This window comes from Lysinibacillus sphaericus, assembly GCF_015844675.1.
Lineage (GTDB): Bacteria > Bacillota > Bacilli > Bacillales_A > Planococcaceae > Lysinibacillus > Lysinibacillus sphaericus_E.
This window is the reverse complement of record NZ_LDGC01000051.1, coordinates 1-57,671: the sequence shown is the minus strand read 5'-3', so window position 1 is coordinate 57,671 and position 57,671 is coordinate 1. Positions and strand designations below refer to the sequence as shown.

The 57,671-nt window shown below is 35.7% G+C and carries 61 protein-coding genes, 2 pseudogenes and 1 other annotated feature (1 of these 64 running past the window's edge); of the genes and pseudogenes, 16 read left to right on the top strand and 47 right to left on the bottom strand.

Annotated features, from left to right (window positions below; translation table 11 throughout):
* The 4 genes from ABE34_RS13235 to ABE34_RS13220 all read right to left on the bottom strand — a co-directional run.
* On the bottom strand, nt 1-762 hold the 5' portion of the coding sequence (locus tag ABE34_RS13235; protein WP_197143025.1) for a GNAT family N-acetyltransferase. Its footprint begins 462 nt before the window's first position; 762 of the gene's 1,224 nt are visible here — the first part of the coding sequence; it begins with the start codon at nt 760-762; its stop codon lies off the left edge, out of view.
* The gene (locus tag ABE34_RS13230) at nt 759-1,487 is read right to left on the bottom strand and encodes an AAA family ATPase (RefSeq protein WP_197143024.1); all 729 of its coding nucleotides are present in this window, start codon (nt 1,485-1,487) and stop codon (nt 759-761) included. The genes ABE34_RS13235 and ABE34_RS13230 overlap by 4 nt, the downstream gene beginning before the upstream one ends.
* A 545-nt stretch (nt 1,488-2,032) precedes the next feature.
* Complete coding sequence (locus tag ABE34_RS13225) at nt 2,033-2,260, bottom strand: hypothetical protein (RefSeq protein WP_197143023.1); 228 nt, start codon at nt 2,258-2,260, stop codon at nt 2,033-2,035.
* Nucleotides 2,261-2,552: 292 nt separating this feature from the next.
* On the bottom strand, nt 2,553-2,699 hold the full coding sequence (locus tag ABE34_RS13220) for a hypothetical protein (protein ID WP_197143022.1): 147 nt from the start codon (nt 2,697-2,699) through the stop codon (nt 2,553-2,555).
* A gap of 124 nt (nt 2,700-2,823) precedes the next feature.
* Nucleotides 2,824-3,021: a binding site (T-box leader), on the bottom strand.
* Nucleotides 3,022-3,234: 213 nt separating this feature from the next.
* On the opposite strand from ABE34_RS13220, the gene ABE34_RS13215 reads away from it, so the two are divergent.
* Nucleotides 3,235-3,450: a hypothetical protein gene (locus tag ABE34_RS13215; RefSeq protein WP_197143021.1), complete on the top strand. Its 216-nt coding sequence runs from the start codon at nt 3,235-3,237 to the stop codon at nt 3,448-3,450.
* A 379-nt stretch (nt 3,451-3,829) separates the two neighbouring features.
* Nucleotides 3,830-5,221 (top strand): class II fumarate hydratase, encoded by a 1,392-nt coding sequence (fumC, locus tag ABE34_RS13210; RefSeq protein ID WP_197143020.1) that lies wholly within the window; start codon nt 3,830-3,832, stop codon nt 5,219-5,221.
* 415 nt (nt 5,222-5,636) lie between these two features.
* Here the strand turns inward: fumC and ABE34_RS25120 are convergent, their stop codons facing one another.
* A complete protein-coding gene (locus ABE34_RS25120) occupies nt 5,637-7,097 on the bottom strand; it encodes an S-layer homology domain-containing protein (RefSeq protein WP_241747103.1) in 1,461 nt (486 codons plus the stop codon).
* Nucleotides 7,098-7,686: 589 nt separating this feature from the next.
* Between ABE34_RS25120 and ABE34_RS13200 the strand changes: the two genes are divergently transcribed.
* Complete coding sequence (locus ABE34_RS13200) at nt 7,687-8,280, top strand: YdeI/OmpD-associated family protein (RefSeq protein WP_197143019.1); 594 nt, start codon at nt 7,687-7,689, stop codon at nt 8,278-8,280.
* A 127-nt stretch (nt 8,281-8,407) separates the two neighbouring features.
* Here the strand turns inward: ABE34_RS13200 and ABE34_RS13195 are convergent, their stop codons facing one another.
* The 4 genes from ABE34_RS13195 to lepB form a co-directional block, all read right to left on the bottom strand.
* Entirely contained in the window at nt 8,408-9,025 is a 618-nt protein-coding gene (locus ABE34_RS13195) for an NUDIX hydrolase (RefSeq protein ID WP_197143018.1), read from the bottom strand.
* A 67-nt stretch (nt 9,026-9,092) separates the two neighbouring features.
* Nucleotides 9,093-9,749, bottom strand: coding sequence for a GAP family protein (locus ABE34_RS13190; RefSeq protein ID WP_197143017.1), 657 nt, complete (start codon nt 9,747-9,749; stop codon nt 9,093-9,095).
* Between the two features lie 23 nt (nt 9,750-9,772).
* Nucleotides 9,773-10,513 carry a MerR family transcriptional regulator gene (locus ABE34_RS13185; RefSeq protein ID WP_197143016.1) on the bottom strand — a complete coding sequence of 247 codons (741 nt, stop codon included), beginning with the start codon at nt 10,511-10,513 and terminating at the stop codon, nt 9,773-9,775.
* 441 nt (nt 10,514-10,954) lie between these two features.
* A complete protein-coding gene (gene lepB / locus ABE34_RS13180; protein ID WP_197143015.1) occupies nt 10,955-11,548 on the bottom strand; it encodes a signal peptidase I in 594 nt (197 codons plus the stop codon).
* A 112-nt stretch (nt 11,549-11,660) separates the two neighbouring features.
* On the opposite strand from lepB, the pseudogene ABE34_RS25115 reads away from it, so the two are divergent.
* Nucleotides 11,661-11,753, top strand: a pseudogene (locus ABE34_RS25115) (IS3 family transposase); the annotation flags it as partial.
* A gap of 45 nt (nt 11,754-11,798) precedes the next feature.
* Here the strand turns inward: ABE34_RS25115 and ABE34_RS13175 are convergent.
* Nucleotides 11,799-12,032 (bottom strand): hypothetical protein, encoded by a 234-nt coding sequence (locus tag ABE34_RS13175; protein WP_197143014.1) that lies wholly within the window; start codon nt 12,030-12,032, stop codon nt 11,799-11,801.
* A 215-nt stretch (nt 12,033-12,247) separates the two neighbouring features.
* Nucleotides 12,248-12,904 (bottom strand): TetR/AcrR family transcriptional regulator, encoded by a 657-nt coding sequence (locus ABE34_RS13170; protein ID WP_197143013.1) that lies wholly within the window; start codon nt 12,902-12,904, stop codon nt 12,248-12,250.
* A gap of 109 nt (nt 12,905-13,013) precedes the next feature.
* On the opposite strand from ABE34_RS13170, the gene ABE34_RS13165 reads away from it, so the two are divergent.
* The gene (locus ABE34_RS13165) at nt 13,014-13,163 is read left to right on the top strand and encodes a hypothetical protein (RefSeq protein WP_197143012.1); all 150 of its coding nucleotides are present in this window, start codon (nt 13,014-13,016) and stop codon (nt 13,161-13,163) included.
* 642 nt (nt 13,164-13,805) lie between these two features.
* Here ABE34_RS13165 and ABE34_RS13160 read toward each other — a convergent pair.
* From ABE34_RS13160 to ABE34_RS13125, 8 genes are all read right to left on the bottom strand, one after another.
* Nucleotides 13,806-14,618: a helix-turn-helix domain-containing protein gene (locus ABE34_RS13160; protein ID WP_197143011.1), complete on the bottom strand. Its 813-nt coding sequence runs from the start codon at nt 14,616-14,618 to the stop codon at nt 13,806-13,808.
* Between the two features lie 33 nt (nt 14,619-14,651).
* Nucleotides 14,652-16,172 carry an aldehyde dehydrogenase family protein gene (locus ABE34_RS13155; protein WP_197143010.1) on the bottom strand — a complete coding sequence of 507 codons (1,521 nt, stop codon included), beginning with the start codon at nt 16,170-16,172 and terminating at the stop codon, nt 14,652-14,654.
* A 14-nt stretch (nt 16,173-16,186) separates the two neighbouring features.
* Entirely contained in the window at nt 16,187-16,732 is a 546-nt protein-coding gene (locus ABE34_RS13150; protein ID WP_197143009.1) for a hypothetical protein, read from the bottom strand.
* Between the two features lie 21 nt (nt 16,733-16,753).
* Nucleotides 16,754-18,700 carry a primary-amine oxidase gene (locus ABE34_RS13145; protein WP_197143008.1) on the bottom strand — a complete coding sequence of 649 codons (1,947 nt, stop codon included), beginning with the start codon at nt 18,698-18,700 and terminating at the stop codon, nt 16,754-16,756.
* 278 nt (nt 18,701-18,978) lie between these two features.
* Nucleotides 18,979-19,524, bottom strand: coding sequence for a GNAT family N-acetyltransferase (locus ABE34_RS13140; RefSeq protein ID WP_197143007.1), 546 nt, complete (start codon nt 19,522-19,524; stop codon nt 18,979-18,981).
* The gene (locus tag ABE34_RS13135; protein ID WP_197143006.1) at nt 19,524-20,069 is read right to left on the bottom strand and encodes a cysteine hydrolase family protein; all 546 of its coding nucleotides are present in this window, start codon (nt 20,067-20,069) and stop codon (nt 19,524-19,526) included. The genes ABE34_RS13140 and ABE34_RS13135 overlap by 1 nt, the downstream gene beginning before the upstream one ends.
* A gap of 234 nt (nt 20,070-20,303) precedes the next feature.
* Nucleotides 20,304-21,236 (bottom strand): stalk domain-containing protein, encoded by a 933-nt coding sequence (locus ABE34_RS13130; protein ID WP_197143005.1) that lies wholly within the window; start codon nt 21,234-21,236, stop codon nt 20,304-20,306.
* A gap of 348 nt (nt 21,237-21,584) precedes the next feature.
* The gene (locus tag ABE34_RS13125; protein ID WP_197143004.1) at nt 21,585-23,357 is read right to left on the bottom strand and encodes a glycerophosphoryl diester phosphodiesterase membrane domain-containing protein; all 1,773 of its coding nucleotides are present in this window, start codon (nt 23,355-23,357) and stop codon (nt 21,585-21,587) included.
* Between the two features lie 257 nt (nt 23,358-23,614).
* Here ABE34_RS13125 and ABE34_RS13120 point away from each other — a divergent pair, with 257 nt between their 5' ends.
* Nucleotides 23,615-23,833, top strand: coding sequence for a hypothetical protein (locus ABE34_RS13120; RefSeq protein WP_197143003.1), 219 nt, complete (start codon nt 23,615-23,617; stop codon nt 23,831-23,833).
* Nucleotides 23,834-23,874: 41 nt separating this feature from the next.
* On the opposite strand, the gene ABE34_RS13115 is transcribed toward ABE34_RS13120, so the two are convergent.
* Together ABE34_RS13115 and ABE34_RS13110 are read right to left on the bottom strand one after the other, a co-directional pair.
* On the bottom strand, nt 23,875-25,449 hold the full coding sequence (locus tag ABE34_RS13115) for an amidohydrolase (RefSeq protein ID WP_197143002.1): 1,575 nt from the start codon (nt 25,447-25,449) through the stop codon (nt 23,875-23,877).
* Nucleotides 25,450-25,656: 207 nt separating this feature from the next.
* A complete protein-coding gene (locus ABE34_RS13110; protein ID WP_197143001.1) occupies nt 25,657-26,241 on the bottom strand; it encodes a biotin transporter BioY in 585 nt (194 codons plus the stop codon).
* Between the two features lie 515 nt (nt 26,242-26,756).
* On the opposite strand from ABE34_RS13110, the gene ABE34_RS13105 reads away from it, so the two are divergent.
* Entirely contained in the window at nt 26,757-26,966 is a 210-nt protein-coding gene (locus ABE34_RS13105; RefSeq protein WP_079560252.1) for a hypothetical protein, read from the top strand.
* Between the two features lie 30 nt (nt 26,967-26,996).
* Nucleotides 26,997-27,956: a DUF2167 domain-containing protein gene (locus ABE34_RS13100; RefSeq protein WP_197143000.1), complete on the top strand. Its 960-nt coding sequence runs from the start codon at nt 26,997-26,999 to the stop codon at nt 27,954-27,956.
* 226 nt (nt 27,957-28,182) lie between these two features.
* Here the strand turns inward: ABE34_RS13100 and ABE34_RS13095 are convergent, their stop codons facing one another.
* From ABE34_RS13095 to ABE34_RS13065, 7 genes are all read right to left on the bottom strand, one after another.
* Complete coding sequence (locus ABE34_RS13095; protein ID WP_197142999.1) at nt 28,183-28,845, bottom strand: TIGR04104 family putative zinc finger protein; 663 nt, start codon at nt 28,843-28,845, stop codon at nt 28,183-28,185.
* Nucleotides 28,832-29,347: a sigma-70 family RNA polymerase sigma factor gene (locus ABE34_RS13090; protein ID WP_079560250.1), complete on the bottom strand. Its 516-nt coding sequence runs from the start codon at nt 29,345-29,347 to the stop codon at nt 28,832-28,834. Before ABE34_RS13090 ends, ABE34_RS13095 begins: the two co-directional genes overlap by 14 nt.
* Nucleotides 29,348-29,536: 189 nt before the next feature.
* Nucleotides 29,537-30,985, bottom strand: coding sequence for a tetratricopeptide repeat-containing diguanylate cyclase (locus ABE34_RS13085; protein WP_197143111.1), 1,449 nt, complete (start codon nt 30,983-30,985; stop codon nt 29,537-29,539).
* 516 nt (nt 30,986-31,501) lie between these two features.
* Nucleotides 31,502-31,885 carry a hypothetical protein gene (locus ABE34_RS13080; RefSeq protein WP_197142998.1) on the bottom strand — a complete coding sequence of 128 codons (384 nt, stop codon included), beginning with the start codon at nt 31,883-31,885 and terminating at the stop codon, nt 31,502-31,504.
* 174 nt (nt 31,886-32,059) lie between these two features.
* Nucleotides 32,060-32,464 carry a hypothetical protein gene (locus ABE34_RS13075; RefSeq protein WP_197142997.1) on the bottom strand — a complete coding sequence of 135 codons (405 nt, stop codon included), beginning with the start codon at nt 32,462-32,464 and terminating at the stop codon, nt 32,060-32,062.
* Complete coding sequence (locus tag ABE34_RS13070) at nt 32,464-32,697, bottom strand: hypothetical protein (RefSeq protein WP_197142996.1); 234 nt, start codon at nt 32,695-32,697, stop codon at nt 32,464-32,466. The genes ABE34_RS13075 and ABE34_RS13070 overlap by 1 nt, the downstream gene beginning before the upstream one ends.
* Nucleotides 32,698-32,797: 100 nt before the next feature.
* Nucleotides 32,798-33,196 (bottom strand): sigma-70 family RNA polymerase sigma factor, encoded by a 399-nt coding sequence (locus ABE34_RS13065; RefSeq protein ID WP_346655561.1) that lies wholly within the window; start codon nt 33,194-33,196, stop codon nt 32,798-32,800.
* A 134-nt stretch (nt 33,197-33,330) separates the two neighbouring features.
* On the opposite strand from ABE34_RS13065, the gene ABE34_RS13060 reads away from it, so the two are divergent.
* The 3 genes from ABE34_RS13060 to ABE34_RS25845 all read left to right on the top strand — a co-directional run bounded on the left by ABE34_RS13060 (nt 33,331) and on the right by ABE34_RS25845 (nt 34,489).
* Entirely contained in the window at nt 33,331-33,771 is a 441-nt protein-coding gene (locus ABE34_RS13060; protein WP_197142995.1) for a MerR family transcriptional regulator, read from the top strand.
* The gene (locus tag ABE34_RS13055) at nt 33,758-34,111 is read left to right on the top strand and encodes a DUF4260 domain-containing protein (RefSeq protein ID WP_197142994.1); all 354 of its coding nucleotides are present in this window, start codon (nt 33,758-33,760) and stop codon (nt 34,109-34,111) included. Before ABE34_RS13060 ends, ABE34_RS13055 begins: the two co-directional genes overlap by 14 nt.
* A gap of 72 nt (nt 34,112-34,183) precedes the next feature.
* Entirely contained in the window at nt 34,184-34,489 is a 306-nt protein-coding gene (locus ABE34_RS25845) for a YrdB family protein (RefSeq protein WP_197237932.1), read from the top strand.
* A 174-nt stretch (nt 34,490-34,663) separates the two neighbouring features.
* On the opposite strand, the gene ABE34_RS13045 is transcribed toward ABE34_RS25845, so the two are convergent.
* From ABE34_RS13045 to ABE34_RS13015, 7 genes are all read right to left on the bottom strand, one after another.
* Nucleotides 34,664-35,611: an MBL fold metallo-hydrolase gene (locus tag ABE34_RS13045; RefSeq protein ID WP_197142992.1), complete on the bottom strand. Its 948-nt coding sequence runs from the start codon at nt 35,609-35,611 to the stop codon at nt 34,664-34,666.
* A 104-nt stretch (nt 35,612-35,715) separates the two neighbouring features.
* Nucleotides 35,716-35,937 carry a hypothetical protein gene (locus ABE34_RS13040; protein WP_197142991.1) on the bottom strand — a complete coding sequence of 74 codons (222 nt, stop codon included), beginning with the start codon at nt 35,935-35,937 and terminating at the stop codon, nt 35,716-35,718.
* Nucleotides 35,938-35,947: 10 nt separating this feature from the next.
* Complete coding sequence (locus ABE34_RS13035; RefSeq protein ID WP_197142990.1) at nt 35,948-37,015, bottom strand: LolA family protein; 1,068 nt, start codon at nt 37,013-37,015, stop codon at nt 35,948-35,950.
* 2 nt (nt 37,016-37,017) lie between these two features.
* Nucleotides 37,018-38,463 carry an ATP-binding protein gene (locus ABE34_RS13030; protein WP_197142989.1) on the bottom strand — a complete coding sequence of 482 codons (1,446 nt, stop codon included), beginning with the start codon at nt 38,461-38,463 and terminating at the stop codon, nt 37,018-37,020.
* Nucleotides 38,460-39,158 (bottom strand): response regulator transcription factor, encoded by a 699-nt coding sequence (locus tag ABE34_RS13025; RefSeq protein ID WP_197142988.1) that lies wholly within the window; start codon nt 39,156-39,158, stop codon nt 38,460-38,462. The genes ABE34_RS13030 and ABE34_RS13025 overlap by 4 nt, the downstream gene beginning before the upstream one ends.
* Before the next feature lie 429 nt (nt 39,159-39,587).
* On the bottom strand, nt 39,588-40,604 hold the full coding sequence (locus ABE34_RS13020) for an inorganic phosphate transporter (protein ID WP_197142987.1): 1,017 nt from the start codon (nt 40,602-40,604) through the stop codon (nt 39,588-39,590).
* A gap of 15 nt (nt 40,605-40,619) precedes the next feature.
* Nucleotides 40,620-41,240, bottom strand: coding sequence for a DUF47 domain-containing protein (locus tag ABE34_RS13015; RefSeq protein ID WP_079560238.1), 621 nt, complete (start codon nt 41,238-41,240; stop codon nt 40,620-40,622).
* A gap of 411 nt (nt 41,241-41,651) precedes the next feature.
* On the opposite strand from ABE34_RS13015, the gene ABE34_RS13010 reads away from it, so the two are divergent.
* The 3 genes from ABE34_RS13010 to ABE34_RS13000 all read left to right on the top strand — a co-directional run bounded on the left by ABE34_RS13010 (nt 41,652) and on the right by ABE34_RS13000 (nt 45,096).
* Nucleotides 41,652-42,419 carry a sulfite exporter TauE/SafE family protein gene (locus tag ABE34_RS13010; RefSeq protein WP_197142986.1) on the top strand — a complete coding sequence of 256 codons (768 nt, stop codon included), beginning with the start codon at nt 41,652-41,654 and terminating at the stop codon, nt 42,417-42,419.
* A gap of 117 nt (nt 42,420-42,536) precedes the next feature.
* Nucleotides 42,537-43,919 carry a Na+/H+ antiporter NhaC gene (nhaC, locus tag ABE34_RS13005; RefSeq protein WP_197142985.1) on the top strand — a complete coding sequence of 461 codons (1,383 nt, stop codon included), beginning with the start codon at nt 42,537-42,539 and terminating at the stop codon, nt 43,917-43,919.
* Nucleotides 43,920-44,280: 361 nt separating this feature from the next.
* Nucleotides 44,281-45,096, top strand: a complete 816-nt coding sequence (locus ABE34_RS13000) for a stalk domain-containing protein (protein WP_197142984.1) — start codon at nt 44,281-44,283, stop codon at nt 45,094-45,096.
* A gap of 522 nt (nt 45,097-45,618) precedes the next feature.
* Here ABE34_RS13000 and ABE34_RS12995 read toward each other — a convergent pair.
* The 3 genes and pseudogenes from ABE34_RS12995 to ABE34_RS25110 form a co-directional block, all read right to left on the bottom strand.
* On the bottom strand, nt 45,619-46,440 hold the full coding sequence (locus tag ABE34_RS12995; RefSeq protein ID WP_430982166.1) for an LCP family protein: 822 nt from the start codon (nt 46,438-46,440) through the stop codon (nt 45,619-45,621).
* A gap of 141 nt (nt 46,441-46,581) precedes the next feature.
* On the bottom strand, nt 46,582-47,226 hold the full coding sequence (locus ABE34_RS12990) for a helix-turn-helix domain-containing protein (protein WP_197142982.1): 645 nt from the start codon (nt 47,224-47,226) through the stop codon (nt 46,582-46,584).
* Between the two features lie 174 nt (nt 47,227-47,400).
* Nucleotides 47,401-47,574: pseudogene (locus ABE34_RS25110) on the bottom strand (sporulation membrane protein YtaF); the annotation flags it as partial.
* Nucleotides 47,575-47,861: 287 nt separating this feature from the next.
* Here ABE34_RS25110 and ABE34_RS12985 point away from each other — a divergent pair.
* Nucleotides 47,862-49,319, top strand: coding sequence for a copper amine oxidase N-terminal domain-containing protein (locus tag ABE34_RS12985; RefSeq protein WP_197142981.1), 1,458 nt, complete (start codon nt 47,862-47,864; stop codon nt 49,317-49,319).
* 520 nt (nt 49,320-49,839) lie between these two features.
* Here the strand turns inward: ABE34_RS12985 and ABE34_RS12980 are convergent.
* The 3 genes from ABE34_RS12980 to ABE34_RS12970 form a co-directional block, all read right to left on the bottom strand.
* The gene (locus tag ABE34_RS12980) at nt 49,840-50,181 is read right to left on the bottom strand and encodes a nitrite reductase (RefSeq protein ID WP_197142980.1); all 342 of its coding nucleotides are present in this window, start codon (nt 50,179-50,181) and stop codon (nt 49,840-49,842) included.
* A 158-nt stretch (nt 50,182-50,339) separates the two neighbouring features.
* The gene (locus ABE34_RS12975; protein ID WP_197142979.1) at nt 50,340-51,905 is read right to left on the bottom strand and encodes a leucine-rich repeat domain-containing protein; all 1,566 of its coding nucleotides are present in this window, start codon (nt 51,903-51,905) and stop codon (nt 50,340-50,342) included.
* Nucleotides 51,906-52,283: 378 nt separating this feature from the next.
* Nucleotides 52,284-53,234 carry a sensor domain-containing diguanylate cyclase gene (locus ABE34_RS12970; RefSeq protein ID WP_197142978.1) on the bottom strand — a complete coding sequence of 317 codons (951 nt, stop codon included), beginning with the start codon at nt 53,232-53,234 and terminating at the stop codon, nt 52,284-52,286.
* Nucleotides 53,235-53,595: 361 nt separating this feature from the next.
* Here ABE34_RS12970 and ABE34_RS12965 point away from each other — a divergent pair, with 361 nt between their 5' ends.
* Nucleotides 53,596-54,354 carry a class I SAM-dependent methyltransferase gene (locus tag ABE34_RS12965; RefSeq protein WP_197142977.1) on the top strand — a complete coding sequence of 253 codons (759 nt, stop codon included), beginning with the start codon at nt 53,596-53,598 and terminating at the stop codon, nt 54,352-54,354.
* Nucleotides 54,355-54,427: 73 nt separating this feature from the next.
* On the opposite strand, the gene ABE34_RS12960 is transcribed toward ABE34_RS12965, so the two are convergent.
* The 6 genes from ABE34_RS12960 to ABE34_RS12935 form a co-directional block, all read right to left on the bottom strand.
* On the bottom strand, nt 54,428-54,841 hold the full coding sequence (locus ABE34_RS12960) for a GNAT family N-acetyltransferase (protein WP_197143110.1): 414 nt from the start codon (nt 54,839-54,841) through the stop codon (nt 54,428-54,430).
* 136 nt (nt 54,842-54,977) lie between these two features.
* Entirely contained in the window at nt 54,978-55,583 is a 606-nt protein-coding gene (locus ABE34_RS12955) for a zf-HC2 domain-containing protein (protein ID WP_197142976.1), read from the bottom strand.
* Nucleotides 55,573-56,088 carry a sigma-70 family RNA polymerase sigma factor gene (locus tag ABE34_RS12950; RefSeq protein ID WP_197142975.1) on the bottom strand — a complete coding sequence of 172 codons (516 nt, stop codon included), beginning with the start codon at nt 56,086-56,088 and terminating at the stop codon, nt 55,573-55,575. Before ABE34_RS12950 ends, ABE34_RS12955 begins: the two co-directional genes overlap by 11 nt.
* A 165-nt stretch (nt 56,089-56,253) precedes the next feature.
* Entirely contained in the window at nt 56,254-56,577 is a 324-nt protein-coding gene (locus ABE34_RS12945) for a YnfA family protein (protein ID WP_197143109.1), read from the bottom strand.
* A gap of 199 nt (nt 56,578-56,776) precedes the next feature.
* On the bottom strand, nt 56,777-57,364 hold the full coding sequence (locus ABE34_RS12940; RefSeq protein ID WP_346655560.1) for a sulfite exporter TauE/SafE family protein: 588 nt from the start codon (nt 57,362-57,364) through the stop codon (nt 56,777-56,779).
* Between the two features lie 135 nt (nt 57,365-57,499).
* Nucleotides 57,500-57,671 (bottom strand): zinc ribbon domain-containing protein (locus tag ABE34_RS12935; protein ID WP_197142974.1); only part of this gene is annotated, 172 nt, incomplete at its 5' end.

The following is a 57,671-nucleotide window of genomic DNA, read 5'->3' as shown; positions in this document are numbered from 1 at the left end:
CCATAAGCCTTTACGCGCCTCTTCCTGTAAATAGACAATCTCATCGATGTAGTAATTTTCCTCCATAATACGGTAAAACATATAACCTTGTGGCAGATCACCCTCATCATAATATACGGCTGCCTGGAGGTTCACATCACTATCAATAAATTTTTCTTCCCAGAAGTCTTCTTGAAACTTTTCATTCCAAGCAATGCTATTACGTACCATGACACCGTGTGTCTTCTTGGCATAACGTGCATAAATGTTCACAACATCTTCATGCTTCGGATCGACACGGCGAATTTTACCGTTTAAGCCTTTATGGTGAGGAAGCTGCGTATCCTTAATCTGAAATTCCACAATATCACTCATAATTTCCCAGCCCTTTTTCCGGTAATACGGGATCGAATATGGAAATAAATAGGATATACTTTGTCCTTCATTGCGCATCCGCTCCAGGCTCTCAATAATAAGGCTCTCCATCAAACCATGCCCAGAATATTCCGGGTACGTTCCGACCGCAGTAATGCCGCCCATTTCATAGATCCTACCATGAACATTTACCTCGAAAGGTAAGCTCAAAATTTGAGATACAAGATGCGAACCATCGAACCAACCAATGGCATGCCCCTCATTAAATTGCTTACTTTTGGCATTTACAAAGCGACGATCCTTATGAATGGACATGGACATTTGAAAAACATAATTAAGCAAATCGATTGACTGTCCCATTTCATCTAATCGAATTTCTCGCATGACTAAGCCTTTACGTTGATTCATGATTCTCTCTCCTCATCAAATAACTCTGAAAAAATGGATTCCGGTGCATTTAAAAAGCGCTTCGTGATAATGTAATGAATGGTATCCTCATAGCGAATACACTCAATGTCCCCATTATCAAAACTATAGATTGTCGCATTTGGATAGCCAAGCAAAATAGGTGAATGAGTGGCGATAATAAATTGGGCCTCATGCTCCAAATCCTTCATAATTTTAAGGAGACTAAGCTGCCTAGTCGGTGACAATGCCGCTTCAGGCTCATCCAATAAATAAATAGCTTTCCCCTTAAAGCGATGCATAAATAGCGATAAAAAAGACTCACCATGTGATTGATGATGTAAAGACTTACCACCAAAAGCGGTATATTTCCTTGGATCTTCTAACAAATCAATATGACTTGCAAATTGATAAAATGTTTCCGATCGTAGGAAAAAACCATTCGTCACTTTCGGCATCCATGACAAACGGATATATTCCCCTAGTGAAGACTCCGCCTTATGTACTTCATATAAATTTTGACGACCACCACCCGCTGTATTAAAATCACAGCGATCCGCAATTGCCTCCAGCAGTGTTGATTTCCCAGAACCATTTTCCCCAACAAAGAAGGTCACATTCGTAGGAAACTCTAGCTCTTGTAAATCCTGCAAACTTGGTATATTAAAGGGATACTGGTCTTTATCTTTAATATCACCCTGTAAAACCTTACATGATTTTAAATACATTATGTTTCCTCCCTTACTACTATTATACCGCGCTTATCCTACTCTGAAACCGCCCTTTTCTCTATATACAAGCTACACACCCCTAAAATCAATTTCGCCTTGGCGTAATTGCGTCCGGAGGCTTTATCTTCATCCAGTATGAGTTGAGATACATATTGAAAAGGAACCACATCGGCATTCATCTGATCACCTTCAGAGGTGAGTGACTCCTACTGAATGAAGATAAACAAAAGGCTTATTCTTATAAGGGAAACGGGCGAACACTTTAGCCTTGCATCAAACAGCTGAAAGAAAAATGTGAATATCGGAACAAAGCATAAACTCATCATTACGATCAATGCCGAACAATACTGAATACCTATCTGTAAAAAATACATTGGAAGCATGACACCTACTGCTATTACTGCAATTATCCATGAAATATTTCCCGAGAAATATTCAAAAAATATGTCGAAAGTCGCGAAAAAAGATAATAAAATTATGCCATAATAACGATTAGCTAAAATCATTGAAGTCGTCCAACTAGCCTCACTTAATCTCTTCGATTACATCCTACATAGGACAGCTCCAACCCCACAGCCAACACTTGCAATTAATGCTAAAATCACTGGCCATGTTATGTTCATTTGAACAGCTGATTTTCCACTAACAACTGCTACTATTAATATAATACAAGCGATCAATGTCCCAGTGGAAATTACCCATTGCGCTTTCGGAATTGATTCCTTAGCGAAAACGGCTAATACTAAGACAAAAAGTGGCCCAATACCCATCTCGAGTGCACTTTCAATCGCTGACTCTACATATTATCAATTATGCCTCGGCATAATTGCGTCCGGAATCGGCTTTGTGCTTGCACAAAGAACTCCTTTCCGAATCTGTGACATCCGCCGGAGGCTTTCCTTCTTTCAGCGGGTAAACAACCGCTGAAAGAAGGAAAAGCAAAAATAAAACCCTATAAAGGCTAATACGAATGCGATATTCAACTTCACTACATTATTTATATTTCCCTTCCACCGATTAGCTTGTTTCTGTTTCGGGCAAAGAAAGAGAAATAAATAGCTGTCATGAAAAAACTAATACCAGAAATAAAAATGTCGGTAATTCCTGCACCTGCTTCGCATAGAAAACCTGACTCATCGATGTTAGAAGCGCTGAAAAAACAAGTGCCATTAACCCCACTGTCGTTGCTTGTTTTTTTGTTATTCCCATCCCAATGTCCCCCTTTTTTCGACACTCATCTTTATGTTTTAATGTTTTGTCGATGTAGTTGGGCTTTCAAAAAGCCAATTTTACCGAAGCATTTCCCAAAAGAAAAAACCTCGTCTCAAAAAAACATAGAGACGAAGTTATCCGCGGTAGCATTCTGATTAGCTAAAAAGCTCACTTTACTATAACGGTAGCAGCCGTTTATGCTTACTTCCTTCAGCATAAAAACTCCTGGATGAGTTCATAAATGGTTTGCGATGATTTCCACCAGCCATCATCTCTCTAACAAACTACACCCATTACTACTTCCAATCATTGTTAATTTATTTTCGATACATAATCATCGATTTTCATATTATCATCAAGCGCTAAAATGCTTCCAAAATAGGCTCCGCCACCGTATAACAAATGTTCTAGATGATCGGTTCTTTTCATACATTGAGTAAAACCTTCCCCTTTACAATAACGAACAGTACTGGAAGGTAAGAAACTAAGCTTTTTTCTAGGTTTAATAAAAAAAGTTATAAGGAGAAAAAATATGTTTGCAACTCATTTTTATGAAAACAAAACGTCCGTTTTAAGTCAACTTCTCGTAAATTTACCTACTGTCGAAGAGAATATAAAAATTAAAGGACGAAAAGCAAAAATTGTTCAGATTACTCAAATAGACGACCACAACTATCATGTAAGTATCATTTTTGAAAAAGTAGCTAAAAAACAACCATTAAAAGAAATTGGGAAGAAAAAGAGATAGCTCTTCCCTTTATTGTGCTGACGCTATCGTTTCATGGTAGCGTTTTAACTTTTTAAAAGCAGGAATCGAACTCTACAAAACTTCCATTGCAAATTGTTCTCAATGAGTATAATTATTTCAAAACTAACTATTTGACTTTTTAATTGATAACGATTATCATTATCGGTAGATTATTTCTTTTCTCCGACATGCTTAATTCAGAATCCCCCCTATTTTTTTGAAATAAGCATGTATCAAACGGATATTCTTACATCAGACTAAGAATATCCGTTTTTTAACTCTTTTGTGCAAGCACAAAGCCGAATCGGAAACAATTATGCCAATGCATAATTAATGATTATTAATGGATAGATTTACATAAATAAAGGAGTTGTTTTACATGGATTATCGTATTGAAAAAGACACTATGGGTGAAATTAAAGTACCTGCAGATAAAATTTGGGGTGCTCAAACGCAGCGCAGTAAAGAAAATTTCCAAATCGGTACAGAAAAAATGCCAATTGAGTTAGTTCAAGCAATGGCCATTTTAAAGAAAAGTGCTGCGATCGCCAATAATAAACTAGGTAAACTTTCAGATATTAAAGCAAATGCGATTGTGCAAGCAGCTGATGAAATTTTAAATGGTCAATGGGACGATCAATTCCCTCTTGTAGTTTGGCAGACTGGTAGTGGTACTCAGTCCAATATGAACGTCAACGAAGTAATTGCGCACCGAGCAAACCAAATTTTACAAAATGCTGGTGAAGCTGATCGTATTCATCCTAATGATGATGTCAACAAATCTCAAAGCTCAAACGATACTTTCCCAACAGCTTTGCATATTGCAGCAGTGCTAAAGGTAGAAGATTATTTACTACCTCGTCTACGTTTACTAAAAGCAACACTGGATGACAAAGCAGAGAAATTCAAAGACATTATTAAAATTGGTCGTACTCATTTACAAGACGCAACACCGCTTACTTTAGGTCAAGAAATTAGTGGCTGGGCAGCAATGCTTGCTAAATCTGAGCATATGATCATCCAAAATATTGAATATATGAAGGAACTAGCGATTGGTGGAACAGCAGTTGGTACTGGTATTAACGCACATCCTGAATTTGGTGAGCGTGTAGCAGCGGAAATTAGTGATATTACTGACAAACATTTTACTTCAGCCGCAAACAAATTCCATGCACTAACAAGTCATGATGAAGCCGTTGTCGCACATGGCGCATTAAAGGCTCTTGCAGCTGACTTGATGAAAATTGCCAATGATGTTCGCTGGTTAGCAAGTGGTCCACGTTCAGGTATCGGTGAAATAACGATTCCAGAAAACGAGCCGGGCTCTTCCATTATGCCTGGTAAAGTAAACCCAACACAAAGTGAAGCGATGACGATGGTTGTTACACAAGTCGTTGGCAATGATGCAACAATTGCTTTTGCCGCTTCCCAAGGTAATTTCGAGCTGAATGTCTTCAAGCCAGTAATTATTTATAACTTCTTACAATCGACTCGCCTACTAGCAGACACAATGAAATCATTTAATGATCATTGCGCTGTTGGAATTGAGCCAAATAAAGAAGTCCTTGACCATAACTTACAAAACTCATTAATGCTGGTAACTGCCTTAAACCCTTATATCGGCTATGAAAATGCGGCTAAAATCGCGAAGAAAGCTCATAAAGAAGGCACAACATTAAAAGAAGCAGCAATTGCATCAGGGTTACTAACGGACGAACAGTTCGATGAATATGTGGACCCTGCAACAATGATTTATCCGAATGTAAAGTGACGGTTATGCAAGTTAATCACATAGCACCTTCAAAACATTGATATATCAACGTTTTTAGATAATACGTTCCATTATGTACTTAGCCGATTGTTGTATAGGGCTTTGTGGGGATAATTAATAAAGCTTTAGTAATCATGTAGGAATGTGTAAGTAGGATTGGGAATAATACCCCAGTCCTTTTTATTTTGCCTACCCCCAAAAAACATTTTCGGCGGTCTCTTTGGTAAATCCAAATTTGCACTCATAAAATTGATATGGAAATCCCTATCAGTAATTGTTTATCTCGAGTTGAGGCAAAGGGTCAATTCACCCTTTTGTTCAAATTTGAGGTCTTTTATCCCCTACAAACACTTTTTTCGCATAAGAAAAAACACTTTCGGCTGATCGAGCAGCTGAAAGTGTTTGAATTTACTTATTATTTTAAAATTTCATAAGAGTATCGACTACCATCATCAGTCGTTCCTGTTATTTTATCGTAAAATGATGATGGATCATCAATTCGTTGACTTCCAGCAATTTGTACAGCCCAATAGCGGACAGTCTTCCCTTTTGTGAAGAAATCGTTTGTTATTTTTTTGAATACGCCCTTTTCCACTTCCCTGTAGTACGATTCATATTTCGTTGGAGGTGTCATGATACCAAATTGTTCCGCTTTTACTAAATTAACAATTTGATCCCCCACTTGCCCTCTAATTGAACCGTTCACCATACTTTGTAAAGTTGTATTTTGACTTGGTGTTGTTGTGTATTCGTAATATATATGATATAAATTTCTATTTAATATTTCACCATCTAAGTTCGGTTTTGGATTCGTATAAAAAAACATATCCTTGTATATACCTTTTGCTTGCGAACCTCTTGTGTCCACGAAAATGGCACGTTCTATCGTGTTAATAGCACGTTTGTTACCTAAAGTATACGGTTTCCCTAACACATCCTCGAAACCACCTACTGCTTCTCCCGCAACAGGCAGCTTATATGCCTCTCCAAAGACGGATTTAACATATTCTTCTAATCTCATATTTTTTTCTTTTGCAGCTTTTTCCGTAAAGCTGTACCAAAAACTATTATCGTCATTAAATCGCGCTTTTTCATAATTTGTGAGTGTTAAAATATTTGTTCCTGTATTTGCAACCTCACGAAGTTCCTGTAACCCTATGAAATCAGATGGCGCCTTCTTCATTGCCTCCATAAAGCGGATAAGGATTGTTGCCACCTCGGCACGAGTTGTATTGCCATTTGGTTTAAACGTGAAGTCCTCATAACCTGAAAGTAATCCAGTACCTAGTGCTACCCCGATATAAGGTAAATCTTTTTTGTTTACCCCACCCTTATAAAATTCAGGAATCGGAATTAAAGTAAGAGTTGAATTCGCCATTTCTTCAATTGCTTTGTCATAATCAGCGTTCTCATGTGCTAAACAGTTCGCAAGCCAACGAGACATTTCGCCACGCGTCATTGGTTTGTTTGGCTCAAATTTGTTGTTAGCGAAATCCTCAACTTTCATAAACCCTAATGCTAATCCCTCTTGGATCGCATCATTAGCCCAATGTGTACCTGGAACATCATTAAAACTTGCAGTTGTTCGCTCACTGCTGTCAAACACTCTTGATAAAAACGTAGCAAACTCTGCACGTGTTACTTGTGCTGACGGTTTGTATGTACCATCTTCATATCCTGTTACTAGCCCTTTTTCAGCGACCTGTTTAATGGACTCATAAGCCCAATGTGATTTAGTTACATCTTTAAATGTAGTTTTTATTACTGGTGCAGCTTGTACATTTTCAGTAGCTACAGGAATAACCACTGCAGCCGCCATAACGCTTGTAGCTAGCGCTTTAACCATTAAATTATTGTTAGATTTCTTATGTAACATTTCATACCTCTCCTTATATACAAAAATATATGTATACACCAAATTTACCATATTAAAAATTATTATAGAATACATTCTAACTAAAATATAATATTATAAACACTTCTATTTACTTATTTATTTATTGATTGCAGAAGGCTATCTCTATCTTCTTTCCAGCTATAGAAAGGTATAAAGTGCTCACCATGCGCTTACAGATGATGATTAAGGGGGCGCCCTACAGCTTTACTATATGCCCCTACCAATACAGTTCTCTAACAATTCATCTCCTTTTTGAATAAAATTCCGATTACTAGTGACTATACTTTAAAGTGTTTGTCACTTGATGAAAGAAAAATAAAATACATAATCCATTTCTTTATTTACAAATGCATAAGAAAAAGCCACGCTCATATTGACCGTGACCATTTAGTCAATTTTCAATTATAATGTAGTTCATCATTGTTTAAAATACTTTAATCTGTTATTTAGGCTTTATTTAATCTTCTCGATAGTAGCTCCCTATTTTTAGCTAGACATGACACTAAATATTGTTTTATGATAAATCGATTAAAACAATTAATTACTAATAGTTGAGGGGTGTTCCTTAATGACAAATGACAAAATGAATCCGAAGGTTGATGAATTTTTAAATAAAGCTAAAAAGTGGCAGGAAGAATATTCGGTGTTGAGAAATATCGTTCTTGACTGTGAGCTGACCGAAGAATTTAAATGGATGCATCCTTGTTACACGCTTGAGAACAAAAATGTCGTATTAATCCATGGATTTAAAGATTATTGTGCGCTTCTGTTTCATAAAGGTGCCTTGTTAAAGGATTCCCATGGGATTTTAATTCAACAAACGGAAAATGTACAGGCCGCACGCCAAATTCGTTTCACTAGCGCTCAAGAAATAGTTGGAATGGAAACCATCATAAAAGATTATATTCATCAAGCGATTGAAGTTGAAAAAGCAGGTTTAGAAGTGCCGATGAAAGAGCATCAGGAATACATCATCCCCGAAGAACTTGACAATAAATTTAATGAATTACCTGCCTTGAAAAAGGCTTTTGAAGGATTAACGCCCGGCCGACAAAGAGCATATATTTTACATTTTTCTCAGCCTAAACAATCCAAAACTAGAGTATCAAGAATTGAAAAATACACACAGCACATTCTTGAAGGTAAAGGGTTAAATGATTAAATTTTTATAAACTTAAAAGTCCAATTTCTTATACATTATCATTAAGAAATTGGACTTTTAACATTATATAGAAAGATTGCCGATTGTTTATCATGGTAAATTCAACGCTTCCATTAACTTATCACTATTAATCAAACAGTGTATCTTTAGAAGGGTCCCTTAAAAATTCAAAAAGCATTTTAATTTGTGTATCTGTATTTCTCCCTAAAGAAAGCTTCGGTAAACGATCTTCATGATAAAATTTTACTCCTTTTGTTTCCAAACCATTTCTTGCTTGCCCGCCAGTAATCTCACATTGAACAAATAATTTATAATAATGATAGGCTTGAGGTGGATGCGGGTGCTTATTCATATCCAATAAAGCAAGCAGTTTCGTAGGAACTACATCGTAACCCGCTTCTTCTTTAATTTCTTTGACAATGTTTTCGCTAGGCGACAAACCTATATCACAGAAACCACCTGGCAAAGACCATTTATCATCAATTTTTTCTCTGACCATTAGTATTTTATTGTTCTGAAAAACTACACCTCGAACATCTATTTTTGGTGTTTGATAACCCGTTTCATTCGTAAATAAATCCTTAATTTTTTTCATTTCTATCCCGGTGTATTCTCTCATAATCTCGGCACTTAAATTTCTTAATTGTTCATAACGTTCAATATCGTAAACATCTTTTGAAAAAGTTAATCCTACTTGGGAAATTGATTGGATCTTCTTTGCCCATTCTAACCATTTATGGCTCATGACGAAAACCTCCATACCATTATAAGTACAACAAAGTGATGAACGGTGTTAGAACCCGTTTCATTCATTATAGATAATCTATAGTGTAAAATATTAATATTACCCCAACTATACACATCATCCAGGATAAAGCAGAACTTGAACCACTAGATATTTTATTTCGAAGATTTACTAAGGTTGGATTTATCCACTTTCCAAACAATTTATATCCTAAAAATAGTAGCAGAGCTGGTAGAACCATTATAATATTGTATGCTGCTAGTATTGGAAGCCACTGATAAAAACGCATATCCGTTGTCGTTAATAAGCCAATAGCAGCAAAATACGGTAAAGCCATTCCCGCCTCAATGATAAAAGTCGTAATACCAATAATAATAATGGAGAATATACTTTGTGTTTTAGGCTTTGGAATATTACTTTTTTTATTAGCAGGGATAAAAAAGCTAGCAGTAAATAATACAACCCCTACTATAAAGATGAACCAGCTAATTAGTTTATTTTGAAAAATGTTAGAAAATGCTTCTATAATAAAATTTAAGCCTAACATCATGATGATACCTAATGAAAAATAGAGTAGCCCAACTGTAAAAAGATATGCTAATAATCTTGATGTTAAATTTCTATTGTCTGTTAAAACGAGAAATAAAGTAACACCAATAATAGTAGGGCTTAATGTATCTAAAAGAGCTAAACCACCCAAATAAATTAATATATCCGTTCCCATCTTTCCCCTCCACATTTCAAAAGCTATGATTTATGTCCGAGATAATGTATATAAGCCTTTTCCATAAAGTTAAGGACTTCCTGATCCATCGGGTATAAATTATATTTTTCGGATTCCACAGGTGACATTCTAATGTCCCAAAGCTTATCTAAAAAAGCATCTTCGTCATTAAAGTCTTCATCTTTTTTTACATCCATTCTCTTAATAATATTTTGTATTCGTGTATTACTATAACCAAGGTGCATATGTTTTTTTAATTGCCCTACTAAAGCAATCCACTCTAAAGAATCTGGATCGCTACTACCCATTTTCGGAATTTTTTCTAGCGCTTCCGTATTTTTAAAATTTAATGTATCACGGTTATTTTTTAATACTTCTTTAGAATTCTGATTATTATATAAATCCATAATTTTTTTAATCCTAAATTCTTCCCCATCGATCGCTATACCGTTTATTAGTTCCCTTAAACTAATTTCTATCTTTGAAAGACGGTCCTGTTCACTAATAACATAAGATAGCTGTTTCATTAGACTATTCGACCAATCCCATTCTTCGGACTCTAACATCAGTTTGATCTCACTTAATTGAAATCCTATTGTTTTTAAGAATTGTATTTGCTGAAGTTTCTTTAACTCAGTGTATGAGTATAATCGATGACCTCCTTCAGTTTTTGATACAGGTTTCAGAAGTCCAATTTTGTCATAATATCTAAAGGTTCTAACAGATACACCACTCAGTTTTTTAAATTCGTTAATATGAAACAAGTTAATACCCCTACTTTCTTATTCATTTGTATGATTAAAAAACATGGTTTTTAATACGTAACCAATTCCTAAGCCAATTAATACCCCCGGAAAAGCATTATCAATTAATAAACCGACTCCTGCTCCAATAATAACGCAAGCATAAATAATAATATCTTCTTTCTACATAACAGGATTCTCCTTTTAAGTTAGTTTAAAGTAAAAGCTCTACTAAAAGTATAAAAGATAACGCAAGGTCACTTTCAAGTAATTTAAACATCCTGTTGGATAAAATTTGAAACTGACCTTACGTCATTTAATATAAACTAGGTTAATTATATTATTCATCACTAAAATGATTCCCTTTTGATTGTCTGTTTTCCACTGTTGTTGATTGAACAAATGGCAACAAAAAAACCACTCATTGTGGAGTGGTCATGTTTATTATAAGCTTTCGAAACATCAGTTAAAATTTAAGTCAATATGCTTGATCGGCCAACAGATGATACTTGTTGTACCCATTATTTTTTCTTTAGGGATGAAACCTACCTCAGGACTTCTACTATCAATACTTATACGACGATTATCACCTAATACAAAATAATGTCCTTCTGGCACCGTAGTTTCACCTAAGAGTTGGTCTAGCGTAAAATCATAAGTAAGTGATCCAGTATCTTTTAATTCCTTCTTGAATTGGTCTAAATAAGGTTCACTGAACTTCTCTCCGTTTATGTATAATTGATCATCTTTATACTCGATTTTATCTCCTGGTAGACCAATGATACGTTTAATAATATTTTCTTCTTTATTTTTGTTAAGAAGAACATTTTCAACAACAACAATGTCAAATCGATCAATCGACTTAAATTTCGGACCGATTCTGTTAACAATAACACGGTCTTTGTCTTCCAGTGTTGGCATCATAGAAGGACCTATTACGGCTACTGGCGTAAATAAAAACAGTTTGATGGCAAACGCCACCAATAAAGCGAATACAATCGCCTTTATCCATTCGACTAGCTCATTCTTTTGTTTTCCCTGAACTTTTTCTTCCAAAATTTCACCTCCTACTATTTCTCTTAATTAATACGAAAAAAAAGGAAAAAAGTTTCAATTTTTTGTTCAAATTGAAATCCCTTTACAAACAAAGGCCAAGAAGCCATTTTATGCGATTAATGACTATATCCATTCCTCTAACCACTATCGCTACCAGAAACGAGTAAACGACCTGAGTCCTATAGAATTCAGGTCTCAAGCCGCTTCATTCATGTTTATTATTCCAATTGATCTGGCGGAGTTCAGCATTCTAAATTTTTCTAATTTCAATAGTTGTTGCAATAGCACTTAAAATACCTATTGTTCCTAGAACTAATAACGACTTCGAAGAACTCATAATCCCCAATGTTAATCCTCCTACTCCAATAACCGTTGTTAAATACCTACTATATTTCAGTCTAGATTTTGTTACTTTTGGCGTTTTCACATTTACCCCAACCATCTTATTCACCTTATTCAAAGCAGCATCTAATTGTTTAATCATTTTAATTTACCTCCGTTAAATTTATTTTAATAAACTATTAATAGCTGGATTAACTAATAGCAAAAAGCTAGAAGTCAATACATATATCCCATATTTTTTCTTTTTTAAAATATAATACCACCCAATGATAAACACAACAAGTGAAAGTCCAATTGATATGTAGCTGAATATTAAATTTTCCATAGTATCTCCCCCAATCTTAATCTTTGTTTTTGCTAATTGATAACATTATTTTTCATTGCATTTTTGTTTGTTAAAGAAGATGAACTTGCAAAAATTTGATATAGAGAGTTCTCAAGTAGAAAGTTGAATATTTCGCACTTGTTATAAATTGAATCTTTTTTCATCGCTGCAGTATATAATAATGTACTTAAAATTCCGTATGCTTTTTCTTTTGGGATTCTCATTTTTAAATTTAAATGCTCTAAAACTTCATCAAAAAAATGCTTATCATTTTCTATTAAATTTTCAATTTTCTCTTTAGATAGCCCTTTAATAAACAAATGAAAATCTTGATTATTGAAATTATATAATGTAGGATGCTTTGCATACTCTTCAAAAAGCCAGTTCATAGCTTTTTTAAACCCTTCAATACCTGAGTTACTTTGTACCATAGAGTACCATTGTTTTTTCAATTGATTTTGAATCATTGATAGCACCTCTAGGAATAGCTCTTCTTTTGATTTATATAGCCTAAAAAAAGTTTCTGTTGATATGCCAACTTCTTTAGTAAGAGTAGCAACGCTAGTTAATTTGTACCCTTTCGCTTTCCAACTCTGTGCACAGTTTTCACGTAACTTTTGTTTAAGTAATGGAATATCTTCTTCAGTAAAATTTTTAGCCACAAGATCATTTCCTCTATTTTTTATCATTCAGATCAGTCCCTTTCAGTTCGTACTTTAATTGTACAAATCGTTTGTCTCTTTTTTCTTACTCAATCCTTACAAGTTTATTAATTTTGTAAAACTGAAGGTAAACCAAATGAAAAAGCAGAGAAATGGATTAGGCTTAATCACGCTGAAAAAAACCCCACACATAAGATTGTGGCAGGCAATAGAAATATTTTTAGAAACTTGTCCTTCTAAATATTTAATGGGAGACAAGCTTGCCTCCCACTTCATCGACATTTAATATAGTGCACTTATCAAAACCCCCGCCTCGTGCCAATACTTCTACCGCCGTCATTTTCCCAACGATCAATGTCCCAAACAACATCTTCCAAGCCGTCTTGTATTCCTCCGCTATGAAGGGTACCGTTTTTTACTATTACTATAGAAATAATACATCCTCCTTTTTTTATTAATTTCGCCTTGGCGTAATTGTTGCTGTCGCTTCGCTTTTCGCACAGAAAACATTTGTTGCTGTCGCTCCGTTTTCGCACAGATAAACATTGCGTCCGGATTTTGAATTGTTCCAGCACAATTCATTCCTTTCAAAATCCATTACATCCGCCGGTGGCTTTGGGCCATCAAGATGTTGGTCATTCAGTCGTTACCACAGGACGTGGCGTTCTTAGACTTAGTTCCTCTATTCAGTAGGTGTTTAACTGAATGAAGATAAATAGTTCTTATTTTTATATTATGTAAGGTCATTTGTTTTGTTCATCTCCGAATATGAGGTTGTATATTCACTATTACATTCACAAACAAAAACTAAAAAAAGACCTACGCCCAGTGGAATACCGAACTCAGGTCTTAGAAGTTACTTAACTAAATATGTTTTGGGTCAAATCACAAAGTTGTTTTTTATAAGAAAGAGTGAAAGCTTTGGGAGCTAATAAGACAGAAACTTTCGTTTTATATTTTTCCAACCTAAAAATTCTTTTATATATTCAGCAGGTGTTATGACAAGTAAGCTTTTAAAATCTTTGTAATAATGTGAAGGATCATAGTAACCATATTGGTCAATGTTTACAGGTGTCTCTTCAAAAGAAAAATGCTGAAGTAAGAGTTGAATACGTATAAATTTGCTTAATTTTTTTGGTCCAAAACCTGTTTTTTTGTAGAAAAGGTCTCGGATATATCGCTCAGAATAACCAGTTTTATGCTGAATTACATCTGGTAAGAACAGTCCATAATTTGCAATAATAGAATCAAAACAAGTAGCAAATATTTCATCGCCTAAGCTTTTTTCCTTTTTTCGAGAGCCAAAATACTCATTACATATCTGCACTCTTTGCTCGAAATCTCCTGCTTCAAAAACAGCTTTTATAAATTTCGAGTCTAGTGTGCAGCCTAATTCAACATTAACAAATGGTTGTTGAATAATTTGTTTTAATGCGCAATTGTATTGAATAACTGTTTGTTTTGGATTTAGACGAACACCAAAATATTTACCTTTTGGGGTAAATGAATAAATTTCACGTGTAGTCGGAGTATTCCCTAAGACAACCTTTTGATCTTTGCCCATGTAAAACATTAAATCTTGGCAAGCATCAGGAATGACATGAATATCACTATTACTGTCTATTGGCTCAAACTCATAATAAAATAGTATATCCTGGTTTAACTCACTGTTTGGAGTCAGTTCTCTATAAGAATACGTTTTTTGGACCAATTCAGGTTGGATTGGATAATAGCTACTCAATAAGCCGCCCCCTCACTTCACACTTAGGTAAAATTAAAAGAATCCTTGCGCCTGTTCATTGTAACTAGCTAAAACACATTTAGTTGATTGATACGATTCTAAAGCTTTTACATGATTTTCTCGACCAACTCCTGATTTTTTGTAGCCGCCAAATGCTGCACCAGCAGGGTATTGGTGATACGTATTTATCCAAACACGTCCTGCTTGGATCTCTCGACTTGCTTTATAGGTAACGTTTGTATTACGTGACCATACAGCTGCCCCTAGGCCATACATCGTATCATTTGCAATTTCAATCGCTTCCTCAAACGTTTTAAACGTAGTCACTGCCAATACAGGACCGAAAATTTCTTCTTGGAAAATACGCATTTTGTTATGGCCTTTAAAAATAGTAGGTTTAATAAAATAACCATCTAAATTATCAAGGTGATTTTCGGCGCCACCGATTAAACATTCTGCGCCATCTTGTTTCGCAATTTCAAAATAAGATAGAATTTTTTTATGTTGTTCTTCTGAAGCCTGTGCACCCATCATTGTTTCAAGTTCGAATGGATCACCAACTTTAATTTGCTTTACTCGTTCAATGGCTTTTTCCATGAAACGATCATAAATAGACTCATGGATCAAGGCTCTAGATGGACAAGTGCAAACTTCACCTTGATTTAAAGCAAACATAACTAACCCTTCAATCGCTTTATCTAGATATCCGTCATCAGCATCCATAACATCTTCAAAGAAAATATTAGGGGATTTGCCACCTAATTCTAGTGTAACAGGAATAAGGTTCTCAGATGCATATTTCATAATTAGTTTGCCGACATCTGTAGAACCTGTAAAGGCTACTTTGGCAATACGTGGGCTTGAAGCTAACTCTTTCCCTGCTTCTGCACCAAAACCATTAATGACGTTTAATACACCCTTTGGTATTAGGTCTTGAATAAGTTCAACTACATATAAGAATGATACCGGCGTTTGTTCTGCTAATTTTAAAACAACACTATTTCCTGCAGCAAGTGCTGGCGCCAATTTCCAAGCTGCCAATAAAATAGGAAAGTTCCATGCAATGATTTGGCCAACTACACCAATAGGTTCTTGGTAATGATAAGCTACTGTATCTTCATCAAAAGGTGTCATTTGCCCTTGTTGTGCGCGAATGGCACTTGCAAAATAGCGGAAATGATCAATTGCCAATGGAATATCAGCATACATCGTTTCACGAATCGCTTTCCCATTATCCCAAGTTTCTACCCTAGCAATTTTTTCAAGGTTTTCTTCCATACGATCAGCAATGGCTAGTAAAATACGCGCCCGTTCTGCTATAGGTGTTCTCCCCCAAGTTTTTTGGGCTTCATGGGCGGCATCTAATGCTAGCTCTACATCTTCTTTTGTTGAACGAGCTACACGTGTAAATACTTCTTTCGTGATAGGCGTACTATTATCGAAATACTCTCCATTTACAGGTGCTACCCATTCACCACCAATAAAATTGTCATATTTCTTTTTGAATTGAATGCCAAATTCTTCAATATTCGGTTTAACATTTACCTTTACCATAATGATCGACCCCTTTAATTATGATTATGATGCTGTTGTTCTTCTTTTACAGGTACCTCGTTTTGAATCTCAAAACTACTTCCTACTAGTACACAAATCATTAAACCAGCTACAATGTATATATGCTTTGGAATAGCTTTTATGAAGATAGGAAACATTTCACGATTCCATACACCGATAGAAATGATAGCACTTACAATAAACATCATTGTAAAAAAGATAATGCTTACCGTTACATATTGGGTGGTCATTAATGTTAGCATCGCGCCCATCATTGCTCCCATAAAACTAGATCCTACACTTTCCATGAATAGGTACATTGGTAAGCCTGTTGACAGTAAATAGCCTAATGCAATAGAAATAATAATAGATGTTATTGCACCTAGTACCATATCGGGAAGCCAGGTAGCCATATTCATCCCAACAGCCGTACTCATTGTCATAGAAATCAGCATTATACAGCACTTGGCCATGCCATGATTAGCAAAACGCTGTTTTAATAAACGGTTAGTGATGACCGTAAAAGTAACAATCGCCAACATGCTTAGGAATGGTAGCATATAATCACCCCTTTAAGAGTTTTATTGTGTATGGCAAGACGAAGTTGTGTGACACTTCTTGTCCGGTCTAGGAACGTCTATTGCTGGGTTTCGATCAAAGAATCCAACTGGTTTCAATTGGAAATTGATGTATGCAGTTGGCATTACAGGCCAATCTTCAGGGCGCGGGATATGATGATGGCCCATCGTGTACCAAACGACGATATCTTCATCATCAATTGAACGGTTTTTCTCAACGTATTTTGGAAGTCCATCTCCTCCCGAATGTTGATTTGGATACATACCTGTTGCATATTTTTCATTTTCAGCAAATTGCGTAACGTGTAAATGGTGTTTAAGGAAACCAGCACGTTTCATAACACTTGCTTCTTCATGAGCAAATGGGAAGCAATTTTCGCCAGGCAAAATTTTATATCCAACAGGTTGATTCACTCGGTTAAGTGAGTTTTTATTAATAATTTTCCAAGTACGCTGCGTTTTTAAATCTAAATTACGTAACGCTTCCTTCTCCGTTTTAAAGATACGTGAAACAGGATAGAAACCATTGCTATTCGGATTGTGTTCTCCCAATGTTTCTGCTACTGTTTCTGTTTCAACGACTGAGTTATTTTCACCGTCTAACATCGTATCAAGTCGGAAATTAAAGAAGTGTTGATGATGTGCTGCGTTTAATCCTGGAGAAATCTCAGATCCATATTTTGTTTGGATGCCATCTTCACATGTACCAGTGCTTAAAATACCTGTTAGCTTGACCTCAGCTTCAATCGTACCGTCTTGGTAGAAACTCCAATAGAAGCCATAATCATAATTTCCAACTGTACAGAAGAATGAGATTACTAGTCGACGTGAGCGACGTACTTCTACATGGCCTGTACGCCAATCTGTATGTTTCCAACCAATCCCGTAATCTTCTTCGTGTAAGCAAATCGCATTTTTAATCGTACGCGCATTTCCTTTAACATCCGCTACAACACCATCAAAGTATTGAATTTCGCCTAAGCAGTCGCAACCTAGTTCTAATGAATTGGCTAATTGACCCATTCCATATTCACCAGCATCAAAGGCATTTTGTGTATTATGCGAAACTGTTGGTTCACCATAAGGGACAACCATTTCTGATAATGCTGCACGATAAAGAACTGGACGATCCTTGCCTTTGTCATGGTAATTAATTGTATATAATACAAGGCCCTCACGTGGTGTAAATCCATAGCGGAAACTCCACTTTTGCCATTTGATCAAATTACCTTCAATCGTAAAGCTTGGACCTTCAGGTTGAATGATTTCCAATGGTTTTAAGTCATTTCTAAAGACAATCGATTCATCCATTTCAGGATGGTAATTACCTGGTGTTGTTGGAATTGGACGTATCCCGTGATCTTCTACTTTGTAAACTTCCATTTTGTTTAAGTCTACATACGTTACAATGCCTGTTAAAGGGTAAGCATATCCGTTATCTTCTAGTGATTTTTTTTGCCAGCAAATCGCACGAAGTAAACGTTTACCTTCATGTTCCTGAACACCAAAATTCCCTGCTGACCAAGGATCCACCATAATTAAATCAGGATTGTCAATGCCACGTTTCTGTAAAGCTGCTACAAAATCAGGGTGGCTCTTTACTAATTCTTCACATTGCTCAAATTCCTCTAAGGCTACATTTGGTTGTACCCCAGGAATATGTTCATAGGAATCAACTATTTCTGAAGTTAAATTTACAATTGCTTCAAACGTTTTCAATTCTTTATCATCTAAAATCACTAAAAATACTCGGCGATTTACAGTATTACCTAGTTTGTAATTTAGTACTTCTGATTTTTTAGGTTCATGTAACATCACCGACATAAATCGTACATGTTCAGACAACTGTTGCTGTTCCTTGACTATTTGAACAGCTTTTTCAATTTCTACTTCAGATAATGGTGATAATGGGTGGCTTAGCTCAACGTTTGGATTAACCTTTACTGACATTGTATCAACCCCTTATTATTTGTTGCCTTTAATTATAATCAGAAAATTCAGTGAAAGTTATTGTAAATAACGGCATTTTTTATAGATAAGACATTTTTAGCTAAAAATATATAATATTTTCTGCTTTAAGTATTATTTATGCTATTGAAATCTTTTATAATTCTCCTAAAGACCACCATTTAAAGACCGTCTCCCATTTTGCAATAGCAAGTTGTTTTTGTTGTAAAAAAAAACAGCTAAGCACCTATTTGCTTAGCTTAGCTGAGTTTATATTAAAATTATGCCTTAATTCTTCCCATAACAATCGTATTATAATAATTGCCATCTGAAAGGAATTTATCATTTTTTAAGACGCCTTCTACTTCAAAGCCAAGCTTTTTATAGAGCAAAATTGCTTTGTCATTTGTCTCTACAACTTGCAAGGCCATTTTTTTAATGTCATTTGCGTCAGACCACTCTATCGACGCTTTCAGGAAGTTTTTGCCTATTCCATAGCGCCAAAATTCCTTCAATACACCTACACCAAATTCTACTTTATGAGCAATTCTTTTAAATGGCGATCCCGCACATCTTGAGAATCCGACAATGCGATTATCGACTACTGCCACTAAACACAAATTTCTTGGACTTTCTGAGTCTTCTTTAATAATCGCTTCAAAACCTTTCGTATCGATAAAGCCTTCCCCTTGTTCTCTATCGAAGTTTTCGGTTTCCCCATCAAGCTGTAACCTTAAATCTGATAATGCTTGGGCATCTTCGATATTGGCGGATCTAATTGTATACTGTAGTTCATTGACATTAAATTCTCGGCTGTTTATGCGCATTATTGAAACCCCTCTAAGTTATTTAAAAAAGTACATGGCTGAATGTTCACGAATCGATTGTGCCAAACGGACTCGTGGTGCTTTATAATTTGCTGTGCGGTTAGTACGTGACTATGTAGGGTAGTATGTGCACCTTCAACTAAAATATTGTTGTGGTACCCATGGCTGTAAGCATTTCGAATGGTCGTATCAAGGCAAAATTCTGTCTGAGCACCCGCAAAAATAAGCTGCTCAATTTGATGGTCCCTTAAATATTGCGCTAATTCCGTTTGATAGAATGCATCCCACGTAGTTTTTTGAATCACTTTATCCTCAGGTTGTCGCAGAAGCCCATGATATAAATCCCACCCTGGCTTACCAAACGCAAAATCGTCGTCCTTATTTAAATCCGTATGTTGGATGAATATAATAGGAACTTCACTATTACGAGCCCAAGTGATTAACATATTAATATTATCTAACACTTTTTCATAATCAAATAAATAGTTTTCACTGTCCAAAAAGAACGCTTCCTGCATATCCACGATTATTAATGCCTGCTTCATATAGTGCTCCTTTAGAATTTGACTTTAATTAACTAATTGTACATAAATTTATTTTCCATTTAAAGAGAATTATGAGAAATGAATAGCGCATCACCATAACGCGGGGTTGATTACCGTTCAGGCTATATTCTTTCTTGTGAGCGTCAGATGAGCCGCATCCTTTCTAAAGCATATACTAAGTTAAGATAAAACCCCCTCCGCAGCACAATGCCATGAAGGGGGTAAAACAACATTTTATTTCATTAATTCTTCAATAAATTCAACTGGTACATATGTTTTTGATGGTTCTAATAAAGCTGGTGCTACTTTAAAATATCGAAGTGCTTTATTATAGCCATATTCTTTTTGACCACGTGTAATTGTATAAGATACTGCGCCTTTAGAGATAATAGCGCCTTTTCCTGTTGATTCTACTTTAAAGCCTAACTCTTCGGCAATTAAACGTAATGGTACCATTTTAGTACCTTCAACCTCATAAAAATCATTGTTTATAATTTCTTGTACAGCAGCTTTAGACGGATCTACTTCACCTTGTTCTTGTGCAATCGTATCTAAAACGACAACTTTTGAAGGTGGAGTTTGTGCTGGAATGCTCATTGTTGTAATTGTGTAGAAAACTAGTAAATGTTGCTCTGCTAAATCTTTAGCTTTTACTTTTTTACCAGATAGGCTAAGTAATTCCGTTTCTTTGCCAACATTTAGTTTTAACGTATTATCAGTATTCACTAATTCTTTATTGAAAAAGTCTACTTCAACAATTCCCATTTCTTTTGTTTCAACAATAATTACTTCTGGGTTATATTGTGGTGGATAGATCATAAGCATTGGCTTATTTGCATACGTGTAAGCTGTTACTTGATCACCCTTTTGTAGTTTAACTTCTTTACCTGTATTATCGAAAACTAGTGTCTCGTCATTCACGACAAAAACATTTATATTTTCGTTCTCTTTCACAGTGTAATAGGTCGCATCCTCACGTTTTTCAACATTCTCAATTGTTCCAGTTATTTGAATAAAAGTTGGTTGAACTTCTGGATTTTGCTCCTTATTATCAGTAGCATTCGTCACAACTGCTTCTCCTTCGTTTGCTGATGCGGTTGGAGCTACTACAGCGCCCCCGATTAATAATGCTGACATGGCAAATGGTACGACTTTCGTCATTTTCATAATAAAGCATCTCCTTCATTTCACGAATTCATAGAAGTAGTCGATTATAAAAGAAAAAGGTTACAGCATTGCCAACTTTTTTAGAGGAATGCTAAAAAAGCCGAGATTCTTTTACAACGAAGAATCTCGGCTTTTACTTATACTTTTTGTATTGATTTGCGGATATTCCCTTGCTTCGCGCGGGTATTCGCCTTTCTTCCGCGGGTATTCGCTTCCCTTCCGCGGGTATTTGTTCCTCTTCCGCGGGTATTTGCTCCTTCCGCGGGTATTCACTCCTCTTCCGCGGGTATTCACCTTCCTTCCGCGGGTATTTCTTTTAATCTAGTATTACAAGCGTTTCATACAGATTTAATACATGAATTGTATTAGGTTTAGTATACGCTGTAAGAAGTATTCACGTTCATTTTGCTTCTTTCGTATATCCAAAGCCATATCGGGGAGGTCGGTTATGACTCCATTGACATTTTTCCGAATAAAATCATGTAATGACTGATTATTATTCAATGTCCATACGAACAAATCAATCTTTTGCTGCTTCATCTCTGAGATTAGCTGGTCTGTTACCCATGCTTCCTCTAGTGAAATAAAATCTACGGTTTCATCCATCGGCCCGATATTTAATGCATAGACAATTCCAACCCGTAAGTTCGGTGCCAATTTTTTTATTTGTGACATCATTTGTGGATCTGAAGATTGCACATAATACTTATCAAGAACCTTGTAAGCTTTTAGTTTTTTTACTAACTTGGGCAATACATCTTCCGTTTCTTTACCATGTACTTTTAGTTCAATTAATAAGGAAACATTTAGGGCTTTTGCTATTTCAATAAAATCATCTAATGATGAAATTTTATCGTTAAAGCCATTAGCATGAATTGTTAACGTCTTTAATTCACCTAGCGTCATATTGGCAATAACACCATTTTTACCTGTGAGTCTTCTTAATGTTTGATCATGAAATACTACGAATTGTCCATCAACGGTTTGTTGAATATCGATTTCGATTAAATCTGCACCCGAACTTGCTGCACTGACAAGGCCGCTGATTGTATTTTCCACATTCCCCTTCGTGTAGCCCCGATGTGCAATAATTTTTGTATCTGGTGCATAGACACTTTTTTCTAATGAAATACCATTCATCACACTTAATGCGATGAAAAAAACCAAAATGATGAAAGTTAACGGCTTATAGTTTCTTTTTCTAAATTTCGGTGTAAATCGTGATCTACCTAATATAGGCGTATGATAAGTAATCGCCACCATTACTTGTGAAATCATTGCTTGCAGTAAGCTAAATAACACTCCAAAAACCATTTCTAAAAAAGAAAGAGTAATCGCTGCTGTAACAAGTGCGGTGCTCGGAATCAAACGCTCCAACAAATATAATGGAAAAGTACTTATTAGCGTAATGCCAAGCATCACAAGTAAATGTACTATAATAAGCATGAATATTAATCCAAGGAGGCCCAACAAGCCGTGCTTTGAAAAACGCCAGCTTTGTATGAATGAACGAAGTAAAGATATTTTTGGCTGGATTGTAAAAATCGGCATTGCCAAAATGCTACGTATCCCTACTATAATTAAAACTATTGTAATAGCCGCATATAGTAAACGACCAGAACGACTGCTCATGATTTCATCTGTCAAAAAATGTGGAAAGGAAAAGGCTTGCGTGAATGTTAGCGGAAGTATCAATGAAGTTAATGGCAATAAAAGTGCAATATAAATAATAAAAAAAATGACTTGAATACTAAAAAAGGAAAACACCTTACGATTGAGTTGCTGCCATATGTGTTGAAATCGATAGCGAGTACCTCTTTGTTGATGAAAGGCCATTATAAAAAGAAAGCCCATTTCATAATAAATAAATAGCAAAATGAGCATTATAAAAAGAATGATCATCAAGATGACAAAGGGATGCCCCACAAAACTTTGAATATTTTGCTCTGTTATTTGTGTGTAACCAGTAACTCGTAACATTAGTTTAAATACGATAGCTATTACTGGAACAATTAATAAAAACTGAAATAATTTAATCAGTACGAAAACTTGTATATAATCAAAGCGATACTTATAAATATTGTAGACGGCTTGGCGCATCACTTGTCCTGTTTTGTGCATTTACTCACCCCAGTCATACCTATCGTATCCCCTATCTTAAGCATCTTTACGATTTTTAAAAGCTCCTCCTTACAGGATATGTAAAGCCATTTATGTTAAATTACTTGAGCTCTTAAAATACAATTTGTCCCATATAATATGCGAGTAAAAATGATAAGATTTCAGTATTTATAGTAGTGTCTAAAAAATTTTTGAAACTTTTTTGTATGTCACTCAGTAAATAATAAAATCGATACAATTTAAGGGGGCTAATAATTATGATACATACGATTTTTAACTTTAAAGATCTTATTAGTACAACTGTACTTCTTGTAAGTTTCCTCGCCCTATTTTTCCTGATGATTAATATGATTAAAAAAATGAAATCGACAGCTCCTCTACCTCCTGAAGAAACACTTCAACAAAAAGTAGACAATTTAACAACTCGGGTGAAAGCGCTAGAGCATCGAGTGGAAAATTTATCAGAAAAACAATAGCTCTTAAAAAATATTTGTTAAATGAAAAAACGCTGTAAAGTTTATTCTTTACAGCGTTTTTCATAAACGATACGGCCATCCACGACCGTATATGCCACTTTTACCTGTGGAATATTTTCAATAGCTATCGTAAAAAGATCCTCTTCTAATATAGTGAAGTCTGCTGTATAGCCTTTTTCAATCTTACCTCGAATATCGTCTTGGCCTATTATTTGCGCAGCTCCTACAGTATAGAGTCGTACTGCCTCAAAACGTGAAATTTTCTCCTCTGAGCCGTAACCGTTATGAGATTCTCCAAAATTCCGCCTTGTGACTGCAGCGTATATACCGTATAAGGGATTTGGTACTTCAATCGGGGCATCACTACCACCCGCAACGATTAATCCCCGATCAAGTAGCGATTTTAATGGGTGCAAGCCTTTTGCTCGTTCCTCCCCTAGCCTAGCTAGTTCTGCCACATACTCGCCCTGCACAAATTGCGGCTGCATATCCACAGCGACTGGCAATGCAGCGAGTTTTTCTAATATCCCTTCATCCACTAAGCTACAATGAATAACACGATCTAATTGACCTTCCTGGGGCGGATAGGTAGCAAATACGTTTAAAATTGTTTCAATGGCTAAATCCCCAATGGCATGCACTGCCACTGTTTGTCCATGCTGTCGTGCAAGTTGAACATATTGCTCTAATTGTTTTGTTGAATGGACAAGCATACCGCAATTACCTGGCTCATCACAGTATGGTTCTCGTAAGGCTGCAGTTCGTCCTCCAAATGCACCATCGATAAAGATCTTCATTGCACCAAACTCTAAATACGGAGAAGATGTTTCTTCCATCTTAGTTACTTCCTTAAATACTGTGTGGTGTTGTAATAAATGAACTTTAAACGATTGCCTTGCCTCGACAATCTTTAGAAAAGCATTTATCGGTTGGATCGGTGGCCCGTAATAGCTTAAATCTTCAGAATGACCACCCACTAAGCCATATGATTGCAAGGATAATACCGCCTTCTCAAGCGCATCCTCGATATATTCTGGCGTAATATGAGGCATATGGTTAACAATCATATACAATGCTGCATCTTTTAAGACGCCCGTAAGCTGACCAGCTACTTTTTCAATGACGCCACCTTCTGGTGATGGTGTGGCGTTTGTTATTCCTCCAAATGCCATTGCCTTGGAATTAGCCAAAATTAAATGATGGCAACTACGCTTAATTATTAAATGTGCTTCCCCTAGAGCATCGAGTTCCGCTAATGTTGGGAAAATAGGAACTTCAAATTGTGTCTCATTAAGCCCTATCGCAATCACCCATTGATCTGCCTGAACTTCCAGCATTCTTTCACGAATAATGGCCAGTAGCTCATCCTTACTTCTGACGTTCGATACATCAATATGCTTTAATTTCTCCCCGTAGCCAATAATATGTAAATGACTATCGACAAAGCCTGGATACATCACATTTCCTTGTAAATCTTGAATAGAAGTAGCTTGTGGCGACAAGCTCTCTACTGAGCCTGTCGCCACAATTTTTCCATCTTCTACAAGGACTGCTTCAACTGTTCCACCAACTTGTGCCATCGTGTAAATTTTTCCACCTGTCCATAACGTTGCCAAAACAATTCCTCCTATGCAATCGTTTCTAATCAATTATTCCACGGTATAATTGCGTCCTGAATCGGCCGGAGGCATTGGGCCAACAGATGTTTTTTTGTGCGAAAGCGTAGTGCTAACGCAGCGTCAGCAACATGATGTTGGTCACTCAGTCTTGTGTCGCTGCCACTTCGCTTTCGCACAGATAACTTGCCACAGGACGTGGCGTTCTTAGGCCGAGTTCGTCTGTTCAACGGTTGTTTGTGCCACGTTGAAAGAAATTAAATGTGCTCGCTCTAGACGACGCCGAACAATTACGCCAAACCATCCTGCCATAACGGCTTTCACAATACCTACTATAATAAACGGTGCCGCACCACCCATAAATGCAGCTGTCCAAGTTAAATCTCCAACGATTTTTAACCAAGTCGTTCCAAATGCCAATGTCACAACCATCCCAATGATGTTCGAAGTAATAGCTTGGAAAATTGTAATACCGAATTTGTCTAAATATAAGCCCATAATGATTGCAGCGACAAGGAATCCAACAATATAGCCACCTGTTGGCCCAACTAAAATCGCAAACCCTCCAGACATACCACTAAATACTGGAATACCTGCCGCTCCAAGCAAAATATAAATCAATACAGACAACGTGCCTAGTCTTGTTCCTAAAATCGTTACGACTAAGCCTACTGCTAATGTTTGCCCTGTTATTGGAATAAGTGGTAACGGTATCGTTACTTGCGCAAGAACAGCAATAATCGCTGCACCAAATGCCGCTAACACATAATTATATGTACTACTCTTTTTCAAACTAAATTTCCTCCCCTTGTGCGTTAACTATAGATGAAAATAAGTTAACACAAACATAAAGCAAATGAAAACTGTTGTCAATCTATTTTGAAAAATTGCTATAAAAAAAGAAATTACTATAGTAAACTAGCAATTTTTAATCATACCTCAGCTTGTAATTTAAATAAATCTGGTACTATTTGATAAGAAAATCTCACCAAATATAATCTAATTCCAAAATGGTTATTAAAAAATGTGTAAATATAATTAGTCACATATTTATAAGGAATGTACGATTCGTTAACATTCTACAATTAATGTTGGTTTTTTGACTATAATTAGTCCATTTGGATAAAAATAGTTCTGAAAAAGACCCGTATTTTGAAAATGAAGAATAGGTATCACAGTCTCCAAACGTGTGCGAACAAGTGGTAGAAATTGTGCCAGCATATAATAGTAGGAAGAATGCACATTGTAACATTTTGGTTTATATGGTAACATACTAAAGTATTTTTCCATTATTAAGGAGGTAAGTTATGTTACGCACTGGAATCATTTTATTAATTTTAGGTTTAGGGGCATTTATACTGCCGCAATTCGGTCTACAATTCAAATTATTTACCGTTTTTAACGACATTTTTGGCGGAGGTGAAACCTATGTCGAAATTGCTCTTGCAGGTATAGGTGCCGTCCTAGTATGCATTCATTTATTTAAAGGAAAGAAGGACAAGTCGTCCGCAGCATAAGAACATGTGATTTTTGGGAGGAAGTTTATTTTGAAATCGTTTATTGCAAGACTATTTAAATCAGTAACTGTTATGACTTTAATTATGATGGTGTGTGCGGTTCCCGCATTCGCCGAAGAAGAGCTGAATTGGATCGAAGGTGGACAGAAAGTTGACGTGGGGACCAATTTAGCGGAACTGGAGTTAGACAGTGATTTTATTTTCCTTAATGCCGAAGATACGAAAAAGTACCTAACGCAGGGCGGAATGGAACCGAGCGGGTCAGAAATCGGCGTTGTTTTTCCAAAGGATGAAAATCAAACTTGGGCCGTTTATTTCGAATATGACGAATCTGGATATATAGAAGACGACGAAAAAGCGGAAATTGATGCTGATGCCTTGTTGGAAAGCTACAAAGAAGGTACGGAAGAAATGAATAAGGAGTTAAGCCCTGAAAATCAGTTATTCGTTGACAAATGGGATGTTGCTCCATTCTACGACAACCAATTACATAGTTTGTCGTGGTCTTTATTAGCGCATGATAATCAGAACAACGGTGTTATTAACTACAATGTACGAATTCTATCACGCGAAGGCTATATCTCGGCGATACTAGTCTCAGATCCGGCAAAATTGCAGGCCGATCGTATTGTGTTTAACAACAAAATTCTGTCACAGTTTAACTTAAAGAAGGGTCAGCGCTATGAGGATTTTGACAAAAAAACCGATAAGGTAGCTGAATTCGGCTTGACAGGATTAATTCTTGGAGGTGCGGGTCTAGCAGTTGCCAAAAAAGCGGGCTTTTTTGCTATACTACTACCTCTATTGAAGAAGTTCGGGATCATAATTGTGCTGGCTGTCGGTGCGATTTGGGGCTTTATTCGTAAAAGAATGGGATTGAAGAAAGAGCAACCGGAGCAACCTGAACATTCGGAGGAACTATCGACACAAGCGGAGCAACCTGCACAGGACCAGGACAAGGACCAAGAGATTGACAAGCAGAAAGTTTAATTTGCATGAGAAATAACCGCTAAACGTTTTCGAGAATGTGGTTAATAATAGGAATTATGTTAAAGCCCCTCCTAATCGCTCGTTAGCCGTGTGATTAGGAGGGGCTTTTCATATCGGTATTCATTTTAAGAAGTGCCTAATAGCCAAAACCGTAGCGAATATTGCATCCTCTCAACCGTTGTCAATCTAATCTAAATAAAGTGAACTAGCAATTTCTCTATACAAATTACCAAAGCGGATCGTTGATAGGATCATCTTCTTGTAAATCAAATACATATGGTGCTAGTAGTCGATAATAAATAAGAACTCCAGCCATAAAGAATATAGTCCCGATAGCAATATTATCAAAAGTCAAATGCATAAATACCATAAGTGGAATCGGGAACGTTAAAATACCACCCATTTTCATTGATTTTTTTGAGCGATATTGTTTTTTCCCACAATAAGGACATTCAAGTTGTCCATTTTTTCGGTACATTTTTCGAGCCTGCTTCTCTGACCAAGTTTCCCCACACTCAATGCACACCGGTAGGCCATAGCCTTTCTTGATTAGCACACGTTTAATAATAAAGGCAATACCTACCAAAAAACTAAAAAGCAATATACCTTTTACGAAATCGTTTTGTAAAATTGTCCATAGGCTCCATGTATCCGCTTCTTGCTGTACACTAGCTGCCTGATGACTACCTGAATGTTTATTCTGTGTTAATAAATAACAAAAACCAATGGCCAATATCGTAAACGTCGCAAGCACCATACGATATTGCCACGGACTACTTCTTCTTTGTTTCGTTTTACTACGGGCATTCTGGGCAATTGCCTGTTTTGTCTCATCTGTAAGCTTTATATCTCGAAGTTCTTGTAGCACATCTTCTTTAAATTGATTCATGGCGTAACACCTCCCAATCATAATCACCGATTGCTGTTGCAAGTTGCTTTCTAGCACGCTGTAATCTTGTACGTATTGTTGCTTCTGGACAACATACGAGCTGTGCAATTTCAACTGTCGTCATATCCTCAAAATAGTAGAGAATCAGTACTTCCCTATAGGCCACTGATAATGTAAACAAAGCTTCTACTAGCTCTCGTTTTGTGGACTTAGCAAGATATTCTTTTTCAGGAGTGACTGCTGTCGTACGTCCTGTTATTTTTTCAAAGAGTGTCAATCGTTTACTTTTCCAGCTGCGCAAATAATCATGGCTTCGATTGACCGTCATTTTCACTAAATATGTACGTAATGATGCTTCTTGACGAAATTGCTCTTGCTTTTGATAAAAGGCGATAAACACATCTTGCACAATGTCCTCAGCTGTCGCTTCATTTTTCACATATAAATAAGCAACCTTTAATAAATAATCACCGTGCTCTGCAATAATATTTTCAATATCCATCGCTGTCCTCACCTTCTTTCTAAACTACTGACGGACGCCGCTTTATTTCCGATTCACTTTTTTAAAAAATTTTTTTCAAAAGAAAAGAATCTGCGAAACTCCAACGATTTTACGTTGGAATGAAGCAGATCCTTTTTGATTGATACTAAATCTTTGCACTTATACGCCAGTACCAGTCATCTGACTCATTTAATTACGATTCCCCGCACCACTATATTGATTAAAAACTGTGATTTGGTTACGACCATTGCGCTTTGACGTATATAGTGCTGTATCCGCATTATGGATCAACTCCTCAACAGTGGCAAGCTTACCTTGTTTATTCGTACTTACGCCAATACTAAATTCCAACTGAACAGCCTCATCATTAATTGTTAAGGACAGAGAGTTTAATGTTTGATAGAGATTTTCGGTTATCGTTTGAATAGATTCACCCTCCGGTAATTGACTAAGAACGATAAACTCATCTCCGCCAAAACGAGCAACAATCGACTCAAATGATTGAAAATAATCCTTTAATGTAGTTGCAGTAATCGTTAAAGCATCATCACCAAATAAATGACCATTAGCATCATTAATTTCTTTAAAATGATCTAAATCAATCATCATTAATGCTAATTGCTGATTTTCTACCGAAGCTTTCTTCAGCATTTTTTCTGCATTCTCATCAAAATAACGTCGATTATAAATATTCGTTAATGGATCAATATAAGAAGTTTTTTCAAAACGTTTTTTCTGGTCATTATACTCCAGCTCAAATAATAAATGAGTATAATTTTCCCTTTGTATTTCTAATAAAATGTTTATATATTCCTTTTGTATCGAGCACAATACAAGCTTATTCCCTTGTTCTTCTATTAGCTTCACTAAAGAATTATAAATAGTTTGAAGCATAGACAAATCATTATTTTGTAAGGCATAGTGTTTCGACTTTTGATACAAATCAATGGCCTCACCAATGCGCCCCTGTTTTTCACAAAGCAATGCATAGGCATTCATTACCTCCAATTGTAACTTGGAGTAAGGTGGTTTCTTAATCGTCACTAGCAATTCTTGCAATAATTCATCTGCTTCATCAAATTCTTCCAAGCAGATTTGTGCAACAGCTAAGTTTATTTTTGAATAAATAATCCCTGAATACGGATTTTCATGCTTTGTCTCAAAATAATTGGCATAGTATAAGCTCTTTAATGCAAAATCCTTCGCTTTTTGAGAGTTCCCTAAAGAGTTTTCTAAGTCGCTTAAATTATTATAAATTTTCCCTATGCTATCTGTATGTTGAATACGCTCAGCAATTTCTAGTCCCTTGAACATAAACTCTTTCGATTTCTTTATATGACCAAACGTCCCCCAATAAATGGATGCTAAAATATAATGATGGATTAAATCGATATCATCGCCATATTGGAAGGTTAATTCTTGATATTGCTCTAGCACACTAATGGATACTTGCAAATCACCTGTTTGAAAATAGCTTGCACAGCTATAGCGTAATAACAAGATTGCTTTTTTATACATACCAAGCTCTATAGCACTTTCAATTGCGGCACTACTTAATTCTATATATTCTATAAAGCGATTCGCTTCATACAATTCATTGAGCGTAATCCATAATTCTTCAAACTCCTGTGTGTTCATACCGCCCCTCCTTAAAGTAACCCCTACTTCTTTAATACTATCTTTATGTGCCAATTATTACAATTCCTCGGACTCATTTATTTTCAAATTTATGAGTAAAATTAACCTCAAAATCTCATTAAGTGATTCATTTATCCTAAAAAATTGTGATTCCACCTGTAAAACGACTCTTTTTATAGGGGGAATATTAAAGATACCATAAAAACCATAATTTTCCTTCAAATAAAAAAACAGCCTCTTCTCGAAAGAGACTTGAAGAATGTGGGGATGACTATATATGGATGGATCATCATCATAATATGAGGTTGATTTCCGTTCTAGCTAGCTACTTTCATGAGAGCTTCGGGACAACAGCTTTTTTTGTGCGAAAACGTAGCGCCAAGTAGCGGGAGCAAAAACAACAGCACGAGGTTGGTCACGAAGGTGTAACACAGGACGTGATGCTTTTTGCTAGATAAAGAAAGCGCTCCCAAAAAGTCCAAATGGTAAGGTATGCCGATTATATTATCATACAGCTTATTGTAAAGATTCTTCAATACCTAAAAGCTTCTTTAACTCTACTGACCTTTCTTTAGTTAGATGTACCATACCATAACCTACTTTATACAAATCAAGTGATTGACCGGAACTATCCCAGACATCTACACGAACTCCATCTAGTATAAATGAATAATCTGGAGGGTCTCCAATATTTTCAGCAAGCTGCCACTCTATTTGTCGAAAGAATTGCATGACTTCCCGTTCGTTTTGAACGTTGAGCATAGTCGTTACTGTTGGTTCAACAATTTCCACATTGTTTAATACACCGTAATTTGTTACTCTACCATTTTCATCAATTGACTCACTCCTATTTGATTCTATACTGACATAATCTCCTTGCTTTACCGGGAAACCATCCAAAACCGGATACCAAGTTGCTTGTGGGTACTATCTCATAATTTGCTCTTGCGATAGTTTTACTAAGTCCTCCGGAATAGCTTTTTCAACAAATAGAAAGGCATTGGATTCTACTTTTATGACTGTTCCCGCATACTTAATTCCATGTGAATTACTTGAATAATTCTTGATTCCATTTTACTCCTTTATCGCTTTTACCTGATCTGCAAAATGCTTATCAAAATAGCGGATAGCATCCTGAGCGGCTATTTCTTGTACTATACCGTTTGGGAGAGTAGGGTACTTTCCTCGGTAAAAGGAATCCAGCTTTTTTTGAGCTGTATACATCGGTAACAACGGCTCCACGTATGTTTTAAAGTAGTTCCTGATTCCCTTCTCTTTTAAAAGCTTCGCATATTCAGGTGATTGTTGTAACATAAAAAGCTCGTCATAATGCTCCTTCCTTACAGCCTTTAGTTCTGCCTCAGAATATTGGAGACTAAGTGAATTCGCATAATAATAAGTGGCAACTACCTTTTTGTAGCGCTCTATTGCCTCTTTTGTATAAAATTCCTCGTCTTGTTTGCCCCAATTGATGCGCATTATATTTTCAAAATGGGTAAGCTGTGTATCGCAGTTTGTTTCGTTTCCTTATTCAGTAGCTGCAGCAAAACAAATCCAACGAAGCAAAACGTGACAATCACTGTTAAAAGCGCGAATTGAATGGGCTTTTTAGCTTTGACATCTCGCTGCTGTAAGACACGATTTTTGACACGCTCTTTACTCTCTACCATATCCCCTGCCACTTTTATCAATTCTTTTTGCCATTCATTCATGTCCCAGCACCTCCCATTCCTCCAGCTTTAGTTGAGACTTTAAAGCTTCTCTTGCCCATTTTAACCTTATTTTAACAGTGTTTTCTACAATACCTAGAACTTATGCTATTTCGGCAATCTTCATCTCTTCGTAATAGTAAAGGATGATTGGCTCTCTATATTTTAGTGGAAACTTTAAAATAGCTGCCCCAATTTGGGACCTTTCCTCCGCTTCAATCAGTGTGTCTCTCTGTATGTTAGCCCTCTCAGGGAATATTTTTTCTTGTAAAATTAATTTCTTAAAATGCCAGCTTTTTAAATAATCTTTGCTTTTATTAATTGTTAACCTTGATAAATAAGCACGTAGCTGTCCGCGTTCCTCATAATCATGCTGAGAAAATTTTATAAAAACCTCCTGCACGATATCCTCTGCCGCGTGTCTATTTTTCAAGTAAAAATAGGCGAGACGCAATAAATGTTCTGCATGATCATCCATAATTTGTTCAAGTATGCCGTCCACCTCCACCTCTTACACTATAAACGACTACCAATAAATGACCGTTTCAACCATTTCACTTAATTTTCAAAAATTTCAATTTCCGTATTGACCTTGGAGCATACTCCAATGTTAGGATAAATTTAGGAGGTGCTTACATGCATATCAAACAGTTTGCAGCAAAATATAATTTATCTACCGATACCTTACGTTACTATGAAAAAGAAGGATTACTACATCCAAATAAACAGGACAATGGGTACCGCGTGTATGATGTCACTTGTGAACATACAATCAAATTTATTTTAGTATTAAGGCAGCTTGGCTTCACATTACAAGAAATCAATCAACTCCTTACACTAGAGCAAAAGCCTACTTCAGATTCCTGCAATCAAGAGACCGTACAGCTTTTCTCTGCAAAGATTACTCACATTGAACAGCAGTTATATTTTTATCAGCAGGCACTACAATCCTTACAGCTCACTCAAACATTAATGGCTGAAGGAAAATACGCTGAAAATAAGTTAGTCATCGGTTCACTTATCGAGGATATGTATAATAAATTACAAGAAGGAAGTGTTCATCATGAAACTACGTAAAATTATCTCATCAGAATATTTAATAGCACTTTTAGTAACTGTATTTTTCTACTGGCATTTTGAATTTTCGTTCCTATATTTTGCACTACTTTTATTACTACCTGATATAACGATGTTAGGTTACATAGTAAACACTAAAGTTGGCGCGTTATTTTACAATATGGGCCACAGTTTAGTCCTGCCAGGTATTCTCTTGATTATAGGCTTTGTCACTGCATCACCAATGCTACTAATGGCTTCTATAATTTGGTTAGCTCATATATTTTTAGATCGTACATTAGGCTATGGTTTAAAATATGATGAAGCTTTTACAAAAACTCATTTACAACAAATAGCTTAGGTTAAAGGTAACGAATCTATCGGTAAGCGGAATTTTACCAGCGTCAATGTTTAGCCTTTCAAAAACTGATTTTTGTTGAATTTAGTTCTTCGCTTTTTATTAGAAATTTGCGTGTTAATAAATTGGGGTATACAAACTGGGAAAGGCATATTCTTCAAGCTCCTACTTGGAGTTGGAGCACCCGCTTTGTTTGTAGTTCTTTGGAGTATGTTTGGTTCACCCAAAGCCACATTTCCATTGAGTGGGATTTCGCATTTTATGTTTGAATTTGTGATATTCTCGCTAGCTGTCATAGCACTATATGCTACAGGTCAAACAAAATTAGCTAATGTATTTTCTATACTAATCATCATTAATCAGATTTTATTCCGTATTTAATCAACGCTAAAAAAGAGGCTGGGACATAACTAATTTGTACATTATGAAAAACGTATAATTTTTATATTAGCAATGAATATAAACAGAAAACCCGAATAATTACGAAACACAGGATGAGCGTTTCGTAATTATTCGGGTTTTTCATTGGCTAAAATCCTTGTGTCCCAGCCTCTTTTAGCTTTTTTGAAGGTATGTATATACCGTTGTAAGATTAGCTTTAATACCGTTTACTCCATTCCACTCCCTATACGTTTTAGGTACATCAAATTCAAAAACAAAATCTTCCAGTGACAGCTTTCGTTGAAGGGCCTCTTTTGCTCGTTGAGTCATATAAGATAAATAATCAATTAACGTATCGCATACAGTCAAATCTGCAACATTACCATGACCAGGAACAATTATATTGATATCGATTTGTTTAACTCGCTTTAATATGTTCAAAAATTCTTCAGGGTTATAGATCGGGACATGTAAATCTTCTGTCACTAAATCCCCCATAAAAGCTATTTTTTCTTTAGGTAAGTACATAAATGTATCACTCGGTGAATGTCCCCCACCTAAACAATATAATTCAACAGTTTTATCGGAACCTGCGATAGTCAATTTTTCTTCAAACAACATGGATGGCAACACAATTTGTAATTGAGATAAATCATCCAACACCTTCGACATTTCTTGATATTGGTTGATTAAACTCGTTTTTATAATGATGTCCCCTGTTGAATCAATTTTACTTTTTAGCCGAAGCAGGTATTGATTCATATCCTGCTTTTCCTTTTCGTAGTCTTCAATCTTATTCTTTTCTTTGCACAATTTCTCCGTTACATATGTAGAAATAATTGTTGTATCCGAAAATACTTGATTCCCAAAAACGTGATCCCCGTGATAGTGACTGTTAATCAAATACTTTACTTTCTTACCGGTTAAACTTTCAGCTTGGCGTCTTAACTCCTCCCCCGCTGAAGGGGTACTTAGCGAATCAAAAACTAGAAGTTCTTCACCTAAATCAATGATTCCCGCATTACTCCAAGCGCCTTGACCTGGTTTAGCAACCGCAGCATAAACACCGTCACATAAATTATGCAAAGTAAAATAGTTTGTTTCTATAATCTCCCGTCCCATTCATAGTTCCCCCTAAAGTTTTTACATATTATAGCATTTATACTTGTAAATAAATCAAGATATAAAAGAAAATCCACTCTTTTTCAAAGTGGATTTTCCTCATATTAGATGATTCGCTTAATCTTCGTTTCATATAGCGCAACTATTAGTAAGCCGCCAAGTATAGGCGTTAAAGAGCTAAAACTGAAATAAAAACCTTCATCACTGTATTGTCCTAAGAAATGAAATTGCAGCCATGGAACCCCGTATGTTTCACCTACACCGTATAAAAAAACTGTGCTAAATAAAAACAATGCGAGACATTTGATAAATTCATTTCTTTTCATACAATTCACCTCATTTTACGATGGTCATTTGTTTCGCGTATGCTACAAGGTCTTCGATTGTTCGCTTAGAATCTCCAATAAAAATGCTATATTGATAGCCGTTCTCCTGCCAGCCAATTGAATGGAATTTTTGCTCATCCATGACAGTTCCTTTTTGACCTCGGATGTCCATTTCTTTTTCTCCTAAAATAGGCTCTTCCTTAGTAGCATTACGATTTTCTTTAAAAACTGTTACAGAAATATCTTGCTGACCATTCTTCGTATAATTAAAGGTATACTCAGAACGATCTTCTATCCCTTTATCTAATGAAATATCCTCCAAAGTTAGTCCATTTACTTCCGGCACCATTAAAAATTCGCCAAGCTGTTCTTTCACTGTATCCAGTGTCACTGACTCAGATTCAGGTACACTTATTTCTTCCACTTTTGCATCCTTTGGATAATCAATTGTAAATTGCGCATCATCAATTTTTGTATTGTCATCCAGTTTCGTATACTCTGATGTCATTTTAGTTCCAGCACTATTCGTTACTGTTTTTAACGTTACCCATGTTTTTTTATCAACCCATACTTCCATATCACCTAGTAAAGTATCCTCTTTTTTGGCTTTTGCTACGATTTTATACGTATCTCTCCCTGCAATCTTCTCCTCCCCTCCAATTTTCACATCATGTGTATCCTTTACTAAATTAAATAATGATTCTGCCTGATCTCTTGGCGATGGAAATGCACCTAAACTATCTTCGCCAATATCCATTTTATGAACAGTGTTTTTTACAACATCATACATCATAATTTGTGAACCATTGTTGACTGTGATGATATGCTCACCATTATCAGCTGTCATCTCAATACGTCGTTTACCATCTTTAGTCCACTCCTTGACTTGAGCTTTTCCACCAATCTCGCCCATATCCATTTTGTATTCACCATAATAAGTAAGTGGTTCTTTCGTTTCCTGTAATGCTTGATCAATAATTTCCTGTGGTGAATATGATCCCTCTGTATTACAACCTACTAAGCTAAATGTTAGGGCAGCAACTAAACCTGCTGCACGTAATGATTTTTTCCAATTCATTATCAATTCTCTCCTTTAATTGGTGGCAACCAGCAAAGTACAGCTGTTCCATAGCCTTCTTTCGATACAAGCTCTACTGTCCCACCATGCTTTTCTATTATTTGTTTTGCAATATTTAATCCTAGTCCCGTACCACGCTCTCCAGCCTTTGTTCTTGCTGAATCTGCTTGGTACATCGGCTCGAATAATTTCTCAATATCCTCTTTTTTTACACCTTGCCCGCTATTTTGTAAGATGATATACATACCCTCTTGCTTTTTTAGAACTGGCCGTACAAAATCAAAGCTCCATACCGGACAATCTTCAGCATTCACAGCAGCTAAGCCTATCGTTGTACCTACTGCTCCATAGCGCCATGCATTACTCATTAAATTGTCGATCACCCGTTGAAGCTGTTTGGGATGCACTGCATACATACCATCTATGTCACAAGTGACTTCAAGCATAAATCCTCGATCCCTACATAGTTGCTCATAATCAGACAGTGCCATTTCAAAAAACTCGGCCCCATCTACTGCAACAAGTTCTAAATGATAGCTTGTCGATTGCAGTAAAGTGTACATTAGTAAATCCTCTAACATCTGCTTCATCGTTTCAGACTTAGTTAAAATAATTTGTCGGTACTCGTCTTGCTGTTCTTCTGATAATGCCTTGCTTTGTAAAGATTCAGCATATGCTTGAATAGCTGTAAGAGGTGTTTTCAAATCATGGGAAATACTTGCAATCATTAGCTCCTTTTGCTGTTGTTCAACTTTTAAATGAGCTCGCGCATTTTCAATTTCGTCCTGCATGGCAAGGAAGGTTTGAGCAAGGTCTCCAATTTCATCTTTTCTTGCTACTAAATTTGACTCCACATGCTCTCCCTTTGCAAAAGTACGCATTTGCCGCATCAGCTCATGTAACGGGCGATTTAATTTACGGTTAAGCAGTAGCATAACTGCGAAATAAATAAGGAGGAATAATAGTATAGAGCTAGCTATTACAAGCCAAGAACGGCTTTCTACACCTTTTACCCAATCCGTCCTAACTAATTGAATCTCATAAACCCCAAGCAATTCTTCATCTTGATAAACAGGTTCTTTATAAGTAAAGGCATTGTAATTTTGCTTTAGCTCATATAAACCTTTAAAAATACTATCTTTAGAAGCAAACCCCGTATTCAATGGATTTGAGGAATACAAAGTCAAGCCTAATTTCGAGTAAATTGTAATTGCAAGATGATCATTTGTTAATGCTTCAATATCTTTTATATCCGCATTTTTTGTATAATATATAGGATTTTCGAGTACAGATTTTACCTGATTGAGCTCTGTTAATTTTCCGAAATACTCAGCAACGTTTTTATCTTGATAATAAGCATTAATCCATACATAAAGGCTATAAGCACCAGTTATCGGTAAAACCATCACGATGAAAAAAGTGATGAGCAACCATGTTTTAATTTTCACAGCGGTTCACCAATAAAGCGGTAGCCCTTACCCCAAACCGTCTGTATATAATACGGGGTTTTAACTGGATCTTTTAGCTTTTCTCGTAGCTCCTTTATATGTACTGTTACTGTATGTGTTTCATCTACGCTAGCCTGTTGCCAAATATGCTGATATAACTCTTCTTTTGAAAAAGTTTGGTTTGGATTTTTCGCAAGTAGTTTTAACAGCGCAAATTCCTTCTGTGTTAAAGTAAGCTCTTCATCATGAAGGCGCACTGATTCCTTTTGCCAATCAATTTTCAAGCCTTGTGTAAAGGATGAAATATCTTCTGTTATTTCTTTTTTCGTATAACGTTGCCAACGACGTAAGTGTGAGGCAACACGTGCCTTTAACTCCTCTAAACTAAACGGTTTCGCAATATAATCATCAGCGCCCTGTAAGCCCTCAACCTTATCAGCCTCTTCCTTACGTGCACTCATCATTAAAATAGGTACATCACTTTCCCAACGAATATTTTGACAAACAGTAAGACCGTCCATCTCCGGCAACATCCAATCGACTAACACTATATCGAATGTATCAGCTTGAAAATCAGCTAGCCCTTCCAGTCCTGTTGTTGCCCAAGTAATTTGGTAACCTTCTTGCTCAAGCGTTTCCTTCACAATACGTCCAATCGCCGTATCATCCTCAATCAGTAATAGCTTTTCTTTCATCTGTTTTCCTCCTGCATTAACCTTACTATGTAAAAAGACATTTTTTCTGAACTTTATACTTTCTTTATAATTACCATAGATCTGGCTTTCCGTCACTTCTCGTTTTTTATCCGTCGCTTTGGGCGGGTCTTCCGTCGCTTCGCCTTTTCTTTCCGTCGCTCTGGCCGTTCTTTCCGTCGCTCGACGCGGTCTATCCGTCGCCTGCTTTTCTTTCCGTCGCTCTGGGCGGGCTTTCCGTCGCTTCGCCCTTTCTTTCCGTCGCTCTGGGCGGTCTATCCGTCGCCTGCTTTCTTTCCGTCACTCTGGCCGTTCTTTCCGTCACTTCGCCCTTTCTTTCCGTCGCTCTGGCCGTTCTTTCCGTCGCCTGCTTTTCTTTCCGTAATCAAATAAAAAAAGGAATGCACAAATTGCGTGCATTCCCTCATTATGTTAGAAAAATAAACTTAAGATATAGTAAATAGCTGCAGCCATGACTGCGGAAATTGGCATCGTGATTACCCATGTTGTTATGATTTTTCGAGCCATGCCCCATTTAACACCTTTTACACGATGTGCTGTACCTACACCCATAATAGATGAAGAAATAACATGTGTTGTAGATACTGGCAAGTGAATTAATGTCGCCCCGAAAATGATGGATGCTGAAGCAAGGTCTGCCGCAACACCGTTTACTGGACGGATTTTCATGATCTTACCACCGACTGTTTTGATGATTTTATAACCACCTACAGAAGTACCAAGACCCATTGCACATGCTGCTGCAAAACGTACCCAGAAAGGAATATCGTCTGTATTGTGCAAGCCTCCTGCAATTAAAGCTAGCGTAATAATCCCCATCGCTTTTTGCGCATCGTTTGTACCATGTGTAAATGATTGTAAAGCAGCTGTACCAATTTGCATTGTCCGGAATCCTTTATTCGTTCGATATAAATTCATATCCTTAAAGAAGACTTTAAATAAAGTCATCATTAAGAAACCAGCTCCAAACGCAAGTAATGGTGAGAAAATAAGTGCCTGAAGAATTTTTATAAAGCCACTATAGTTCAATATATTGAAGCCTGCCGCTGCAATGGCAGCACCTGCCACAGAACCAATCAATGTATGCGATGAACTAGACGGAATTCCAAAGTACCACGTTACTAAGTTCCATGTAATCGCTGAAAATAATGCCGCTAAAATAACAACAGAACCTGTAGTATCTCCAATATAGGAATTTAAGCTGAACGGGTCAACAATATCCTTTGTTAATGCTTTCGCTACCCCAACGAATGTAATAGCTCCAATGAAGTTCATAACCGCAGCCATATATACTGCTGTACGTGGCTTCAATGCCCTTGTTGATACAGAAGTTGCGATCGCGTTGGCCGTATCATGGAAGCCGTTAATAAAGTCGAATACAAGTGCAAATATAACGACTAATATTGTTATCAGTAATATCGTATCCATTTAGTACTCTCCATCTTACGCGTTACGCATAATTATTGTCTCAATTGTATTTGCTACTGTTTGACAGCTGTCAGCTATATCTTCAAATTGTTCGTATATACTTTTAAACACCATGATGCGCATTGGATCCTTTTCTTGAATAAATAATTGCTTCATCGAAGAACGGAAAATTTCATCACATTCACGCTCATAGTCCTTAATTTGAATAGCATGTTTACGCATTTCAACAAGCTTTTTACTATTTAATAGCTCCATTGCTTGAACCATTTCGTCTGTGCTTTTCGCAATATATGTTAAGAATTGGCGCATCGGCTCTGTCACTTCTGTTAAATTATACATATCAAAATGAGCAATACAGCCTTCCATGCCATCAATGACATCATCTAATTTATTGGCAAGTGCCAAAATATCCTCACGTTCAATTGGAGTCATAAATGATTTATTTAACATCACAATTAGTTCGTGAATTAATTTATCACCACTTGTTTCATAGTCCTTCATTGTGTCTGCGATTTCTTTTAGTGCATCTATATCTTGAATACGCGCATTGTGAGCATAATAAATACCTTCTTTAACATTTTTAGAAATATTTAATAATGCTTTAAAAAATGGATCTTGCTTGTTTGAGTTGAACATCATGTTCCTCCTGTTGAATGAATATTGTCGATTTCTGCAATCATCATAACAAAACTTTCACATACTTCTACAAATTTTTAAACATAAACGAGTTGAATTTACAAAAATGTAATATAAAATTTGCCACAATTATTTCTAGGTACTTTTCCAAGTTGAAAACGTTGGAAACTCAATAACAAAAATGAACGATTTTTCTTTAAATATACCCGTTTTTTCTTTTATTTTTATAAAAATACTTGAAAAACTTTTTTCCTTTCTATTTTTTTCATCTTTATTAATGTTAAGAAATTGTAAACGAAATTTACATTAGAAAAGAGAAGCTCCATTGCCATTTATTACAATTCGCAGTACAGTTATAAGAAAAATGTAACTTACACAATATGCGTGAAAGAAGGTTGTGAGTATATACATATGGACATCGATTTACTATCACTTACAATACTGTTAGTACTCGGATTTATCGCATCCTTTTTAAATGCGATTGTTGGTGGTGGAGGGTTAATTTCATTACCTGCGCTTATGGCGGTTGGTTTACCACCAAGTACAGCGATTGCCACAAACAAACTCGCCAATACAATTAGTAATGGGACTAGCATGTTAACTTTTTTACGAGCTGGTAAGGTCGATGTAAAAAAGAATCGAAAAATAATACCTTTTATTTTTATTGGTTCGTTCATTGGTGCCTATACTGTGCATCTTGTATCACCTGCTATTTTAAAGCCTCTAATGCTTGTTATGCTCGTCCTTGTTACCACTTATACGGTTTTTAAGAAAGATTGGGGACAGCAACCTGAAGAACGGATTTTAAGTAATAGGAAGAAAATCATCTTTGTCGGCGCTTTTGCTGCTGTTGGCTTTTATGATGGTTTCTTCGGACCTGGTACTGGTTCTTTTTTTATTTTCATTTTATTAATGATGGGCAATGATTTTTTGCAAGCTGCGGGTAATGCAAAAGCTTTTAACTTCACATCAAACTTAGCAGCGCTTGCTATGTTTTTACTTTTAGGAAAGGTGAATTTTTTATACGGCCTACCGATGGGTTTTATTATGATTTTCGGTGCCATACTAGGTTCAAAATTTGCGCTGAAACGCGGGACAAAAATGATGCGTATTATTTTTATCATCATGACTTGTCTATTAATTGTCAAAAATACTTGGGATTATTTCAGTAGCCATTAAAGTCCACTACTAAATGGATAAACACTACTGATATCATTGACAAATTGTTTCTGCATGCTATAATACTTTTGGGCTTCAACGCATTGAAGCGGAGAAGTGACTGTTAGGAGGATTAGCATGTTTCGAATTGAAGCAAAGAGTAACCCTCGATTTATCGAGGCAACCTTTATTATACTTTTAATTATTGCTGTGATGGCATACAGTATTGGGTATTTAAAAGCGACACCCCATATACCTATTTTTCTTGTCATTTCACTTTTAATTGCATATGGATTACTAAAGAAAGTTCCGTTCCGTGAGCTTGAAACTGGAATGGTTGCTGGTGCAAGTGCTGGACTTGGGGCAGTTTTTATTTTCTTCTTTATCGGTATTTTAATTTCTAGTTGGATAATGGGTGGCACCATTCCAACACTTATCTACTATGGCTTTTTAACTGTTTCACCAAGCTTTTTCTTTGCCATCGTATTTTTAATTTGTAGTGTCGTCGGTGTTTCAGTTGGGAGTTCTTTAACGACTGTTGCGACAGTGGGCGTTGCTTTTATGGGGATTGCTGGTGCAATGGATATCTCTTTAGCTATAACGGCTGGTGCGATTGTTTCTGGAGCTTTCTTTGGGGATAAAATGTCTCCCCTATCGGATACAACAAATCTTGCATCTGGTACTGTTGGTGTAGATCTTTTCGAGCATATTAAAAATATGGGTTGGACAACGATTCCAGCTTTCTTGATCTCATTCGTCCTTTATGCAATCATTTCGCCAACAGGAGCAAATACTTCATTTGAAACAGTTGAGCTATTTAAAGAAGGCTTACTGTCAACTGGACTTATTCATTGGTATACATTATTACCAATTGTTGTTCTCGTTATTATGACTTTTTATAAAGCACCTGCACTTATCACTCTTGCAGTTGTCTCCATTCTTGGTGTCGGACTTGCCTACATACAAGAACCGATTGCCTTATCGAATGTTTTTAAAATCCTTTTTGAAGGCTATGTATCTAGTACGGGTAATGAAGGTGTAGATGCATTACTGTCTCGCGGTGGTATGAACAGTATGCTATTTACAATTGCCTTAGTTTTATTAGCATTAACAATGGGCGGACTATTATTTACGCTCGGCATTATTCAAAGTATTTTAGCGAAGGTCGAGAGCTTCTTTAAAAGCGCTGGCTCTGTTATTACGGGTGCTGCCATTACTGGGATTGGTGTGAACACATTAATTGGTGAGCAATATTTATCTATCTTACTAACGGGTGAAGCTTTTAAAGCACAGTTTGCAAAGGTTGGACTTGCCCCTAAAAATCTTTCCCGAGTTATGGAGGACGCAGGTACAGTAGTCAATCCTCTTGTTCCGTGGAGTGTTTGTGGTATTTTTATTGCTAGTGTACTAGATATACCAACAACATCTTACTTGCCATTTACCTTCTTCTGTCTACTCGGACCAATTTTGACGATCCTCTTTGGTTGGAGCGGTAAAACATTAACAAAGCTTGAAAAATAACATTGGTAGCTGATGAATTCGTCAGCTACCTTTTTCTATTCCCACCCTTTAACTCTACAAGTTGCAATTTGACCTTTTTCAAATTGATATCCTCGATTACTAGATTGAAAGACATAAAATAATGATAATTCATTCCATAATCTACAATAGTGTCCAACCTAAATCTTTACTCCTAATACCTACATTATAAAACTAGTAAAAACCTATTAAAAAAAATGTGTGAATTTCCTTCACATTTGTTTTATACTAGTATAATATATTTACCGAAGGGTAAATGTGGAAAAGTTGGAAGTCATAAAAAAAAAGAAATAACTTGCGATAAAATTATTCAATCAGTTAGTCATTAGAAGGAGAGAATACTATGAATAAGATTTTTAAATCTTTTATAATTGCTATGACATGCATCGTTACATTTAGTTTACAAGGACATAATGCTTCTGCCTACTCTGGGATTGATGTATACGTAGCAAACGGACAAACACAAAGCTATCACAGTGATGCAATTATTCAAGATGGCGTAACGCTATTACCACTGCGAGGCGTATTTGAAACATTAGGTGCAACAGTAAACTGGAATGCGAAAGATAAAACGATTACAGCGAAAAATAGCACGAATACGGTTTGGCTAATGGTCGGTTCAAAAAAAGCAAAAATTAACGGCACCCCATTAGCTGTGTCAGTAGCACCGATTATAAAATCAGGGACAACATTAGTGCCATTACGCTTTATTAGCGAAGCATTAGGTGCGACAGTTTCTTGGGATCAAGATTCACATGATGTATCAATTTATGCAAAAGGATCTTCGCAAGTAGAACGCTCACATTGGTTAGGCTATTACGGTAATTCAGGCTTTTCAGGATCAGGTGTAATAACATCACTTCGTATTGATAAAGTAACACCGACAAAAATTACATTTACATCTGTTAATGGCATTCGCTATGACCCTACAAATGGAAAATTATTTGGCTACCAAATGCCATGGCATTTTAAGTATACAACACGTGACGCACAGCTAATTTCTGATGATGTGGCATCATATGAGGTAAATGGCTGCTCATTTGATTTAGTTAAATATGATGATGCTATCCATATCGAAAATATGTACGGCTCTTGCAATCATTTAGGCCTTGCCGAATATGAAGGCGAATATACAGAATATCGAAAGGTAGAAATGTAAAAGTTAAGCACTTATAAAAAGCCAACGGAGGTATCCTTACATTAAATTTAGGAATGCCTCCTTTTATTATGTTTTTATACCAATCAATAAAATTCTTCTTTTTTAAATAAATTCTCTCTGTATCTTAAGTTAAATCCACAAAAGCAGGCGCAAAATGACTTACCCTTCTATATGAATAAACTGCACTTACTTATGATACGGTTCATCGAAACTAATATTAAATTGACGTTTTCAATTTCTAAATGATCAAAATATGACTTTGTTTCAAAATTTGGAGGACGCTTAATAAATTTGCTTGAACAAAAAATGAAAGAATTTTAGATATGTAACATTAGTGGTTTAACTCATCCGTTAATATGAGAATTTTCACGAAAAATGTTAATGTAATTTGCAGATAAAAAAATCTCCATAACCTATAAAACAACAAAAAGAGTATGTTTTGAAAAAGTTGTTCAAAACATACTCTAATTTTATTGTATTGCTAACTTGATACTTTTCACTTAAGATGAAACGTCGTCTGCTTTAGTTATTTTTATCATCGTCCTTCGGTGATAAAAACTCCTCTAATGCCTGTTTGTTCTTATCTAAGTTAATATATAAAACATCTCCTACATTCGTACGTTTATCTTCATAAGAATTGGCAACTGGAATTCGTAAAGTGTCCATACTAGATTTTCCATTTACGATCCCTTTTCCAATGGTAAGGATTGTTTTATTATCAACATTTGTATCAAAGTATGAATCTGCAACACCAAGTAATTTTGGCAAATTCATTAAGCTTGAAACACCGATTTGTTCTTTCACCTTTGTCAAAACCTCTTGCTGGCGTTCCACTCGCCCAAAATCACTTAAACGGTCGTGGCGGAATCGTACATAGCCTAATAACCCGTCACCATGTAAAGTTTGTTTTCCAGGATGTAAGGTCATACCAATTCCATAGGACATTTCATATGGAATATCAACTTCAATTCCATCAGGTGCTAAAAGGTCAATAATTTTAGGGAATCCTTTAAAATCCGCGATAGCGTAGTAATTAACATCAATATCAAAATTTTGCTTAATTGTTTTCCTTACAAGTTCAGGACCTCCAAAGGCAAAAGCAGAATTTATTTTATTCATTCCGTGCCCTGGGATGTCAACATACGTATCTCTCATGATAGAAATTAGTTTTACATCATTCGTCGTTTGGTCATAGTGTGCAATCATTAACGAATCCGATCTACCATCCTCGTCCCTAGCGTCACTTCCCAGTAATAGCACATTAATCTGACCAAATTGCACATCTGCACCTTCAAATGGGTCATACCCCTTTTCGTTATCTTTAATATGACTATCGTCTGCCATAGCCAATCCACTCTTGTATTGATAAACCGAATAAATAAGCCCTACTACGATTGCTAATGCGAATGCTAAGAACAAATTTCTTAGCCATTTACGGCTCTTTTTGCTTTTTTTCATCCATATCCACCTATCATTAACTCTAATTTATATTTTTAGTAATGCCTTTGAAGTAAGTTGTACAGCTATTGCATCGTCTAAATAACCAACAGCAAATAGATAATCAGGTATAACATCTACTGGAATAATAAAATATAATAATGTACTTCCAATTACAGTTAGTTCAAAAAATGTGCCCTTTCCTAATGAGAATTTCTCATATAACTCTTTTAATTTGCTTATAAACGGACCTATGCTACCTACACTCTTAATTTTTTCATCAAAATCCTTATGAATCGAACTTTTACCTTCTTCTGTTTGCGCATATAATCCATAGCTTTCTAGTTTCTGTTCGACATGTGCTACCGAAAATTCATCATCATAAACATTTGAAGATTTAAGTAGAGCCTGTATTGCGTCAACAGACGTATGCATATCTGAATCTGACTCTTCTTGTCTCTGTTCTATAGCGTAACCTGCTGCTTCAAAAAGATTGATTAACGGAACGCCAAGGCAGTCAGCAAATTTTTCTAAATGTTGTGGTGTCGCTTTTCTCTTTCCATTTATTATCCGTGAAATCGTAGCTGTATCGATTCCAGTGAGTTCACTAAACTTCCGCATAGATAATGAACGTTCTTTTAATAATTCTCTCAGCAATACACCAAGAGTAATACTGTTTCTCTGCTCAGCCATCTTTGATTCCTCCTTCTTACTGTGACTAACATACATTAAACAGTTGTATATAAAATTATCATTATCAAGAAGTTTATTATCACGTTGACATTTTGTCAACACTCAAGATAAATTCTACCCATTTGCGTCCAGTTTCGACCTTATGATTGCACAAAGATCTCCTGCTGAAAGAAGTTAAAAGAACTTTGCAAAAGCAATTATTAACAAAATTACTCCACTAACAATTGTTCCAAATTGCCCTACAGTGAATGTACTTATTCGAACACCCGCTACTTTACTTCCTAACTTGACCCCTAACCAAACTGTAATAAAACTACCGATTGCAGCAGTTATTGAGATGGCAAGCGGTAATTAAGTCAGTCACTGTACCACATCCCTTATTTTTATATTTATCCAAAAAACGTTGACAAAAAAACAATAAGAACTTAGTTACATAATACAAATCATTAATATCCATCAATAATTACCTCAAAATATATACCAATTTAATAAAGTTGAAATTTAATTTACATCAGCTATTTAATATTTTTATTTTAAGATATAATCCTTTAAAACTAGGTTAATTTATCCTTTTGTTGATATTATAGTTATTTATTTGTATAATAATACAATATTATTTTAAAGGAGTGTCATAATTGAAAAAACATATTTTAAGTTTATTCCTTGTGATGTTTGCTATAGTTGGATTTGCTTCAACAAGTCATGCATCAAATACGATTTATTTAGAATCTGGCAACACACATTCAAACACACTAACATCTTCAAAAGAATCACAGTGGTATCAAATTAATACTACGCAAGATAACAGCGATATTAATATTTATTTAGCAAACACAACTGCGCCAATCAAATTTACTCTATATGATAGTAATAAAAATTCAATTAGTAGTTATAACTCATCTCTTTTCACATCTTTAAAAGCTGGTACATACTATATTGAAGTTTTTGATTCCTACTGGGGTGATAGCTATTCTAGCGGTTCTTATGAAATTAAAGCGACGTATAGTAGTGGAAATGTAACGCATGATTCGACTACTTTTGAACCTAATGATACGCGTGAAAATGCTTTCTCTATTCAGTCAGGAAAAAAGATTTCTTCTTTAATTTCAAATGAGTTTGATGTAGATTTCTATAAATTTAGTACGACTGTAGACAATGGTGATGTTAATATTTATTTAGCAAATACATCTGCACCAATCAAATTTAGTTTATATGATAGTAATAAAAAATTAATTTCTAGCAGTAACTCATCTCTTTTCGAATCTTTAAAAGCTGGAACATATTATATTAAAGTTTATGAATACGGTTGGGGTAGTCAATACTCTTCTGGTACGTATGATTTAATTGCGACTTATTCTACAAATTCTAAAGAGCACAATCCATCAACATTTGAACCTAATGATACGCGTGAAAATGCTTTCCCTATCAAATCAAATGTTTCAATTACATCTCAAATTTCAAATAGCAATGATATTGACTTTTATTCAATTACGTCAAATAAAGAAGGAAATATTAGCATCTCGTTATCCAATACTTCAGCGCCAGCACGTTTTGAGATTTATGATGCAAAGAAAAAATGGTTGGGTAGTAGCTACTCACAGTCTTATTCAGATCATTTAGCAGCCGGCACATACTATATAAAAGTTTATAGTGACTCTTGGGGTGATCAATACTCTTCTGGTACGTATACTTTAACTGCTGGTTATCCAAATTCAGCAACAAAAAGTAACGAGATTTTATTATATTTAAATAGTAAAACAGCCTATATTAATGGTAAAAGTAAAACACTTGCTGTTGCCCCTTTCACTAAGGAAGAAACAACATTAGTTCCTTTACGCTTTGTAAGTGAAGAACTTGGTGCAAAAGTTAACTGGAATTCTAAAACTAATGATATTACAGTACAATTACACGGTACAAAAATCGTATTAAATACTGATAGCTATTATGTAACTGTTAACGGCAGTTATAAGAGACTTCAAGTGAAACCTGAAGTCATTAAAGGCACGACATTTGTACCACTTCGCTTTGTAAGTGAAGAACTTGGTAAAACTGTACTTTGGAACGCTAAAAACAAGAGCATTTTAATTAAATAATCACAATAAAAATCTCTAGTAAACAAGGAGCTTACTTTGTTTACTAGAGATTTTTTAATACAGATTTATTCCAGGACCAGTCCCAACAGATAAGAAGTAAAAATGTGAGCCATCATTGTTGTTAAATTAGCATTCTAGATAGTTTTTTTAATAAACCGCCCCTACTTATGTTACGGTTCACAGTAATATGACTAAATGCGGTTTTTACACTTTAATACCATACATATTAATGATGAAATTATTCTTAAAAGTACAAAAAAATACATAATAAAATTCACTCTTGAAAACATATTATTTTTCATAAATTCCTTACTAACATCCATTGAAAAATATAAAAATACTGGCAATACGAATGCTAGTACTATCCAATATTTCAACTCCCCGGTATTGCTAATTCCCTCCGTTATTTCAAACATAATCAGTAACAATATTGCAAATAAAAAACCTTGTGTATATTTTTAAAGATATAGCTCCATTTTTATCCTTCCTGTTTAATTATCGTAAAATTCTCCTCACTATATTAAATGGCCGTTATTTTAACTTTATTTTTCTCTCGTTCCTGAGCAACTTTCTCTAATAGTTGAATAAATTTTTTCTGTTCTTTTTCGCTACTCTTTAGTAGATAAACACGAATAGAGCTTTCTAAATATTTTCTAACATGTATATTGATAAAAAAACTGCTATGATGCCTGTTATCTTCATATAACTCATTGAACCATGAAAATAACCTTAATTTCTTAATATTGCGCTCAATTTTTCGGGAGTCTAAACCTGTGTCAGGCATAAAAACATTTGTTGAAGTTGCTATACCTATTAAGCAAATAGCTGCTAATCCTAACCATTTTAGTAGGAACCTTTTCATTATGAGTGAATCTCCATCTATTTATATTTGATATTATGATTAAAGAAAACCATCTAAAACATTATTAAATCAACGTTTTAGATGGTCCTTTTTAAAAACCGTTCCTATCCTCGCTGTCTGTAAGGGCATCCTTTTGACGGATGCCCTTAACTCAAAACTTATTTTGCTTCATTCTCGAAAATAATGACCATTTTTCTGCTGCCTATGTATTCAACGGAAGTATTTAACTGTTCTGAAACGAAGCGTATAGGAACAAAAGTAGTGTTACCTCTTAGAAGTAAAGGAGAGTCAAACATCATCGTTTGCTGGTTAACCTGTACTTGCTTGTTCCCCACTGTCCAACGTATCGATTTTCCGTTTTTTTGGATTGTTACTTCTTTCTTACTTTGGTTCCACCCTACGTTTGCCCCCAACTGCTCTGAAACGAAACGAATTGGCACATAAGTACGATCCATATAAATAAATGGGGCCATCCTATTACGGTAAGCACTGTCGCCCACATATGCTGTAGTGCTTCCAATTATCAGGCGCTGAGTCTTTCTCTGAGACGCTTTAACTTTTTCATAATCACTAATACTGGTCACTTTTAAGAATATTTTGTATGCTTTTGTACCTGGGCTCATGTCCAAGTTGTTGTTATACAGCTCAACCCCACTCTCGTACTCGTAAGAAGTCGAAAATTTAATATCCTGAATGGGTTCTAAATTCCAAATCCGATTGTTGTTCAAATCGAGGGTAACCAGTCTTTTCATATTCCTTAATGGTTCCAAATCATAAATCTGATTCGATGATAAGCCCAACCCTATCAAGTCGACTAATTTCGATAAAGGCGCAATATCCTTAATGTTATTATCACTTGCATTGAGTGTACCAAGGTTAACTAATCCTGCTAACGGCTTAATATCAGTAATATTATTGCTGCCAATTATAAGCGATGTTAGGTCGACCAATTTTTCTAGCGGTTTAATATCCGTAATCTTGTTATTGCTAAGTGACAGTGCTTTTAGGTTGAACAACGTCTCTAGCGGTTTAATATCCGTAATCCTGTTATTATTAACTGACAGTGACTTTAAATTGGTAGTCAGCACCCGAAGTGGCGTAAGATCATGAATCTGGTTATAACCAACATACAAATCTGTTAGCTTCCATAAGTTGCTCAGAGGCGCTATATTCTCAATTTTATTATAACTCAAATCTAAAAAATTCAATTCTATGGCATTCGATAGACCTTGGACATTCGAAATTTGATTTCTATCAGCAAAAAGCTGTAGTAGACAGGGAAGTTGTTTCACCGCATCCAAAGATGAGATTTGATTATTTGAAATGTGAAGAGTTTCCAGCTCCTTCATAGCTGACAAATCTTCAATCGAAGAGATTTGGTTATCCGTAAGGTTGAGAATTCGGATCTTTGTAAGCCCCTTCAATGGTGAGATATCAGCAATGTGATTATAGGATAATTTTAATTGCGTAATATTTGTGGCGTACTCCAATCCTTGCAAACTTTTAATTTCCTTATCTGATAAATTAACGTCCGTAAGGGTCTCTAAATCTAATTTGGTAACCGCTTCTTCGCTAGTTTTTTTCAATAATGATTTAATAGCTGTTTCAAGATTTGGGTCAGCAAAGACCACTTCTTTGCTAAGAGCCTCCTCAGCATAGATTTGTATTGAAAAGCTCGTACATAACACGATAATAAGTAAAAAAACTGTAAAACGTTTCATCATTCTAACTTCCTCTCTTATAACTTTACTAGGTTGCATTGCTTCGCACTATTGAATATGTACTGGCGACTTGAAAGTCCGCAATGGAATTATAGCATGAAAATCTTACTTTTCTTTCCCTTCTTGGAACTTTTTTATAAAAATTTGATAGTCATTAAATTAACAGGCGTGCAGGGATACTCCTAGCGAAGCGGCGAGACTCTTGATACTATAAGAGCATCCTACCCCCTTAAAGCGTACCTCGAACGTAAATCAATTCCTTCAATAGCAAAAAGCCACCATTTCTCTCTTCAAGAAATGATGACTTTTTATTATGTCCCATACTCTCTTTTCATAAGCGTTTTTAACTTATGGTACGGCTTACTGCATCAAAATAAAAAACTAAACCTTTTGCTTTAATAATTTTCTTTCCTTCTTATTTTTATACATCTTCGCATCTGCTTGGCTAAACAACTGCTCCATAACGCCGTAAGAGGAATTGCTATATTCATACCCAATAGATATTTTAATCGATGAGAACGGCAAATCTTTATAGTCACTTTGCATTTTCATCTCAACATTTTTTAAATATTGCTCGACTTGTAAAACGCTTTTATTTGGAATAAGAATAGAGAATTCATCACCACCGATTCTTGCTATAAGCATGTCATCATCTGCATAAGCTTCCAAACAAGCTGCTGTTTCACAAACTAATTTATCCCCCATTTGATGACCGTATTCGTCATTAACCCATTTCAGCTCATCTAAATCTGCTAGGACTACTGTAATCGGGTCGTTCCGTTCGTTAAAATGAGCCATCTTTGCTTGAAAATAATCACGATTATATAAATTTGTTAAGGCGTCATGAGTAGATTTGTACTCTAATTGCTGTTGTAATACGATTTTATCATTAATATTTCTAAATAAACCTTGTATAGCTACAAATTTGCCATCCTTATAAACAGGTGTAGCATATTCTTCAGACCAAATATATTCCCCTAGATGATTTCTTAAGCGGACCGTAATAGGCTGATTAAAATTAAGTGTCCCTACTATTTTCTTTACTAGGATCTCATAATCATCTGGATGGATTATTTCAAAAATTTTATCAGGATCCTGTACATGATCTCTTAATGCATTTGGACCAAGGAGATTATTGACAGTAGGACTTAAATATAGATATTTCAACTTAGGAACCGTCTCACAGTAATATAAAATATCACGTATATTTTCAACCGATTCCACCAGTGGTTCTAATAACTCTACTTTTTGTTGTAGCTTAGATTTTTGATAATGTAGGCGTATACATAGTAGTAAAAGTCCTATTATTATGCCCCCAAAATAAATCCACATAAAAAAACCACCCTCATATAAATTGTGCAAATTCATTTTCCCGAAAATTACAATCAAATCGACTTTCCAAATTTTTTCAACATAAAGTAAATTATACCTTCATTTTACCTATAACAAAATGCTTATATATTATTTATACAATTCTTCCATATAATAAAATAAAAAAATGACTTAATTGAGTAGCTGCACAGGTAAATCAATACTTTAGGTCTTTCATTTTTACCGCACTTACTTATGATACGGTCTACCGAAACTATTAAATTGGTCTCCCTATATTCCAATGTGGAATCAAAACTAATCATTTTACGCATTTCTGTTCAATTAAACTCTCTGTTATGCTTAAACAAAGGAGATGAGGGAAATGACACCAAAATGGAATGCCCATTTATATGATCAAAAACATGACTTTGTTTCAAAATTTGGAGGAAGCTTAGTTGATTTGCTGGCTCCACAAATAAATGAAAGAGTTTTAGATGTCGGCTGTGGCACTGGTGACTTAGCCCATGAAATTGCTACTCATGGCGCCCATGTTCAAGGGATAGATGCCTCCCACGATATGATTATCGCTGCACAGCAAAAATATCCAGACATTACGTTTCACACACTGGATGCTACAGCACTTCACCTAACCAATCAATTTGAGGCTGTCTTTTCAAACGCTGCATTACATTGGATGAAGCATCCGGATGCGATTATCAAAAACATTTACAGTGCACTTAAACAAGGTGGTCGTTTCATCGCTGAAATGGGTGGACACGGTAATATTGCTTCTATTGTTTGGGCGCTTCAAAAAAGTATGGAAGAATATAAACTACCTTATATTGAGGAATATTTCCCGTGGTATTTTCCAACTTTAGAAGAATATCAATCGAAGTTGGAAGGTGCTGGATTTACAGTTGACATGATTTCACTATATGAACGTCCAACACCGCTTCAGGGCGAGGATGGGCTACGAAATTGGCTAGTAATGTTCAGTACGAATATGCTCCAGCATTTATCAGAAACTGAAAAAGAACAAATTTATGCGAAATGCGAACAATTATTAAAGCCAATGCTTTATCAGAATCATCAATGGGTTGCTGATTATCGCAGATTACGTTTTGTTGCTATAAAAAAATAACATTCTTTTCACACGTGAAATCGCAGAAAGCACAAAAAAACGCTGGAAAATATCCAAGCGTTTTTCTCACTATTTATTTGTTTGAAATGCCCGATTGCATGTCGTAATTCCTAACGAGCATACCGTTTGATTTGATCATGCCAAACTCTTCATAATAAGGAACTAAGTCATCGTCACAACACAAATCAACCATATAGATATAATCAAGTTCCTTTAACATTTGATTGACTAATTCCTTGCCAATACCTTTTCCTTTATAATCCGGCAAAACTTCAAGAAACGGAATATAAGCAGATAGTACCCCATCGCTAATCGCTGTAATAAATCCAACTACTTGGTTCGTATGATCGTCTAAAGCAATAACTACTTTACTACTGTTTTTTAGCAACTTTAAGTGAGTTTGGGGATTTGGTGGATTCGGCCAATCCACAAAAAAGCCATTCAACATATCATCTGAAATTCCATCAAGTGAATTTTTGTATATCATCATATATCAACTCCTAAATAGTTATAAAATTTTTTAGGTAGATGATACATATCAAAAATAAAGTAGCAAAATTGCGACCCCCATACTTTTTCGGCATTACTACAAATATTCGATTCAAATTCTAAAAATCCTCTAATTACACTACATTAATGAAAAATTGGCCTTTTTTAGCTTTTATCTCGAGGTAATAGTTTACGTTCTTCTTTAATCCCTCCAATTTCTTGCTTTTCCCGGGCGGTATGTGAAATTCATCTACTACAACATGACCATTTGCATCTTTAATTCTTAGAAGTACTTCACTATTGTTATTTGCATGATTAACAATTTCTTTGTTCCAAAAAATACTATCGAACTTAAAATACTCTTTATTATCGAAATATACTTTATTCCACTCTTCCTTTTCATCTGTTACATTTACAGTAGTCATATTCATTGGAAAAAAGAAATCATTTACAACTCCCACTTCTTGAACGACTAGAGAGCCAATAATTGTGATAATAAAAGTAATCAATATAGAAATAACAACTTGAATACGACGCTTTTTATTAATTTTTTTAAAAGGCGCTTTTGCTACCATGACTTCTTCTGGCAGACTAGTATTTGTTGGCTGCTCCATCATTTCTAGGTACTTTCTGCACTTTTCACAATGATGGATATGTTCCTCGACAACTCTAGAAGTATCTTCACTACAAATACCATCAATATAAGAGGGGAATAAATCTTTTATTATATTACAGTTCATCCTGATCACCTCGGATCCTTTCTACCAATTTTAATTTGGCTCGAAAATAGGTTACCCTTGCCCAGTTCTCACTTTTATCGAATATTTCTCCAATTTCCTTGAAACTAAGTTGGACGGAAGTTCTAAGCAAAAATATTTCACGATACGGTTCTTTTAATAGATGAATTTCTCTATGTAATGAAATAAATGTAATCCGTTTTGCAAGCTCCACTTCTGGTGGTGCCGCATTAGATGGAACATCCAACCCCATTTCCATCATTTGTTCTACACTATTATGACTATAACGTTTTGCCTTTTTTAAATGATTATAGTATGTATGCTTTGCAATTTGGCATAACCAAACAGACATCTTACATTCACCGTTGTATCGGTCAATTGACTTCACAGCTTGATAAAATGTTTCTTGCGTCAATTCCTCAGCTAAATCGACATTCGTTGTTAAACAAATAAGAAACCGTTTTACTTCATCTGCATAAGATTTGTAAATTTCACTTAAATCCTCCACTTTCCTCCCTCCTCTCTTTCGACTTTTAATGGTGGACACTTATATATAGCTATTAAAGAAGATTCGTTACCAAAAAGTTTTTTATAATAAAAAATCCTTCACAATGATGATTTTACTCAAATTGTGAAGGTCCCAAAATAATATTAGAAGGTACCATTTTTCCTATCATGATCGAGGTAATAAAATCACCATCACACCAATCAAACAAATACCAGCTCCAACCCAATCTAATGTGTCTGGTTTTTCTCCGTCTATTCCCCAGCCCCACAAAATGGAAAGGACAATAAAGACACCTCCATAGGCTGCGTAGACCCTCCCAAATGTTGGAAAGTTTTGAAAAGTAGCGACAACTCCATATAAAGCTAACGCAATTCCGCCTAAAACGCCCCAGTAAAATGGTTTTCCTTCTCTTAACCAAAGCCAGATTAAATAGCCGCCTCCTATTTCCCCAATACCTGCGAGGATAAATAATAATGTTGCACCAATCATTTTTTTCACACTTTCTATTCATATTTAAAAGAAAATTTTCATTATCTGCTCTATTATACATAAAAGTACGTTCCCATTAAGGAAATCAAAAAAAATTCGCTTTTCCCCTGTGCAACCAAAAGCAAAAGGTTGTTTGGAGAAATGCGAAATATTGTAAATATATATCGCTATTTTATTTTTACTATGCTTACTTTCCACTTTAATACAATCCCCAGTAAGTAATTGTATCTGTTACACCGATTAGAATAAGAATAACTCCCGCTGCGATTTGAATCACTCTTCCCATTTTCATGCTTGTACGCATAATAAACCTTTTGGCGTCAAATAAATGGATAAGCCCCAGCATCACTAGAAGTGGCACAGAGGTTGCAATTCCAAAAATGGCCGGCAAAACTACCCCATATGAAGAGGTTATGACAGTAGGCATTAACCATACGAAAAATAGCACAAACATCGTAGGGCAAAATGCAATGGAAAAACTAGCCCCCATCAGAAATGAGCCCAATTTCCCCTCTTTTAAAACTGCAGGAATATAATTAGGGATTCGATTTAAAAATTTTAATTTTAAAACTCCGATGAGGACGAGTCCTGTTATTAGCATGATTGGACCAATTGCTTGACGAAAAATAGGAAAATACTTTGTCATCTCCGTTTCAAAGGACTGACCGAATAGCCAGGCGAATAAACCTATTAAACTAAATACAACGACTTTCCCTAATATAAAAAAGACAATTTCCTGCCAATTGTTTTTCATTCGTAAAGATCGATTTCCTTGAACTACCCCCACTTATCGACCTTCCGGTCTAGATTGAAGTGGGAGATTCTTGGGAACAGAGCATACTTGTTGGTGTATTTCTTTACCAACAGCGGTTTCTCTTATTTACCAAGCTATCTCCGTAGATTCCTACGGTTCTATGATTTTTTAAACCAAGGCTAATGTTCGTAAGCCTTCAGCAAGAATATTTTTACTAGCATTAATATCTCTATCGTGGTTTGCATGACAATTAGGACAAGTCCAGTCTCTTATTTTAAGAGATTTCTTGCCATCATGATGTCCACAATCAGAACATATTTGGCTAGATGGAAACCATCTG

What these genes read in the sequence shown, in the direction of transcription:
- ABE34_RS12980 (WP_197142980.1), bottom strand. Translation starts at nt 50,181, where the DNA reads ATGAAAAGGTTCCTACTAAAATGGTTAGGATTAGCAGCTATTTGCTTA.
- ABE34_RS12965 (WP_197142977.1), top strand. Translation starts at nt 53,596, where the DNA reads ATGACACCAAAATGGAATGCCCATTTATATGATCAAAAACATGACTTT.
- ABE34_RS13025 (WP_197142988.1), bottom strand. Translation starts at nt 39,158, where the DNA reads ATGAAAGAAAAGCTATTACTGATTGAGGATGATACGGCGATTGGACGT.
- ABE34_RS12970 (WP_197142978.1), bottom strand. Translation starts at nt 53,234, where the DNA reads ATGTGGATTTATTTTGGGGGCATAATAATAGGACTTTTACTACTATGT.
- ABE34_RS13195 (WP_197143018.1), bottom strand. Translation starts at nt 9,025, where the DNA reads ATGAGCCATAAATGGTTAGAATGGGCAAAGAAGATCCAATCAATTTCC.
- ABE34_RS13060 (WP_197142995.1), top strand. Translation starts at nt 33,331, where the DNA reads ATGCATATCAAACAGTTTGCAGCAAAATATAATTTATCTACCGATACC.
- ABE34_RS13200 (WP_197143019.1), top strand. Translation starts at nt 7,687, where the DNA reads ATGACAAATGACAAAATGAATCCGAAGGTTGATGAATTTTTAAATAAA.
- ABE34_RS13230 (WP_197143024.1), bottom strand. Translation starts at nt 1,487, where the DNA reads ATGTATTTAAAATCATGTAAGGTTTTACAGGGTGATATTAAAGATAAA.
- ABE34_RS13155 (WP_197143010.1), bottom strand. Translation starts at nt 16,172, where the DNA reads ATGGTAAAGGTAAATGTTAAACCGAATATTGAAGAATTTGGCATTCAA.
- ABE34_RS12975 (WP_197142979.1), bottom strand. Translation starts at nt 51,905, where the DNA reads ATGATGAAACGTTTTACAGTTTTTTTACTTATTATCGTGTTATGTACG.
- ABE34_RS13090 (WP_079560250.1), bottom strand. Translation starts at nt 29,347, where the DNA reads ATGGATATTGAAAATATTATTGCAGAGCACGGTGATTATTTATTAAAG.
- ABE34_RS13215 (WP_197143021.1), top strand. Translation starts at nt 3,235, where the DNA reads ATGTTTGCAACTCATTTTTATGAAAACAAAACGTCCGTTTTAAGTCAA.
- ABE34_RS12960 (WP_197143110.1), bottom strand. Translation starts at nt 54,841, where the DNA reads ATGATATACAAAAATTCACTTGATGGAATTTCAGATGATATGTTGAAT.
- ABE34_RS13220 (WP_197143022.1), bottom strand. Translation starts at nt 2,699, where the DNA reads ATGGGAATAACAAAAAAACAAGCAACGACAGTGGGGTTAATGGCACTT.
- ABE34_RS13165 (WP_197143012.1), top strand. Translation starts at nt 13,014, where the DNA reads ATGAAAAAGCAGAGAAATGGATTAGGCTTAATCACGCTGAAAAAAACC.
- ABE34_RS13020 (WP_197142987.1), bottom strand. Translation starts at nt 40,604, where the DNA reads ATGGATACGATATTACTGATAACAATATTAGTCGTTATATTTGCACTT.
- ABE34_RS12945 (WP_197143109.1), bottom strand. Translation starts at nt 56,577, where the DNA reads ATGATTGGTGCAACATTATTATTTATCCTCGCAGGTATTGGGGAAATA.
- ABE34_RS13150 (WP_197143009.1), bottom strand. Translation starts at nt 16,732, where the DNA reads ATGCTACCATTCCTAAGCATGTTGGCGATTGTTACTTTTACGGTCATC.
- ABE34_RS13015 (WP_079560238.1), bottom strand. Translation starts at nt 41,240, where the DNA reads ATGTTCAACTCAAACAAGCAAGATCCATTTTTTAAAGCATTATTAAAT.
- ABE34_RS12995 (WP_430982166.1), bottom strand. Translation starts at nt 46,440, where the DNA reads ATGGCAGACGATAGTCATATTAAAGATAACGAAAAGGGGTATGACCCA.
- ABE34_RS13170 (WP_197143013.1), bottom strand. Translation starts at nt 12,904, where the DNA reads ATGATAAAAAATAGAGGAAATGATCTTGTGGCTAAAAATTTTACTGAA.
- ABE34_RS13130 (WP_197143005.1), bottom strand. Translation starts at nt 21,236, where the DNA reads ATGAAAATGACGAAAGTCGTACCATTTGCCATGTCAGCATTATTAATC.
- ABE34_RS13035 (WP_197142990.1), bottom strand. Translation starts at nt 37,015, where the DNA reads ATGAATTGGAAAAAATCATTACGTGCAGCAGGTTTAGTTGCTGCCCTA.
- ABE34_RS13125 (WP_197143004.1), bottom strand. Translation starts at nt 23,357, where the DNA reads ATGCACAAAACAGGACAAGTGATGCGCCAAGCCGTCTACAATATTTAT.
- ABE34_RS12990 (WP_197142982.1), bottom strand. Translation starts at nt 47,226, where the DNA reads ATGGCTGAGCAGAGAAACAGTATTACTCTTGGTGTATTGCTGAGAGAA.
- ABE34_RS13140 (WP_197143007.1), bottom strand. Translation starts at nt 19,524, where the DNA reads ATGCGCATAAACAGCCGAGAATTTAATGTCAATGAACTACAGTATACA.
- ABE34_RS13190 (WP_197143017.1), bottom strand. Translation starts at nt 9,749, where the DNA reads ATGGGAACGGATATATTAATTTATTTGGGTGGTTTAGCTCTTTTAGAT.
- ABE34_RS12955 (WP_197142976.1), bottom strand. Translation starts at nt 55,583, where the DNA reads ATGAACTGTAATATAATAAAAGATTTATTCCCCTCTTATATTGATGGT.
- ABE34_RS13040 (WP_197142991.1), bottom strand. Translation starts at nt 35,937, where the DNA reads ATGAAAAGAAATGAATTTATCAAATGTCTCGCATTGTTTTTATTTAGC.
- ABE34_RS25120 (WP_241747103.1), bottom strand. Translation starts at nt 7,097, where the DNA reads ATGTTACATAAGAAATCTAACAATAATTTAATGGTTAAAGCGCTAGCT.
- ABE34_RS13135 (WP_197143006.1), bottom strand. Translation starts at nt 20,069, where the DNA reads ATGAAGCAGGCATTAATAATCGTGGATATGCAGGAAGCGTTCTTTTTG.
- ABE34_RS13075 (WP_197142997.1), bottom strand. Translation starts at nt 32,464, where the DNA reads ATGCGCATCAATTGGGGCAAACAAGACGAGGAATTTTATACAAAAGAG.
- ABE34_RS13010 (WP_197142986.1), top strand. Translation starts at nt 41,652, where the DNA reads ATGGACATCGATTTACTATCACTTACAATACTGTTAGTACTCGGATTT.
- nhaC (WP_197142985.1), top strand. Translation starts at nt 42,537, where the DNA reads ATGTTTCGAATTGAAGCAAAGAGTAACCCTCGATTTATCGAGGCAACC.
- fumC (WP_197143020.1), top strand. Translation starts at nt 3,830, where the DNA reads ATGGATTATCGTATTGAAAAAGACACTATGGGTGAAATTAAAGTACCT.
- ABE34_RS13175 (WP_197143014.1), bottom strand. Translation starts at nt 12,032, where the DNA reads ATGATTAAACAATTAGATGCTGCTTTGAATAAGGTGAATAAGATGGTT.
- ABE34_RS13045 (WP_197142992.1), bottom strand. Translation starts at nt 35,611, where the DNA reads ATGGGACGGGAGATTATAGAAACAAACTATTTTACTTTGCATAATTTA.
- ABE34_RS13145 (WP_197143008.1), bottom strand. Translation starts at nt 18,700, where the DNA reads ATGTCAGTAAAGGTTAATCCAAACGTTGAGCTAAGCCACCCATTATCA.
- ABE34_RS13225 (WP_197143023.1), bottom strand. Translation starts at nt 2,260, where the DNA reads ATGGGTATTGGGCCACTTTTTGTCTTAGTATTAGCCGTTTTCGCTAAG.
- ABE34_RS13070 (WP_197142996.1), bottom strand. Translation starts at nt 32,697, where the DNA reads ATGAATGAATGGCAAAAAGAATTGATAAAAGTGGCAGGGGATATGGTA.
- ABE34_RS13085 (WP_197143111.1), bottom strand. Translation starts at nt 30,985, where the DNA reads ATGAACACACAGGAGTTTGAAGAATTATGGATTACGCTCAATGAATTG.
- ABE34_RS13095 (WP_197142999.1), bottom strand. Translation starts at nt 28,845, where the DNA reads ATGAATCAATTTAAAGAAGATGTGCTACAAGAACTTCGAGATATAAAG.
- ABE34_RS13000 (WP_197142984.1), top strand. Translation starts at nt 44,281, where the DNA reads ATGAATAAGATTTTTAAATCTTTTATAATTGCTATGACATGCATCGTT.
- ABE34_RS13105 (WP_079560252.1), top strand. Translation starts at nt 26,757, where the DNA reads ATGTTACGCACTGGAATCATTTTATTAATTTTAGGTTTAGGGGCATTT.
- ABE34_RS13120 (WP_197143003.1), top strand. Translation starts at nt 23,615, where the DNA reads ATGATACATACGATTTTTAACTTTAAAGATCTTATTAGTACAACTGTA.
- ABE34_RS13055 (WP_197142994.1), top strand. Translation starts at nt 33,758, where the DNA reads ATGAAACTACGTAAAATTATCTCATCAGAATATTTAATAGCACTTTTA.